The organism is Pseudomonas sp. FSL R10-1350 (genome assembly GCF_009600525.1).
GTDB lineage: Bacteria > Pseudomonadota > Gammaproteobacteria > Pseudomonadales > Pseudomonadaceae > Aquipseudomonas > Aquipseudomonas helleri.
Genome location: NZ_WIVR01000008.1, coordinates 1 through 57,671, shown reverse-complemented (window position 1 = coordinate 57,671; position 57,671 = coordinate 1). Strand labels below are relative to the sequence as shown.

Annotated in this window: 32 protein-coding genes and 1 pseudogene (1 of these 33 running past the window's edge); 15 read left to right on the top strand and 18 right to left on the bottom strand. The window is 61.5% G+C overall.

The window, feature by feature from the left end; translation table 11 throughout:
- Positions 1-585, bottom strand: partial view of a CPBP family intramembrane glutamic endopeptidase gene (locus GHO25_RS06145; protein ID WP_153390155.1) — the 5' portion only. The gene continues 207 nt to the left of window position 1, outside the view; 585 of the gene's 792 nt are visible here — the first part of the coding sequence; its start codon is at positions 583-585; the stop codon falls past the left edge of the window.
- A gap of 168 nt (positions 586-753) precedes the next feature.
- Complete coding sequence (acnA, locus tag GHO25_RS06140) at positions 754-3,495, bottom strand: aconitate hydratase AcnA (RefSeq protein ID WP_153390154.1); 2,742 nt, start codon at positions 3,493-3,495, stop codon at positions 754-756.
- A 227-nt stretch (positions 3,496-3,722) separates the two neighbouring features.
- On the opposite strand from acnA, the gene rlmM reads away from it, so the two are divergent.
- From rlmM to pdxB, 3 genes are read left to right on the top strand one after another with little or no spacing between them, the layout of a single operon-like run.
- Complete coding sequence (gene rlmM / locus GHO25_RS06135; RefSeq protein ID WP_153326648.1) at positions 3,723-4,799, top strand: 23S rRNA (cytidine(2498)-2'-O)-methyltransferase RlmM; 1,077 nt, start codon at positions 3,723-3,725, stop codon at positions 4,797-4,799.
- Between the two features lie 14 nt (positions 4,800-4,813).
- A complete protein-coding gene (gene tusA / locus GHO25_RS06130; RefSeq protein ID WP_048368839.1) occupies positions 4,814-5,062 on the top strand; it encodes a sulfurtransferase TusA in 249 nt (82 codons plus the stop codon).
- Positions 5,063-5,117: 55 nt separating this feature from the next.
- Positions 5,118-6,260 (top strand): 4-phosphoerythronate dehydrogenase PdxB, encoded by a 1,143-nt coding sequence (gene pdxB / locus GHO25_RS06125; RefSeq protein ID WP_153390153.1) that lies wholly within the window; start codon positions 5,118-5,120, stop codon positions 6,258-6,260.
- Between the two features lie 66 nt (positions 6,261-6,326).
- On the opposite strand, the gene GHO25_RS26090 is transcribed toward pdxB, so the two are convergent.
- Positions 6,327-6,500 carry a PA1571 family protein gene (locus GHO25_RS26090; protein ID WP_048368841.1) on the bottom strand — a complete coding sequence of 58 codons (174 nt, stop codon included), beginning with the start codon at positions 6,498-6,500 and terminating at the stop codon, positions 6,327-6,329.
- Positions 6,501-6,753: 253 nt separating this feature from the next.
- On the opposite strand from GHO25_RS26090, the gene GHO25_RS06120 reads away from it, so the two are divergent.
- A complete protein-coding gene (locus GHO25_RS06120) occupies positions 6,754-8,511 on the top strand; it encodes an ABC transporter transmembrane domain-containing protein (protein WP_153390152.1) in 1,758 nt (585 codons plus the stop codon).
- A gap of 80 nt (positions 8,512-8,591) precedes the next feature.
- Here GHO25_RS06120 and GHO25_RS06115 read toward each other — a convergent pair whose 3' ends face one another.
- Positions 8,592-8,873, bottom strand: a complete 282-nt coding sequence (locus GHO25_RS06115; RefSeq protein ID WP_153390151.1) for a pyrimidine/purine nucleoside phosphorylase — start codon at positions 8,871-8,873, stop codon at positions 8,592-8,594.
- Between the two features lie 90 nt (positions 8,874-8,963).
- Positions 8,964-9,506, bottom strand: a complete 543-nt coding sequence (locus GHO25_RS06110; RefSeq protein ID WP_153390150.1) for an exonuclease domain-containing protein — start codon at positions 9,504-9,506, stop codon at positions 8,964-8,966.
- A gap of 210 nt (positions 9,507-9,716) precedes the next feature.
- Here GHO25_RS06110 and GHO25_RS06105 point away from each other — a divergent pair, with 210 nt between their 5' ends.
- A complete protein-coding gene (locus GHO25_RS06105) occupies positions 9,717-10,493 on the top strand; it encodes an ABC transporter substrate-binding protein (RefSeq protein WP_153390149.1) in 777 nt (258 codons plus the stop codon).
- 77 nt (positions 10,494-10,570) lie between these two features.
- Positions 10,571-11,152, top strand: a pseudogene (locus GHO25_RS06100) (GNAT family N-acetyltransferase); the annotation flags it as partial.
- 96 nt (positions 11,153-11,248) lie between these two features.
- Here the strand turns inward: GHO25_RS06100 and GHO25_RS06095 are convergent.
- On the bottom strand, positions 11,249-11,797 hold the full coding sequence (locus GHO25_RS06095; RefSeq protein ID WP_048368846.1) for an RNA polymerase factor sigma-70: 549 nt from the start codon (positions 11,795-11,797) through the stop codon (positions 11,249-11,251).
- Positions 11,798-12,120: 323 nt separating this feature from the next.
- On the opposite strand from GHO25_RS06095, the gene GHO25_RS06090 reads away from it, so the two are divergent.
- The 3 genes from GHO25_RS06090 (at position 12,121) to GHO25_RS06080 (ending at position 26,468) form a co-directional block, all read left to right on the top strand.
- Complete coding sequence (locus GHO25_RS06090; RefSeq protein ID WP_153390148.1) at positions 12,121-12,870, top strand: thioesterase II family protein; 750 nt, start codon at positions 12,121-12,123, stop codon at positions 12,868-12,870.
- A gap of 71 nt (positions 12,871-12,941) precedes the next feature.
- Positions 12,942-25,922: a non-ribosomal peptide synthetase gene (locus GHO25_RS06085; protein WP_153390147.1), complete on the top strand. Its 12,981-nt coding sequence runs from the start codon at positions 12,942-12,944 to the stop codon at positions 25,920-25,922.
- Positions 25,923-26,078: 156 nt separating this feature from the next.
- Complete coding sequence (locus GHO25_RS06080; protein WP_153374030.1) at positions 26,079-26,468, top strand: GFA family protein; 390 nt, start codon at positions 26,079-26,081, stop codon at positions 26,466-26,468.
- 28 nt (positions 26,469-26,496) lie between these two features.
- Here the strand turns inward: GHO25_RS06080 and dsbG are convergent, their stop codons facing one another.
- Genes dsbG through dsbD form a run of 3 tightly spaced genes read right to left on the bottom strand, consistent with a single transcriptional unit; the run spans position 26,497 to position 29,864 of the window.
- On the bottom strand, positions 26,497-27,270 hold the full coding sequence (gene dsbG, locus GHO25_RS06075) for a thiol:disulfide interchange protein DsbG (protein ID WP_048368848.1): 774 nt from the start codon (positions 27,268-27,270) through the stop codon (positions 26,497-26,499).
- Entirely contained in the window at positions 27,249-28,121 is an 873-nt protein-coding gene (locus GHO25_RS06070; protein ID WP_048368849.1) for a TlpA disulfide reductase family protein, read from the bottom strand. Before GHO25_RS06070 ends, dsbG begins: the two co-directional genes overlap by 22 nt.
- Positions 28,122-29,864 carry a protein-disulfide reductase DsbD gene (gene dsbD, locus GHO25_RS06065; RefSeq protein ID WP_153390146.1) on the bottom strand — a complete coding sequence of 581 codons (1,743 nt, stop codon included), beginning with the start codon at positions 29,862-29,864 and terminating at the stop codon, positions 28,122-28,124.
- A gap of 180 nt (positions 29,865-30,044) precedes the next feature.
- Here dsbD and GHO25_RS06060 point away from each other — a divergent pair, with 180 nt between their 5' ends.
- The 4 genes from GHO25_RS06060 (at position 30,045) to GHO25_RS06045 (ending at position 33,991) form a co-directional block, all read left to right on the top strand.
- On the top strand, positions 30,045-30,722 hold the full coding sequence (locus tag GHO25_RS06060; protein WP_153390145.1) for a response regulator: 678 nt from the start codon (positions 30,045-30,047) through the stop codon (positions 30,720-30,722).
- Entirely contained in the window at positions 30,719-32,044 is a 1,326-nt protein-coding gene (locus tag GHO25_RS06055) for an ATP-binding protein (protein WP_178110001.1), read from the top strand. The genes GHO25_RS06060 and GHO25_RS06055 overlap by 4 nt, the downstream gene beginning before the upstream one ends.
- Before the next feature lie 276 nt (positions 32,045-32,320).
- Positions 32,321-33,712 carry an aspartate aminotransferase family protein gene (locus GHO25_RS06050; protein ID WP_153390143.1) on the top strand — a complete coding sequence of 464 codons (1,392 nt, stop codon included), beginning with the start codon at positions 32,321-32,323 and terminating at the stop codon, positions 33,710-33,712.
- Positions 33,713-33,769: 57 nt separating this feature from the next.
- Positions 33,770-33,991 carry an MbtH family protein gene (locus GHO25_RS06045; RefSeq protein ID WP_048389352.1) on the top strand — a complete coding sequence of 74 codons (222 nt, stop codon included), beginning with the start codon at positions 33,770-33,772 and terminating at the stop codon, positions 33,989-33,991.
- 68 nt (positions 33,992-34,059) lie between these two features.
- On the opposite strand, the gene GHO25_RS06040 is transcribed toward GHO25_RS06045, so the two are convergent.
- The 9 genes from GHO25_RS06040 to GHO25_RS06000 all read right to left on the bottom strand — a co-directional run bounded on the left by GHO25_RS06040 (position 34,060) and on the right by GHO25_RS06000 (position 41,371).
- Positions 34,060-34,956, bottom strand: coding sequence for a metal ABC transporter solute-binding protein, Zn/Mn family (locus GHO25_RS06040; protein WP_153390142.1), 897 nt, complete (start codon positions 34,954-34,956; stop codon positions 34,060-34,062).
- Positions 34,957-35,856, bottom strand: a complete 900-nt coding sequence (locus tag GHO25_RS06035; protein ID WP_048368854.1) for a metal ABC transporter permease — start codon at positions 35,854-35,856, stop codon at positions 34,957-34,959. It lies immediately after the preceding gene.
- The gene (locus tag GHO25_RS06030; RefSeq protein ID WP_153390141.1) at positions 35,853-36,608 is read right to left on the bottom strand and encodes a metal ABC transporter ATP-binding protein; all 756 of its coding nucleotides are present in this window, start codon (positions 36,606-36,608) and stop codon (positions 35,853-35,855) included. Before GHO25_RS06030 ends, GHO25_RS06035 begins: the two co-directional genes overlap by 4 nt.
- Positions 36,605-37,549, bottom strand: coding sequence for a metal ABC transporter substrate-binding protein (locus GHO25_RS06025; RefSeq protein WP_153390140.1), 945 nt, complete (start codon positions 37,547-37,549; stop codon positions 36,605-36,607). Before GHO25_RS06025 ends, GHO25_RS06030 begins: the two co-directional genes overlap by 4 nt.
- 34 nt (positions 37,550-37,583) lie before the next feature.
- Positions 37,584-38,138 (bottom strand): DUF6162 family protein, encoded by a 555-nt coding sequence (locus GHO25_RS06020; protein ID WP_153390139.1) that lies wholly within the window; start codon positions 38,136-38,138, stop codon positions 37,584-37,586.
- Positions 38,135-38,434, bottom strand: coding sequence for a hypothetical protein (locus tag GHO25_RS06015; protein ID WP_178110008.1), 300 nt, complete (start codon positions 38,432-38,434; stop codon positions 38,135-38,137). The genes GHO25_RS06020 and GHO25_RS06015 overlap by 4 nt, the downstream gene beginning before the upstream one ends.
- Before the next feature lie 35 nt (positions 38,435-38,469).
- The gene (locus tag GHO25_RS06010; RefSeq protein WP_048368859.1) at positions 38,470-39,012 is read right to left on the bottom strand and encodes a hypothetical protein; all 543 of its coding nucleotides are present in this window, start codon (positions 39,010-39,012) and stop codon (positions 38,470-38,472) included.
- Positions 39,009-40,220 carry a PepSY domain-containing protein gene (locus GHO25_RS06005; protein ID WP_153390137.1) on the bottom strand — a complete coding sequence of 404 codons (1,212 nt, stop codon included), beginning with the start codon at positions 40,218-40,220 and terminating at the stop codon, positions 39,009-39,011. The genes GHO25_RS06010 and GHO25_RS06005 overlap by 4 nt, the downstream gene beginning before the upstream one ends.
- A 203-nt stretch (positions 40,221-40,423) precedes the next feature.
- Positions 40,424-41,371 carry a siderophore-interacting protein gene (locus GHO25_RS06000; RefSeq protein WP_153390136.1) on the bottom strand — a complete coding sequence of 316 codons (948 nt, stop codon included), beginning with the start codon at positions 41,369-41,371 and terminating at the stop codon, positions 40,424-40,426.
- Between the two features lie 274 nt (positions 41,372-41,645).
- On the opposite strand from GHO25_RS06000, the gene GHO25_RS05995 reads away from it, so the two are divergent.
- A complete protein-coding gene (locus GHO25_RS05995) occupies positions 41,646-52,685 on the top strand; it encodes a non-ribosomal peptide synthase/polyketide synthase (RefSeq protein WP_153390135.1) in 11,040 nt (3,679 codons plus the stop codon).
- The coding region (locus GHO25_RS05990; protein WP_153390134.1) for a non-ribosomal peptide synthetase at positions 52,685-57,671 on the top strand (4,987 nt) is incomplete at its 3' end. The genes GHO25_RS05995 and GHO25_RS05990, both read left to right, overlap by 1 nt.

Sequence of the window (57,671 nt, the reverse complement as noted above, 5' to 3'; positions counted from 1 at the left end):
CCCGTACGGCAGTTGCTTGAACCAGCGACTCAACCCGCCCTGCAAATAGCCGCGAAACAGCGCTTCTTCGACCAGTGTCACCAGCAGCAGGTTATTCAACAGCCAAATCCAGCCCTGGCTGGGCCACTTCGGCGCCCAGGCCACAATGCCCAGCAACAGCGCGCCACCCAGCGCGGCCAAGGCGGCCAGCACCAGCCCCATCAATGCGGCGCCCACTGATGCGCGCCAGTTAAAGCGCGGTGCTATCCACGGGCACACCAGCAGCAGCCAAAAGCCGATCAGGGGTTTGTCCAGATTCAGGTACATCGAAAAGGGCACGGCATCCGGGGTCAGCCGCTCGGGGCTGATGGCACGGCCGTTGTGAAAACCGGGCAGCCAATGCAGGGCCAAAGCCAGGGCCAGCAACACAAACACAGCGTGTCCGGCATAGCGCAGCCATGAGCGTTGGGTTTGGTGGGCAGCAAACCCGCTCACCACGAGGGCGGCCAGGGCAATAACAGCTTGAACGCCTAATTGGCCATAGCTCATGGCAATGCCGTAGCCGAGGGTCAAGAGGGCGAGATAAGGCCAGGGCAGGGCGATCATGCGAATCCTAGGGGGAGAAGGGCGCACGATTATAACGATTCAGCATGAAGGAAATGGTGTGAACATGAAGGAATAGGCGCGGGCTTGCTCGCGATGCAGGCAATGCGGTTTTTCTGTTAGACCGCGTCGATACCATCGCGAGCAAGCCCGCTCCCACAGGTTTGGCTATTACGAAGCAATCAACTGGCGCAGAACGTAGTGCAAGATCCCGCCCGCCTTGAAGTATTCAACTTCATTCAGGGTGTCGATCCGGCACAGGACCTCGACCTTTTCCTGCTGGCCGTCTTCACGGGTGATCACCAAGGTCAGGTTCATCCGCGGTTGAATGTCGGCCCCGGTCAGCCCGAGGATGTCCAGGGTCTCCTTGCCGGTGAGTTTCAGGCTCTTACGGTTCTGGTCCAGCTTGAACTGCAAGGGCAACACGCCCATGCCCACCAGGTTGGAGCGGTGGATACGCTCAAAACTCTCGGCAATCACCGCTTTGACGCCCAGCAGGTTGGTGCCTTTGGCCGCCCAGTCGCGGCTCGAACCCGTGCCGTACTCCTGACCGGCAATCACCACCAAGGGCGTGCCCGAGGCCTGATAACGCATGGCCGCGTCGTAGATCGCCAGCTTTTCGCCGGTCGGGATGTACAGGGTGTTGCCTCCTTCTTCACCGCCGAGCATTTCGTTGCGAATACGGATGTTGGCGAAGGTGCCACGCATCATCACTTCATGGTTGCCGCGTCGCGAACCGTAGGAGTTGAAGTCCTTGGGCTCGACGCCTTTCTCGCGCAGGTAGCGCCCGGCCGGGCTGTCGGCCTTGATATTGCCGGCAGGGGAGATGTGGTCGGTGGTCACCGAATCCCCCAGCAGCGCCAGAATGTTCGCGCCCTTGACGTCTTCGATGACCGGCAATGGCCCGTCAATGTCGTCGAAGAACGGCGGGTGCTGGATGTACGTCGAGCTGTCTTGCCAGACATACGTCGCCGCCTGCGGTACTTCGATGGCTTGCCATTGCTCGTCACCGGCAAACACTTCGGCGTATTCCTTGTGGAACATGCTGGTGCTGACTTGCGCCACGGCGTCGGCGATTTCTTTCTGGTTCGGCCAGATATCGCGCAGGTACACCGGCTGACCGTCTTTGCTCACGCCTAGTGGCTCGCTGCTGATATCGATACGCACCGTACCGGCCAATGCATAGGCCACCACCAGCGGCGGCGAGGCCAGCCAGTTGGTTTTGACCAGCGGGTGTACCCGGCCTTCAAAGTTACGGTTGCCCGACAGCACAGACGCCACGGTCAGGTCCGCCTGGGTAATGGCTTTTTCAATGGGATCGGGCAGCGGCCCGGAGTTGCCAATACAAGTGGTACAGCCATACCCCACCAGGTCGAAGCCCAATTGATCGAGGTACGGTGTGAGGCCAGCGGCCTTGTAGTAATCGGTAACCACCTTGGAGCCGGGGGCCAATGAGGTTTTCACCCAAGGCTGGCTTTTCAGGCCTTTTTCAACGGCTTTTTTCGCCACCAGCCCGGCAGCCATCATCACGCTGGGGTTGGAGGTGTTGGTGCACGAGGTAATGGCGGCAATCACCACGGCACCGTTTTTCAGGCGCCAGGTTTTGCCATCGAGGCTGTAATCCGCCTCGCCAACCGACTCTGCGCTGCCCACGGCCACGCCGCCACCGCCTTCACTTTCGAGGCGGCCTTCTTCTTTACTGGCCGGTTTGAACTGCAGGCTCAAGAAGTCGCTGAAGGCTTGCGCCAGGTTGGGCAGGGCGACCCGGTCTTGCGGGCGTTTTGGCCCGGCGAGGCTGGCCTCGACGGTGCCCATGTCGAGCGCCAGAGTGTCGGTGAAAATCGGTTCCTGGCCCGCTTCGCGCCACAGACCCTGGGCTTTGCAGTAAGCCTCGACCAGCTTGACTGTGGCGTCCGGACGACCGGATAAACGCAGGTAATCGAGGGTGATCTCATCCACCGGGAAAAACCCGCACGTAGCGCCGTATTCCGGGGCCATGTTGGCAATGGTGGCACGGTCTGCCAGGGGCAAATCGGCCAGGCCATCGCCATAAAACTCGACGAACTTGCCGACCACGCCCTTGCTGCGCAGCATTTGCGTAACGGTCAGCACCAGGTCAGTAGCGGTGATGCCTTCTTTAAGCTTGCCACTAAGTTTGAAACCCACCACTTCAGGGATCAGCATCGAGACGGGCTGGCCGAGCATGGCGGCTTCGGCTTCAATCCCGCCCACGCCCCAGCCCAATACGCCAAGGCCGTTGATCATGGTGGTGTGCGAATCGGTGCCTACCAGAGTGTCGGGGAAGGCATAGGTGCGGCCGTCTTCGTCTTTGGTCCAGACCGTACGGCCCAGGTATTCCAGGTTCACCTGGTGACAAATCCCGGTGCCGGGCGGTACCACGCTGAAATTATCGAAGGCATCCTGGCCCCAGCGCAAAAACGCATAGCGTTCGCCGTTGCGTTCCATTTCGATGTCGACGTTTTGCTCAAAAGCGCTGGTGCTGCCGAACTTGTCGACCATCACCGAGTGGTCAATCACCAGGTCAACCGGTGACAACGGGTTGATGCGCTGCGGGTCGCCCCCGGCCTTGGCCATGGCGGCGCGCATGGCGGCCAGGTCGACCACCGCTGGTACGCCGGTAAAATCCTGCATCAACACCCGTGCCGGGCGGTACTGGATTTCACGGTCGCTGCGGCGTTCCTTGAGCCAGGCGGCGAGAGCCTTGAGGTCGGGTTCGGTGACGGTTTTGCCGTCTTCCCAGCGCAGCAGGTTTTCCAGCAGCACTTTAAGAGACATCGGCAGCTTGCTCAAATCGCCCAGGGTTTTGGCGGCGAGCGGCAGGCTGAAGTAGTGATAAGTCTTATCGTCGACTTTTAAGGTAGAAAGGGTTTTCAGGCTATCGAGGGAGGACATGAAATGACTCCTTTTGATCCGCACGGCACGGATCGTGTGATACGAACAGAACAGTGAGCAGAGCTTCAAACCTAGCCCTGATTCAGTGATCTGGCTAATAACTGGACTGTCTATAAGGCTTCAAGGTTCCGAACTCAGTTATCATGCCCGCCTTTTCGTGACAGACCTTGTTCCAGGACAAGGTAGCGCAGCGGTTTAATGTCTTGCCGCTGCCCAGGAGTAAATCAATGAACACCGTTTTTATGCATTGCCGGCCCGGTTTTGAAGGCGAAGTCTGCTCGGAAATCGCCGAGCATGCCGCCCGTCTTAATGTCTCCGGCTACGCCAAGGCCAAGCCAAGCGCGGCCTGTGCCGAGTTTGTCTGCACCGAAGCAGGCGGTGCTGAGCGCCTGATGCAGCGCCTGCGCTTCGCCGAGCTGATTTTCCCGCGCCAATGGGCACGCGGCAGTTTTGTCGAGCTGCCGGAAACCGACCGGATCAGCGTCATCCTTGAACACATGGCCGATTTTCCGGTGTGTGGCAGCCTGTGGCTGGAAGTGGTCGACACCAACGACGGCAAAGAACTGTCCAACTTCTGCAAGAAGTTCGAAGGGCATTTGCGCAAGGCGCTGCTCAAGGCGGGCAAGCTGGTCGAAAACGCCGACGACAAACCGCGCCTGCTGCTGACCTTCAAAAGTGGCCGCGAAGTGTTCCTCGGCCTGGCAGAGTCCAACAACTCGGCCATGTGGCCGATGGGCATTCCGCGTCTCAAGTTCCCGCGTGAAGCCCCGAGCCGCTCGACCCTCAAGCTGGAGGAGGCCTGGCACCACTTCATCCCGCGTGATCAATGGGATGATCGTTTGCACAGTGACATGACCGGCGTTGACCTCGGCGCAGCCCCCGGTGGCTGGACCTGGCAACTGGTCAATCGCGGCATGCTGGTGATCGCCATCGACAACGGCCCCATGGCAGAAAGCCTGATGGACACCGGGCTGGTGCAACACTTGATGGCTGATGGCTTTACCTTCAAGCCCAAGCAGCCGGTGGACTGGATGGTTTGCGACATCGTCGAGAAGCCTGCGCGCAATGCGGCGATGCTCGAAGAATGGATTGGCGAAGGGCATTGCCGTGAGGCGGTGGTCAACCTCAAGTTGCCGATGAAACAACGCTACGCCGAAGTGCGTCGTCTTCTGGACCGCATTGCCGACGGCTTCAAGGCGCGCGGTATCCAGGTTGAAATCGGCTGCAAGCAGCTGTACCACGACCGTGAAGAAGTGACCTGCCATTTGCGTCGACTGGACGTGAAAAAGCCTAAATCCCGCTGATTCAGGAGTACCCCATGAGTTTTGCTGACCTGCCGCTTGACGGCACTCTGGACGCCAGCGGTCTGAACTGCCCAGAGCCGGTGATGATGCTGCACCAACACATTCGCGATCTGGTGCCGGGTGGCTTGCTGAAGGTGATCGCGACCGACCCGTCGACCCGCCGCGACATTCCCAAGTTCTGCGTGTTTTTGGATCACGAACTGGTCGGCCAGGCCGAAGAAGCGGGCACGTACCTGTACTGGATCCGCAAAAAGCAGGATTGATCGGCCCAAACGTGCCGACAACGCCTACACTGCCAGTCCTTGAAAGGAGCCTGCCATGCTGATTGTTGCTGATGAAAATATTCCGTTGGTCGATGCGTTCTTTGCTGAATTCGGTGAAATACGCCGTTTGCCGGGGCGCCAGATCACCCGGGCCGATGTGCACGATGCGGATGTCTTGCTGGTGCGTTCGGTGACCAAGGTCGACGGCGATCTGCTTGAAGGCAGCGCCGTGCGTTTTGTCGGTACGTGCACCATCGGCACCGATCACCTGGCGCTCGATTACTTTCATCAAGAGGGCATTCAATGGTCCAGCGCGCCCGGCTGCAATGCCCGCGGTGTGGTGGACTACGTGCTCGGCAGCTTGCTGACACTGGCCGAAATCGAAGGCGCCGACCTCAATCAGCGCACTTACGGTGTGGTCGGGGCCGGTGAAGTGGGCGGGCGTCTGGTCAATGTGCTCAAGGGCCTGGGCTTCAACGTGCTGGTGTGCGATCCGCCGCGTCAGGCGGCAGAGGGCGGTGACTACGTCAGCCTTGAGCAGATCATCGAACGTTGCGATGTCATCAGCCTTCACACGCCTCTGGATAAATCCGCAGAGAACGCGACCTGGCACTTGCTCGACCAGCAGCGTTTGAACCAGCTCAAACACGGCACCTGGCTGATCAACGCCAGCCGTGGCCCGGTGATCGACAACAACGCCCTGCGTGAAGTGCTGACCCGGCGCGAAGACCTGCAAGCGGTACTGGATGTGTGGGAAGCCGAGCCGCAAGTTGATGTCGAACTGGCCGACCTGTGTGTACTGGCAACGCCGCACATTGCCGGTTACAGCCTGGACGGCAAGCAGCGGGGCACGGCGCAGATTTACCAGGCGTTCTGCGATTTTCTGGGGCAGGAAGCGGTTATCAAACTGGCCGACTTACTGCCTGCGCCCTGGCTGGCCAAGGTTGAACTGAGTGCTGACAGCGACACGGCCTGGGCGCTGGCGACGGTATGCCGTGGGGTTTACGACCCGCGCCGTGACGATGCGGACTTTCGTCGCAGCCTGGTGGGCACGGTTCAGGAGCAAAAGCTGGCGTTTGACGCCTTGCGCAAACACTACCCGGTCCGCCGCGAAATCGAAGGCCTACAGGTACGTATAGAGGGTGAGTCGCAGGGTTTGACGCAGATGGTTAAAGCGCTGGGCGCAGTACGGGTGTAGGAGCGAGCTTGCCTCGCGATCTTTTGATCTTTTAAAAGATCGCGGGCAAGTAAGGTGTTGTCAGCTTCAGTCTTTGTTTACAGGCTTGACCAAACGCTGTTCCAGTTCTTGGCAGGCGTTCTGAATCATCTCTTCAGTGATGAGAACTTCATTACCTTCAGCGTCGATAAAGGCACACCCCAACGACGGTTGCTGGTGGGTGCGAATTACCGGAAGTGCTTGAGTGTTGATTGATTCCATGGCCTGTCTCCTCATCAGGGTGTAGCGCTACTTTAGATCCGTTAAATGACCAAGCTGTTACACACTTGGCCGCGGAACCCAGTCCAACAGAAATACTTCGAAACTTCTACCCTCACTTTAGAACTTTAACGCCTAGGGCTTGTGGCACCCGGTCATATTCAAAACGACTGAGAAAGGTTTACCAAGTGTTACCCCGGTTCGTTGTAGGCTGTGTGCGGCTTTCAACACTCGACCCCCTTTGCGGAACACCCCCATGCTCTCTTCCCGTCAGCGCCGTGCCATTCGTCTGGTCATTCATTTTGTAGCCCCTTACCGCTGGCATGCGGTCGGCGCCTTGCTGGCCCTGATCGTCACGGCGGGGATCACGCTGTCGATGGGGCAGGGCATTCGTTTGCTCGTCGACAAAGGCTTTATGACCCAATCACCGCACATGCTCAACCAGTCCATTGGGTTGTTTTTGCTGCTGGTGCTGGGCTTGGCGGTGGGCACATTCGTGCGTTTCTACCTGGTGTCGTGGATTGGCGAGCGGGTGGTGGCTGACATTCGTCGACAAGTATTCAACCACCTGATCGGTTTGCACCCCGGTTTTTACGAAAACAACCGCAGCTCGGAAATCCAGTCGCGGCTGACCACCGACACAACATTGCTGCAATCGGTCATCGGTTCCTCGCTGTCGTTGTTTTTGCGCAACAGCCTGATAGTGATCGGCGGCGTGGTGCTGCTGTTTATCACTAACCCCAAGCTCACCAGCATCGTCGTGGTCGCCTTGCCCCTGGTGCTGTCACCGATCTTGATCTTTGGTCGTCGCGTGCGCAGCTGGTCGCGTCAAAGCCAGGACCGCATTGCCGATGTTGGCAGCTACGTGGCCGAGGCCCTGACCCAGATCAAAACCGTCCAGGCCTACAACCATCAGCAACAAGACCAGCAGCGTTTTGCGCAAACCGTCGAAGGCGCCTTTGCCACGGCGCGCAAACGTATCTTGCAGCGGGCCTGGTTGATCACCCTGGTGATCTCGCTGGTGCTGGGCGCAGTCGGCGTGATGCTCTGGGTGGGCGGCATGGATGTTATCGCCGGGCGCATTACGGGCGGTGAACTGGCCGCGTTTGTGTTCTACAGCCTGGTGGTCGGCAGTGCCGTCGGCACCCTGAGTGAAGTGATTGGCGAACTGCAACAGGCGGCAGGGGCGGCTGAGCGGATCAGCGAACTGCTGCAGTCCAAAAGCCAGATCGTCGTACCGGACAGCGGGTTGCAAGTGTTGCCAGAGCGGGTTGAAGGCAACATGCGCCTCGAAGATGTGTATTTTTCTTACCCGTCGCGTCCCGAAAGCTACGCGATTGCGGGCCTGAGCCTGACCATCAATGCAGGCGAAACCCTGGCCTTGGTCGGGCCGTCCGGGGCTGGCAAATCGACCTTGTTTGATTTGCTGTTGCGTTTCTATGACCCCCAGCAAGGGCAAATCTTGCTGGAAGGGCGACCTGTCCAGCAACTTGACCCGCACGACTTGCGCCGCTGCTTTGCCCTGGTATCGCAGACCCCGGCGCTGTTTTTTGGCACGGTCGAAGACAACATCCGCTATGGCAACCCGCAGGCAACAGATGCCCAGGTCGAGGCGGCGGCGCGTATTGCCCATGCCCACGACTTCATCCTGCAAATGCCCCAAGGCTATAAAACCCACTTGGGCGATGGCGGTCAGGGGTTGTCGGGCGGGCAGCGGCAACGCCTGGCGATTGCCCGGGCACTGCTGGTGGATGCGCCGATTTTACTGTTGGACGAAGCCACCAGCGCGCTGGATGCGCAAAGTGAACACTTGATCCAGGAAGCGTTGCCCAGCCTGATGAAAGGCCGTACCACGCTGGTGATCGCCCATCGACTGGCGACGGTGCAGAATGCCGATCGCATTGCCGTGATGGATCAGGGCAAGTTGGTGGCGGTGGGCACGCATGCCCAATTGATTGCCAGTAACCCGCTGTATGCGCGGTTGGCAGCGTTGCAGTTCAACACAGCGGACTAACCCTGTAGGAGCGAGCTTGCCTCGCGATCTTTTAAACATCAAAAGATCGCGAGACAAGCTCGCTCCTACGCGGGGCTAACTCAGCGGTACTCGCACAGGTAAGCGGTATCTACTACGACCTCAAGCTGAAACTTGCTGTTGGCCGGTACGTTGAACTGGCTGCCTGTCTTGAGCGTTTCAAACTCGCTGCTGCCCGGCAGCTTGACCTTCAGCTCGCCCGAGACGACGTGCATGATTTCACGCTCGGCGGTGCCGAACTCGTATTTACCCGGGGCCATGACGCCAATAGTGGCTTTGCCTTCAGCTTGTGTGAACGCAATCGACTTGACGGTGCCGTCGAAGTATTCGTTGACTTTAAACATGGCGATTCCTCGGAATGGGTTAAAAAGGCTGGCCAGTATGCAGAAGCCGTTTTATCCCGTCACGCCCTTTTGTAGAGGCTCGGCGCTGCACTAAACCCGCAACACCAGAGGCAATAAACGCGCGGTATTGCGCGCATCTTCCAGGGCGCGGTGCTGCTGCCCGCTGAACTGCATACCGGCCAGTTGCAGCGCACTGTTGAGGCCCAGCGGCTGTTTTAGCTGGCGGACCTGGGCAAATTGGTGCTTGAGGTTCATATGCGGCAAACGCGCCAAGGCGCTGTCGAGCTGCTTTTGTTGCCATTCCTGTTCCAGTTGCTTGCGGTCGTACTCACCCCAACTGGCCCAGCCTTCCAGTTTGGGCAGGTGCTGGCCCAGCCAGCGCTCGAACTGCTCCCAAACCTGCCCGGTAGGGCTGGCGTTATCAATATTGGCTTGGGTGATATGGGTTAATTGACGGCAAAAAGCAGTCAGCAGCGGGCGCCGTTGCGGCCGTACAAAACGCTGAAAGTGGTCTATTTCGCGCCCGGCACGGGTGACCACGCTGGCACCGATTTCGATGACTTCCATTTCTTCCAGAGGCCAGCCGCCGTCATCGGTGGTGGCTTCCAAGTCAATTACCAGCCAGTGAGGCATGTGCAGCTTTCCTTAAACAACATCGGCATTGAGGATGCAGCGTAGCTAATGCGCAGCCACGGGGCACTTAATTTGTAGTGGGCCACACCACGTTTGCTTGCTAGTCTAGGCGCGCTTAAATTACGGTCGTACTCGATCTCAGGTCCTGTACCCATTAATAAGTTCCAGTTGCGGGCGTCCCCGATGTGCACAGCGTTTAAGTGTTTGCCAATGTGGATGGTCCGCAGTGTGTTGCTGGCGCTGAGTGTCACCTTGATGTCGCCGGTGTGGGCCGCGCAGGAAATTCGCGTCGGTGCGGCGCATTTTCCGCCGTATATCGTGCGCCCGGAACGCGGCTCCGACACGGGCTTGCTGCAAAAATTGCTGAGTGCGATGAATGAGTTACAAACTGATTATAAATTCACCGCCGTCCCCACCTCGCTGGCGCGCAGGGTGCGTGATTTTGATCAGGGCCGCGTTGACCTGATCCTTTTTGAAAGCTCCAACTGGGGCTGGCAGGGGGTCGATTACGATGCTGTCGACCTTGGCCTTGTTGACTCGGAAGTGTTTATTGCCAAGCAACAGCCGGGGCGTGACCAATCCTATTTTGATGATTTAAAGGGGAAACGGCTGGCGCTTTTTTCCGGCTATCACTACGCCTTTGCAGATTTCAATCCTGCCCCCAGCTACTTGCTCAACCACTTTGACGCGACCTTGACCTACTCCCACGAAAGCAACCTGCAGATGGTCTTGCGCGGGCGGGTAGACATGACCTTGATGACGCGATCCAACCTCAATGACATGCTCAGACACAATCCGCAGTACAAATCTCGCGTGCTGATATCTGACCGTGCCGACCAGCGCTACCATCACTACGCCTTCATTCGGCCCCATGGCCCGATCAAAGCCGAAGAAGTGACCAAGTTGATCAAAGCGCTCAAGGACAATGGCCAGTTAAAAGCGATTTTTGCCCCTTACGATATTGAACTCGTCGAGACCGAGTCCTAAATTTTGCCCCGCGACCAACGTCACACAGCCTAACTGTTGACGACAATCGTGAGTCCAAAATGACTGCAATCGCTTCGCACCCGCAGCGCCCGGCCAAACCCCAGGGCGAAGTCTATCGGCGCTTCGACCCCCAGCTTGGCGCCTGGATCTCCTTGCGTACGCTGGACATCGAGCTTGACCTCGAACGCTTCAACCGCTGGCAGAACACCCCGCGAGTACTGGCCTTCTGGGATGAAGGGGGCAGCCTTGACGACCATCGCCAGTACCTCGAAAAACTGGCCAACGACCCGCACACCCTGACCTTGATCGGTTGCTTTGACGACCAGCCATTTGCCTATTTCGAAGCCTATTGGGCCAAAGAAGATCGCATCGCGCCCTTTTACGACGCAGACGATTACGACCGTGGCATTCATATGCTGGTGGGGGAGCAGGCCCATCGCGGGCCGCACAAGGTTGCCAGTTGGTTATCCGCCTTGACCGATTACCTGTTGCAGGACGATCCGCGCACCCGGCGCATCGTGGCCGAGCCTCGTGCTGACAACGACAAAATGATCGGTTACATGCAGGCGCAGGGCTATGCGCGGATCAAGGAATTCGACTTCCCGCACAAACGGGCGGCCTTGATGGTGCTGGAAAGGACAATCGAAAACCAACGCTAAAGCGACGTTCATTTTGTAGGAGCGAGCTCGCCTCGCGATCTTTTGATCTTCTTTTGATCTTCAAAGATCGCGAGCCCTCTCACAAAAAAGCTGATTTCAGCGGCGACTAAAGGTATCTGGCTGGCTGCCCGAAACCTTGCGGCAGTGAATCAGCGCGTCGCGAATCATGAAGTTGACCAGTGTTGGCGACACCCCCAGCTCTTTGGCGATGTCCTTTTGCTGCACACCGTGCAAGCGGTACATCTCAAACGCATAACGGGTGCGGCTTGGCAGCTCGGTCAGGGCGTCTGCGATGTTTTCCAGGGTCGAAAAATTGATATGCGAGGTTTCTGGCGAGGCGCCATTGATCACCACATTCAAGCCTTCCTCTTCTGTGCCCGAGTATTTCTGCTCCAGTGCCTGCTTGCGGTAGTGATCAATCGCCAGGTTGCGCACGATCTGGAACAGATAGCTCAGTTGCGCCTTGAATGACGAGGTGATCTGCGGCGCGGACTGCAAACGGAAGAAAGCGTCCTGCACCACGTCTTCGGCCCGAGATCGGCAGCCGGTGATCCGCGCTGCAATTTTGACCAGGATTAATCGGTTGTCGACAAAGGCTTGAAGTAAGGGTGAGTCACACCTGCTTGTGGACATTTGTTCCGTCATGGAGATCACCTGTGGCTAGTGAAAACGTGCGGGCCATTGCTCGGTTGGCGCCGTCACAGTGCGAAACAAACTAGGCTTAATGATAATGATTGTCAATTGAGAAAGGTAATTAGTACGCATCCTTTCAAGAGATTGAGATAAGCCTCACATCCCGCGTGTTTTGCAACAAAAAGCCACTATCGCGAGGGCTAATTATTTGCCCGGGTCAACCGTTCACAAGGGGCGAAGGTCTGTGTTGCAGACCCGCGATGAACGGTTAACACAGGAGGGTGATATGGCGTTTGCATGTGCACGGGCGGCGTTTTACGGCGGGGGCGCAGACCATGACTGAAGTCATTCAGTTGCGCTTGTTTTGCCTGCCTTACTCCGGCGCCAGCGCCATGGCATACAGCCGTTGGCGCCGCTTGCTGCCCGCCTGGCTGCAGGTGCGGCCGCTGGAATTACCGGGGCGCGGGATGCGCATGGACGAGCCCTTGCAGAGCGATATTCGCGCATTGGCCGGCGAGTTGGCCGATGAAATCAGCCCGGAACTGGACCGCCCTTACGCGTTGTTCGGCCACAGCATGGGCGGTCTGTTGGCCTTTGAGCTGGCCCACGCCTTGCGTGAGCGCGGAGTGCCCGAGCCGCTGGCCTTGTTTGCATCTGCCACGGCCGGCCCGGCCCGCCGGGATGTTAGCGAGTACGCGGTGGCCAAGACCAACGCGCAACTGATCGAGCGCTTGCGCGAACTCAACGGCACCCCCGAAGAGGTGCTGGCCAATGCCGAACTGATGCACCTGATGCTGCCGATACTGCGCGCTGACTTCCTGTTGTGCGGCAGTTTCAGACACGACCGACGCGCCCCGTTGCCGCTGCCCATTCACGTGTTTGGCGGCAAGCAAGACAGCGTGCGCGCCGAGCAACTGCTCGATTGGCAGGCCGACACCAGCCGCGCGTTTTCCCTGGACATGTTTGAAGGCCATCACTTTTTTCTGCACCAGCAAGAAACCGCCTTGTTGCGTTGCCTGCGCCGGTACGCCGAAGAACACCTGCTGCGCCGGCGTCAGCAACAGGCTCGGCGAGTGCCCGGCTAAAGCGGCGCCGTGCTTTCTCGTCTCTCAAACACACCGAATTTATGCAAAGCCGACTTCAGGCAGGAAATCCCATGATGGACGCGTTCGAACTCCCTGGCACCTTGGCCCAAGCCCTGCAACAACGTGCAGCCCAGACCCCGGATCGACTGGCATTACGCTTTTTGGGCGATGACCAGAGTGCCAGCCAGGTGCTGACCTATGCTGACCTGGATTTACGTGCGCGGACTTTTGCCGCAGCCTTGCAGGCCAATGCAGCGGTGGGCGATCGCGCGGTCTTGCTGTTGCCCAGCGGCCCGGACTACGTCGCGGCGTTTTTTGCCTGCCTGTACGCCGGGGTGATCGCCGTTCCGGCGTATCCGCCGGAGTCGTCGCGCCGCCACCATCAGGAGCGTTTGCTGTCGATCCTGAGCGACGCCGAACCGCGCGTACTCCTGACCAGTAGCCATTTGCGCGAGTCCTTGCTGGCCCTGCCCGAACTTAACCGTGCCGAGGCGCCCCCGTTGCTGTGTGTCGACAGCCTTGAACCGAGCCTGGCGCAAGGTTGGCAGCCGGTGGTGTTGCAGGCCGATGACATCGCCTTTTTGCAATACACCTCAGGCTCCACCGCCATGCCCAAGGGCGTACAAGTGACCCACGGCAATCTGGTGGCTAACGAGTTGCTGATTCGCCGTGGATTTGGCATCGATCTCAACCCCGACGACGTGATTGTCAGCTGGTTGCCGCTGTACCACGACATGGGCTTGATCGGCGGTCTGCTGCAACCGATTTTCAGCGGTGTGCCGTGCATCCTGATGTCGCCCGCGTACTTTTTGACCCGCCCGTTGCGTTGGCTCGAAGCCATCAGCGAATACGGCGGAACCATCAGCGGCGGGCCGGATTTTGCCTATCGGCTGTGCAGCGAGCGGGTCAGCGAAAGCGCCCTGGCCGGGCTGGATTTAAGCCGCTGGCGCGTGGCTTATTCAGGCTCTGAGCCGATCCGCCAGGACACCCTGGTACGTTTCGCCGAAAAATTTGCCCCGTGCGATTTTGACCCTGCCAGCTATTTCGCCTCTTACGGGCTGGCCGAGGCTACGTTGTTTGTCGCAGGTGGGCTGCGCGGGCAGGGCATCTCGGCCCTGAGCCTGAATGAGCTGGAACTGGCCAACAACCGCATCGTGCCGGGCGACGGCAGCGCGGTGATGAGCTGCGGCACTCAGCAGCCGCAACATGCGGTGCAAATCGTCGACCCGCACTCGTTCGAGCCCTTGGCGGATAACCGCGTCGGTGAAGTCTGGGCCTGCGGGCCGAGCATCGCCCACGGCTACTGGCGCAACCCGCACGCCAGCGCTCAAACGTTTGTTGCACATCAGGGCGCCACATGGCTGCGCACCGGCGACCTGGGTTTTATCCATGAAGGCCAGCTGTACATCACCGGACGCTTGAAAGACCTGCTGATCGTGCGCGGCCATAACCTCTACCCGCAAGACATCGAAGCCACCATCGAGCGTGAAGTCGAAGTGGTGCGCAAAGGCCGTGTGGCGGCGTTCGCGGTCAATGTCAAAGGCGAGGAGGGGATCGGCATTGCCGCCGAAATCAGCCGCAGCGTGCAAAAAATCATGCCCGCCAACGCCCTGATCACGGCCATTCGTCAGGCCGTAGCCGAAGCCTGCCAACAAGCACCGAGCGTGGTCGTGCTGCTCAATCCGGGGGCGCTGCCAAAAACCTCCAGCGGCAAACTGCAACGCTCGGCCTGCCGCAGCCGTCTGGCCGACGGCAGCCTCGACAGCTACGCGCAGTTTCCGTCAGACGACGCTCAGACGGTCAACCATGATCCGGCGCAGCCAGCCCATCAGTTGGAGGCGCTGATTGCGTGGATCTGGTGCGAGCATTTGCAGGTCGAGCAAGTGGCCGCTGACGATCATTTCTTCCTGCTGGGCGGCAACTCGATTCTGGCCACGCAAACCATCGCCCGCCTGCGTGAAGAACTTAAACTGGAACTCAACCTGCGTCTGTTGTTCGAGGCACCGACCTTGAGCGCCTTCACCGCCCGGGTCGCGGCGTTGCAGCAGGATGGTGGTCTGGCCCAGGGCAGCATCATCGGCTTGAGCCGCGATGAGGCGCTGCCGCAATCGCTGGCGCAAAACCGTTTGTGGTTTATGTGGCAGCTCGACCCGCAGAGCAGCGCCTACACCATTCCCGGCGCCTTGCGCTTGCGCGGCGAGCTGAACGAAACCGCGCTGTGCAGCAGCTTCGCGCACTTGGTCGAACGCCACGAAGCACTGCGCACGCGCTTTTATGAGCGCGATGGCCAAGCCTGGCAGCGGGTTGAGGCCGCCGCGGATTTTGACTTGCAGGTCATCGACATCAGCGACTTGCCCGCCGCCGAGCGAGAAGCGCGGGCGCAGCAGATCCGCGAAGACGAAGCCCGCACCCAGTTCGACCTGAGCAACGGCCCGCTGTTCTGGGTCACCTTGGTCAAGCTCGATGACGAAGAGCACCAACTGCTGCTGACCTTGCACCACATCATCGCGGACGGCTGGTCGCTCAACCTGCTCATCGACGAGTTCTCGCGGTTGTATGCGGCGGCCTGCCTGGAGCAACCGTTAGCGCTGGCGCCGCTGGCTTTGCACTACGCCGACTACGGCAGTTGGCAGCGCCAATGGCTGGCCCAGGGCGAAGCCGAGCGCCAGCTCAGTTACTGGAAACAACAGCTGGGCGACGAGCAGCCGACCTTGCAACTGGCCACCGATTACCCGCGCTCGGCCACGCAGCAACACAGCGCGTCGCGCTACAGCGTGCGCCTGGAGGCACCGCTTGTCGAGGCCTTGCGTGAGACGGCGAAGGCCCATAACAGCACGCCATTTATGCTGCTGTTGGCGACGTTCCAGACCTTGTTGTATCGCTATACCGACCAGCGCGATATCCGCATTGGCGTGCCGAGCGCCAACCGTCCGCGTCAGGAAACCCATGGCCTGATCGGCTTTTTCATCAATACTTTGGTGCTGCGTGCGCAACTGGACGGGCGCCTGCCGTTTGCCCAATTGCTCCAGCAAACCCGCCTTGCCACGCTGGAGGCCCAAGCGCATCAGGACCTGCCTTTTGAGCAGTTGCTGGAAGCCTTCCCGCAGGCCCGTGAACACGGCCTGTTCCAGGTCCTGTTTAATCATCAGCAACGCGACCTGAGTGCTTTACGGCGTTTGCCGGGCTTGCTCGCCGAAGAGCTGGAATGGCACAGCCGCGAAGCCAAATTCGACTTGCAGTTGCACAGCGAAGAAGACCGCCAAGGCCGCCTGAAACTATCATTCGACTACGCCGATGAACGATTTGAGGCCAGCAGCATTGCGCAACTGGCCGAGCATTTTGTCAGCCTTTTGCGCCAAGTCTGCGCCGACAGCCATAAGGCCCTGGCTGACCTGCACCTGCTCAGCCCGCAGCAGTTGCTTGAACAGGCGCGCTGGAGTGAAGCGCCATGTGATCCCGCGCAGCAATGGCTGCCACAGCAGCTTGAACAGCAAGCGCAGCTCACCCCGGACCACATCGCCCTGTTGTGGGACGGCGGCAGCCTCGATTACGCCCATCTGCATGGGCACGCCAACCGCCTGGCAAACTACTTGCGTGACAAGGGCGTGGGCCCGGATGTGCCGGTGGCGATTGCCGCTGAACGTTCGCCGCAACTGCTGATCGGCCTGCTGGCGATTCTCAAGGCGGGCGGCGCCTACGTGCCTCTGGACCCGGACTACCCGCCCGAGCGTCTGGCCTACATGCTGCAGGATTGCGGTGCGGCACTGTTGCTGACCCAAAGCCATCTGCTGCCGCGTTTGCCCAATGTTGAAGCCCTTAGTGTGATCGCCATGGACGGCCTCAATCTCGACAGCTGGTCCGCCCATGCGCCGGGGCTGCACCTGCACGGCGACAACCTGGCCTACGTGATTTACACCTCGGGCTCGACCGGCCAGCCCAAAGGCGTCGGCAACACCCATGCAGCCCTGAGTGAGCGTTTGCAGTGGATGCAAGCCACCTACGGCCTGGGCGCCGACGATGTGCTGATGCAAAAGGCCCCGATTAGTTTTGACGTGTCAGTGTGGGAGTGCTTCTGGCCGTTGATCACCGGTTGCCGTCTGGTGCTGGCCGGGCCGGGAGAGCACCGCGACCCGCAGCGCATCGCGCAGTTGGTGCAGCAGTTCGGGGTGACCACGTTGCACTTTGTGCCGCCGTTGTTGCGTCTGTTTGTCGATGAACCGCAGGCCTTGCAGTGCCGCACGTTGCGTCGGCTTTTCAGTGGCGGCGAAGCCTTGCCCGCCGAACTGCGCAATCACGTGCTGCAACAATTACCCGCCGTGCAACTGCATAACCGTTACGGCCCGACGGAGACCGCGATCAACGTCACCCACTGGCAGTGTGCTCATGATGACGGCGAGCGCTCGCCCATCGGCCGCCCACTGGGCAACGTGGTGTGCCGGGTGCTCGACAGCGAATTGAACCTGCTGCCGGTGGGTGTGCCGGGGGAATTGTGCATCGGCGGTATTGGCCTGGCGCGTGGCTATCTGGAGCGTCCGGGGCTGACGGCTGAGCGCTTTATTGCTGACCCGCTAGGCGAGCCGGGGGCGCGGCTGTACCGCACCGGTGATCAGGTGCGCTGGAACCGCGATGGCGCCCTCGACTACCTCGGGCGTCTGGATCAGCAAGTCAAACTGCGCGGCTTTCGCGTCGAGCCGCAAGAGATCGAAGCGCGCTTGCTGGCCCAGCCTGAGGTGGCGCAGGCGGCGGTATTGATTCACGACACCCAGGCCGGGCCGCAACTGATCGGCTACTACACGGCGCTCGACGGGTCGCTGCCCGAGGCCGAACACAGCGTGCAACTTAAAGCCGCACTGGCCGCCGAACTGCCGGATTACATGGTCCCCGCGCAGTTGTTGCGCCTTGAACGCATGCCCCTGAGCCCGAGTGGCAAGCTTGATCGCCGGGCCTTGCCGGAGCCGGTGTGGCACGTGCGCGAGCACGTCGAGCCTCAGACTGAACTGCAACAACGCATTGCCGCAATCTGGCGCGAAGTGCTGGGGCAGGCCCGAATTGGCCTCAATGACGACTTCTTCGCTCTGGGCGGGCACTCGCTGCTGGCTACGCAAATCGTTGTCCGCGTGCGTCAGGCTTGTGACGTTGAACTGGCCTTGCGAATCCTGTTTGAAGCCAGTGAGCTGGGTGCATTTGTCGAGCAGGTAGAGCGAATCCAGGCCAGCGGCCAGCGCAACACGCAACGGCCGATTCAGTTGGTGGATCGCAGTCAGCCGGTGGCGCTGTCGTACTCTCAGCAGCGCATGTGGTTCCTCTGGCAGATGGAGCCCGACAGCCCGGCCTATAACGTTGGCGGCATGGCGCGTTTGACCGGCTTGCTGGACGTCGGGCGTTTCGAGGCGGCATTGCAGGCGTTGCTGCTGCGCCACGAAACCCTGCGCACCACGTTCCCCAGTGTCAATGGCGTGCCTTGCCAGCAGGTGCATCGCGACACGCGCCTGAGCCTGGGCTGGCTGGACCTGAGCGCCCTGGACTGCGCTGCCCGTGAGCAGCGTTTGCAGGCCCTGGCCGACAGCGAGGCGCATCAGCCGTTTGATCTGGAGCGCGGGCCGTTGCTGTGTGCCCATATGGTCAAGGCCGCCGCCCGCGAACACTACTTTGTCCTGACCTTGCATCACATCGTCACTGAAGGCTGGGCGATGGATATTTTTGCCCGCGAACTGGGCGAGTTGTACGAAGCGTTTGTGGATGATCGCGCCTCGCCGTTGCTGCCGCTGGCCGTGCAATACCTCGACTACAGCGTGTGGCAACGCCAGTGGCTGGAGTCGGGCGAACGGCAGCGCCAGCTCGATTACTGGACCGCCAAACTCGGCACCGAGCATCCGTTGCTCGAACTGCCCGGCGACCGGCCTCGGCCTGCGGTGCAGAGCCATCAGGGCGGGTTGTACCGCTTTGACCTCAGCGACGAGTTGGCCGCGAAACTGCGAGGGTTCAATGCCGAACACGGCCTGACCCTGTTCATGACCATGACCGCCACCCTGGCGCTGCTGCTCTACCGCTACAGCGGCCAGACCGACCTGCGCATCGGCGCGCCGGTGGCCAACCGCATCCGCCCGGAAAGCGAAGGGCTGATCGGGGCTTTTCTTAACACCCAGGTACTGCGCTGCGAACTGGATGGCCACATGCGCGTGGCTGAACTGCTGGAGCAGGTGCGCCAGACCGTCATCGAAGGCCAGTCGCATCAGGACTTGCCGTTTGATCATCTGGTCGAAGCCCTGCAACCCCCGCGCAGCGCCGCTTACAACCCGCTGTTTCAAGTGATGTGCAACGTGCAGCGCTGGGAGTTCCAGCAAAGCCGGACACTGGCAGGCATGACAGTGGAGTTTTTGCCCAACGATGCGCGGGCGACCAAGTTCGACCTCAACCTGGAAGTCACTGACCTCGACCACCGCTTGGGCTGCTGCCTGACCTACAGCACTGATTTGTTTGATGAGCCGCGCATCGCCAGCATGGCCGAGCACTGGCGTAATCTGCTGCACGCGCTGCTGGCCGACCCGCAACAACGGCTGAGCGAGTTGCCGCTGTTGGATGGCGCTGCACAACAGCGCTTGCTGGACGGGCTGACACCGGCGGCGGGTACGCAGCGTCTCGATCACTACGTGCATGTTCTGTTTGCGGAGCAAGCCCGAATGCGTCCTGAGGCCATCGCCTTGACCTTCGGCGGGCAGCACTTGAGCTACGCCGAACTTGAAGGCCGCGCTAATCAACTGGCCTGGAAGCTGCGCGAGCTGGGCGTAGGCCCGCAGGTGCGGGTGGGGCTGGCACTGGAACGTTCGCTGGACATGGTCGTCGGCCTGCTGGCGATCCTCAAGGCGGGCGGCGCCTACGTGCCGCTCGACCCGGAATACCCGCTGGAACGCTTGCAGTACATGATCGAAGACAGCGGCATCAGCGTGTTGTTGAGCCATCGCAGCCTGTTTGCCGCGCTGGGTGAATTGCCCTCAAGCGTTGTGCGCTGGAGTCTCGAAGACGACGGCCCGCAACTGGCCGCGTACCCGTCCAGCGCACTGCCGTTTATCAATTTGCCACAGCATCAGGCGTATTTGATCTACACCTCGGGCTCCACCGGCCAGCCCAAGGGCGTGGTGGTGTCCCACGGCGAGATCGCCATGCATTGTCAGGCGGTGATTGAGCGGTTTGGCATGCGTGCGGATGACTGTGAACTGCACTTTTATTCGATCAACTTCGACGCTGCCACCGAACGTTTGCTGGTGCCGCTGCTCAGTGGTGCGCGGCTGGTACTGCGGGCGCAAGGGCAGTGGGACGCCGAAGCAATCTGCCAACTGATCCGTGAGCAACAGGTCAGTATTCTGGGCTTCACCCCCAGCTACGGCAGCCAATTGGCCCAGTGGCTGGCCAGCCGTGGGCAGACATTGCCGGTGCGCATGTGCATCACCGGCGGCGAAGCATTGACCGGCGAGCACTTGCAGCGCATCCGTTCTGCCTTCCAGCCCAGCGTGTTTTTCAATGCCTACGGCCCGACCGAAACCGTGGTCATGCCGCTGGCCAGTCTGGCACCGGAACACCTAGCCGATGGCGCTGCCAGTGTGCCAATCGGTGAGGTCATCGGTGCACGGGTGGCCTACATTCTCGACAGCCATCTGGCGCTGGTGCCCCAAGGCGCCACCGGCGAACTGTACATCGGCGGCGCCGGGCTGGCGCAGGGTTATCATCAGCGTCCCGGGCTGACGGCCGAACGCTTTGTGGCAGACCCGTTTGCGCGCAATGGCGGGCGCTTGTACCGCACCGGCGACTTGGTGCGCCAACGCGCTGACGGTCTGGTGGAATACCTGGGGCGGGTCGATCATCAGGTCAAAATCCGGGGTTTTCGCATCGAACTGGGCGAGATCGAAAGCCACTTGCTCGCGCATCCGGTGGTACGTGAAGCCGTGGTGCTGGCGTTGGACATGCCGGGTGGCAAGCAACTGGCGGCCTGGTTGGTGTGTGATGAACAGGCCGAGGCGGGTGCGTTGCGCGAAGCGCTCAAGGCCCGGCTCAAGGCGCAACTGCCGGATTACATGGTGCCCGCGCACTTGATGATGCTGGACAACATGCCGCTGACCGCCAACGGCAAACTCGACCGCCGCGCCTTGCCAGCGCCCGATGTTGAGCTCAATCGCCAACTCTACGTGGCCCCGCGCAATGCCCTGCAAGCCAGTTTGGCCAAGGTGTGGGGCGAGGTGCTGAACCGTGAGCACGTCGGTCTTAATGACAACTTTTTCGAGCTGGGCGGCGACTCGATCCTGTCGATTCAAGTGGTCAGCCGCGCCCGGCAATTGGGGATTCACTTCAGCCCCCGTGACCTGTTCCAGCATCAAACAGTACAAGCGCTGGCGAGCGTTGCGACCCAGACCGAGCAACTGACCGCCGAGCAGGGCGTACTCACTGGCGAATCGGCGCTGACGCCGATTCAACAGTGGTTCTTTGATACCGACATGCCGCAACGCGGGCACTGGAACCAGTGCGTGCTGCTGCAACCTGCCGAACCTCTTGAGCCGGCCTTGCTGGAGCGGGCGCTACTGGCCCTGGTGATGCATCACGACGCCTTGCGCCTAAGCTTCGAGCACCGCAACGGGCAATGGCAGGCGCGTTACCTGGGCGCTGCGCAGCAACCGTTGCTTTGGCGAGCCAGCGTGGCGGACCTGCAAGACTGCGCCGGGCTGTTTAACGACGCGCAACGCAGCCTCGATCTGCAAGCAGGGCCGCTGCTGCGCGCGGTACTGGTCGATGGCCCGCACGGGGAGCAACGCCTGTTGCTGGCGGTCCACCATTTGGCGGTCGACGGGGTGTCCTGGCGGGTCTTGCTTGAAGACTTACAGTCGCTGTACCGCCAACAGCCACTGCCCGCGAAAACCAGCGCATTCAGGGCGTGGGCCAATCGTTTGCACGCTTATGCCAGCAGTGATTCGCTGCGTGAAGAGCTGGGCCTGTGGCAAGAGCACCTCAAGGGGCCAGCGGTGGAGCTGCCGGGCGTTAACCGTCATGGCGGGCGGCAACATCTGCACGGGCAAACGCTCAGTGTGCGGCTGGACGAGGCACGCACCCGGCAACTGCTGCAACAGGTGCCCAGCGCCTATCGCACGCAGATCAACGATGTGCTGCTGACCGCGCTGGCGCGGGTGATCTGCCGCTGGAACGGCCAACCGTCGACCCTGGTGCAACTTGAAGGTCACGGCCGCGAAACCCTGTTCGATGAGATCGACTTGAGCCGCACCGTGGGCTGGTTTACCAGCGCTTATCCGCTGCGCCTGACGCCGAGCAGCCACCTGGGGCAGGGCGCTTCGATCAAGGCCATCAAAGAGCAACTGCGACACGTACCGCACAAAGGCCTGGGTTATGGCGTGTTGCGCTACCTGAGCGACCCGGCCACGGGGCAAGCCCTGGCCGCGTTGTGCGAGGCACCGATCACCTTTAACTACCTTGGCCAGTTTGACCAGAGCTTTGCCAGCGATGCGCTGTTCCGCCCGCTGTACGAGCCGACCGGCATCGCCCACGACCCGCAGGCTCCATTGCCCAACGAGTTGAGCATCGACAGCCAGGTGTATGGCGGCGAGTTGGTTTTGCGTTGGACCTTCAGCGTCGAGCGCTATCAGCCCCAAGCCATTGAAGCGCTGGCCCAGGATTACCTCGCGGAGCTTGAAAGCCTGATTGCCCACTGCCTGAGCAGCGATGCGGGCGGCTTGACGCCATCGGACTTCCCGCTGGCCAAACTCAGTCAGGCGCAACTCGACAGCTTGCCGGTGGCGGCAGGCCTGATTGAAGACGTGTACCCCATGACCCCGATGCAAGAGGGCATGTTGCTGCACACCTTGCTCGAACCGGGCACCGGGCTGTACTACATGCAGGACCGCTACCGGATTGACAGCGCCCTCGACCCTCAACGTTTCGCCCAGGCCTGGCAGTCAGTGGTGACGCGGCATGAGGCCTTGCGTGCGTCGTTCTGCTGGAACGCGGGCGAAGGCATGCTGCAAATCATCCATCGCCCCGGCAACACCGAAGTTGATTACCTCGACTGGAGCCGCGAGCCGCAAGACAGCCACGAAGAACGTCTGCAGGCGCTGCTCAAGCGCGAGCGCGAAGCCGGTTTTGATCTGCTCAATCAGGCGCCGTTCCACCTGCGCCTGATCCGTGTGGGTGAGGCGCGCTACTGGTTCATGATGAGCAATCACCACATCCTCATAGATGCTTGGTGCCGTTCGCTGCTGATGAGCGACTTTTTTGAAATCTACAGTGCGCTTGGCGAAGGTCGCGCCCCGCAACTGACCACGCCACCGCGCTATCGCGAGTACATCAGTTGGCTGCAACAGCAGGACCTGCAGCAGGCCAACGCTTGGTGGCAGCGCAACCTGCAAGGCTTTGAACGGACCACTTACATCCCCACCGACCGGCCTTTGCTGCGCGAGCATGCGGGCGCTAGCGGCGGCATGCTGGTGGGCGACTGCTACACCCGGCTTGAGGTCAAAGATGGCGTGCGGTTGCGTGAACTGGCGCAGCAGCACCAATTGACCATCAACACCTTTGCCCAGGCGGCATGGGCGTTGGTGCTGCGACGCTTAAGCGGTGAGCGCGACGTGGTGTTTGGCGTTACCGTGGCCGGGCGCCCGGTGCAACTGCCGCAAATGCAGCAGACGGTCGGGCTGTTTATCAACAGCGTGGCCCTGCGTGTGCAGATGCCTGAAGACGGTCAGGCGCTGAGCGTTCGGCAATGGCTGAGCGCCTTGCTCGAACACAATATGGAGTTGCGCGAGTACGAGTACTTGCCGCTGGTGACGATTCAGGAGCGCAGCGAACTGCCCAAAGGCCAGCCGCTGTTCGACAGCCTGTTTGTGTTCGAGAACGCGCCGGTCGATATGTCGGTGCTGGACCGGGCCCAGAGCCTGAACGCCACCTCGGACTCAGGTCGTACCCATACCAACTTCCCGCTCACCGCCGTGTGCTACCCCGGCGATGACCTGGGCTTGCACCTGTCTTACGACCAGCGCTTTTTTGAGCGCAGCAGCGTTGAGCGCCTGCTCAGTGAGTTCAAGCGCTTGTTGCTGGCCTTGATGGACGGCGTCAATGGCGACATGGCCGACTTGCCTTTGCTGGGCGAGGCTGAGCAGCAATTCCTTATAGAGGGCTGCAACCGAAGCCAGCGCGAGTACCCGTTGCAGCACAGCTATGCTGAACTGTTCGAAGCCCAAGTGGCAGCGCATCCGCAGCGCATCGCGGCCGGTTGCCTGGAGCAGCAGTGGAGTTACCACGAACTGAACCAGCGCAGTAACCGCCTGGGCCATGCCTTGATCGCAGGCGGTGTGCGTATGGATCAACCGGTGGCGCTGCTGGCGGAGCGCGGGCTGGACTTGCTGGGCATGATCATTGGCAGCTTCAAGGCCGGGGCGGGCTATTTGCCGCTGGATCCGGCGCTGCCAGGGCCGCGTCTGAGCCGCATCTTGGAATTGAGCCGCACGCCTATGCTGGTCTGCACCCAGGCCTGTCGCGAGCAGGCGCAAGCCTTGCTCGATGAGTCAGGTTGCGCGGTGCGTCCACGGCTACTGGTATGGGAAGACGTGCAAGCCGGGACGTGGGCGGATCACAACCCGCAGGTCTACAGCGGCCCGGACAACCTCGCCTACGTCATCTACACCTCGGGTTCCACCGGGTTGCCCAAAGGCGTGATGGTCGAGCAACGCGGCATGCTCAACAACCAGTTGAGCAAAGTGCCGTACCTGCAACTGAGCGAGGGTGATGTGATTGCGCAGACCGCCTCGCAAAGCTTCGATATTTCGGTGTGGCAGTTCCTCGCCGCACCCTTGTTCGGTGCGCGGGTCGAGATTGTTCCGAACACCATCGGCCACGACCCGCAAGCCCTGCTGGCGCAGGTCAATGCCCAAGGCATCAGCGTGCTGGAAAGCGTGCCGTCGTTGATTCAAGGCATGCTGGCCGAGGCCCCTGTTGAACTGACTGGCTTGCGCTGGATGCTGCCCACCGGTGAGGCCATGCCGCCAGAACTGGCGCAGCAATGGCTGTTGCGTTACCCCGAGATTGGCCTAGTCAATGCCTATGGCCCGGCCGAATGCTCAGATGACGTGGCGTTCTTCCGCGTTGATCATGGGGCGACTCAAGGCAGCTACTTGCCGATTGGCACGCCGACCGACAACAACCGTCTGTACCTGCTCGACGACGCGCTGCAACTGGTCGCACTCGGCGCGGTGGGTGAGTTGTGCGTGGCAGGCACCGGCGTGGGCCGGGGTTATGTCAGCGACCCGCTGCGCACCGCGCTGGCCTTTGTGCCGAACCCGTTCGGTGCACCGGGTGAGCGTTTGTACCGCACTGGCGACCTGGCGCGGCGGCGCAGCGACGGGGTGCTGGAGTACGTCGGGCGCATCGACCATCAAGTGAAAATTCGCGGTTATCGGATCGAACTGGGGGAAATCGAAGCGCGCCTGCACGAGCAACCAGAACTGCGTGACGCGGCGGTCAGCGTGCAGGAAGGGCCCAATGGCAAATACCTGTTCGGCTATCTGGTGGCCGCGCAAACGGCCCTCGGCCTGAACGAGCGGCTGGACCGGATCAAACAGCGCCTGCGCGCTGAACTGCCGGACTACATGGTGCCGCTGCATTGGTTGTGGCTGGAGCGATTGCCCCTCAACGCCAACGGCAAACTCGACCGCAAGGCGCTGCCGGCGGTAGACATCGGCCAGTTGCAGCGTGAGGACTACCTGGCGCCACGCACAGAACTGGAACACACCTTGGCAGGCATCTGGAGTGAAGTCCTGGGCGTCGAGCGGGTAGGGGTCAACGACAACTTCTTCGAGCTGGGCGGCCACTCCTTGCTGGCGACACAAATCGCCTCGCGGGTACAGAAAGTACTGCAACGCAACGTGCCGTTACGGGCGATGTTTGAATGCAGTTGCGTGGCCGAGTTGGCGGTGTACATCGAAGGGCTACAAAGCAGCGAAATCAACGAGGAAAAAGTCGATCGCCTGAGCGACCTGATGGCCGAACTCGAAGGGCTGTAACAACACCCCCTGTAGGAGCCGAGCTTGCCTCGCGATCTGTTGATCTTAACCATCAACAGATCGCAGCCTGCGGCAGCTCCAAGGTGAACTGCACGTTGCAAGTTGTTCGCTTCTCGCTACGCTTGGCATCTCGACAGCAAGCCAACGGAATTGTGTATGGAACACACTCATTACAGTGGCGGATGCGTTTGTGGCTCGATCCGTTATGAAGCCTTGGGCCCTGCAGAAAACGCTCATACCTGCTCATGCAAAACCTGCCAGCGGCATACAGGCTCACCGACCGTTGTGTGGGTGGAGTTTGCGCAAGAACGGGTCAAGTGGGTAGGGGCCGGGGGTGCTCCTTCGGTCTTCAGAACCTCGGATTACTCCAGCAGGGCCTTTTGCCCAACGTGCGGAAGTTCGATTGGCGCAATCGATGATGAGCCAACGATTGCATTGCTGATTGGCGGCTTTGATGACAATAACGGCGCCGAGCTGGCGCCGTTGTACCACTCGTTTGAGGACATCCGACCACGTTGGTGGTGTTTGACGCCATTAACCCCGTAGTCGCTGTCGAGGTACGAGGCTGCGATAGTTACTTGGGCCCTAAAATCTGCACCAGCTTGTCTGGCGACGGTGCACCTTGCTGTTGTTGCAGGTTGCCTTGGTCGTCCAGGTAGAAAATCGCCGGGGTCGCTGACAGTTCCAGGTCGTTCATGAGCTGGGCGTTGGCGTCGAGCTTGGCCTGTACGTCAGCCGGGATTTTGCTCAAGGCCTTGAGGGTGCTGGCCTTGCCGGCTTTTTCGTGAGCCAGCAGGGCTTGCTGTGGGTCTTTGGCGGACAGCAGGGCGGCAGACTTGCCCGGGCTGTCTTCGCGGATAATGCCCACCATGATGTGGCGTAATTGCACTTTGCCGGAGTCCACCCACGGCCGGGCCTGTTCCCAGAACATGTTGCAATACGGGCAGTTCGGGTCGCTGAACAGGTAAACGGTGCGCGGCGCATCCTTTTTACCATCCTGGATCCAGTTGCTCTTCTCCATGTTGGCCCAGACCTCTTTGGCCATCGGCGCATACACCAGCTTTTGCAGCGGCGCCAGGCTCAGGTCTTTGCCATCGGCGTCATACAGGTTACCGACCAGCACATTGCCGTCAGCGGTCAGGTACAAGGCCATGCCACGGTTCTGGTACTGCGCGGCATAACCTTTCAAACCGCTGGGGGCATCAAAGCTGCCGACGATTTTCGCGCCCTTGGCTTCGATTTTCTTGATGGCTGGAGGCAGTTCTTCAGCTTGCAGCACAGGCGACTGCAGCAGGGCAGCGCCAAACAGAGAGGTCAGGCTAAGGGTTAACAGTTTGCGGTTAAGCATGTTTGCGTATTCCTTGCAGGGTCGACCTGTTGGGCCGACTTTGAATGTTCTTTGGTAAAGCCTTGCATGGCCTGCGCCAGGCTGGCATCGGACAGTTCGCCCAGGTGGCTGCGCAGCAAACGCCCGTCAGCGCTGTAGAAGAGCGTAGTCGGCAGCGCCATGGAGCCGACTTTCTGGGCCAGTTGCCCGCTGCTGTCGAACAAGATGTTGCTCAGGCTCAGACCCTGGGTTTCGAGGAACGTACTGACGCTCTGCATGCTTTCGCCCTGATTGACGAATAAAAACGTCACGTCTTGATGCTGTTTTTGCGCGTTCTGCAGCACCGGCATTTCCCGGCGACACGGCGGGCACCACGTGGCCCACAAGTTGATGACCAGCGGGCCGCCCTGGTAACTGCTCAGTTGCACCGATTCGCCATTGGCTGTGCGCAAGGTGAGTTCAGGCAGGCGCGAACCCTGCTCATAGAGGCTGGAAGACAGGCTGGCCAAAATCCAGAAGGTCAGGCCAGTACTCAACCCCCAAGCTAATGGGCGGCGCAAGCCCGCACGGCGCCAACCCCAGAGCACCGCACCTGCAACCACGGCCACCAGGCCGGGCCAGACCATAAACCCGCCGTCACGCAAATCGAGCATTTTCAACGGGCTGTTCTGGAAGTGCGGCCAGAAAGCGAGCACAAAACCGATACGCGCCACGAGCAAGCCCAGCAAAAACAGGGCAAACAACACTGACTCAGGGTTCTCGCCGCCACGTTTGGCCACCCGCCAACCGACCAGCGTCGCCAGGGCGAGGGCCAGGATCAGCAGCAGGTGGTTAATTGCCAAGGCAAACGAACCGATGGTCAGGGTGAGCATTTATGGGGTTTCCCGAGTGGCATTCCAGTTTTTCAAAAAAGTCTCGGCGTTGACTTCGCCGGTGATCCGCTGCCCACGACGCTCAACCCCATTGGGACCTATCCAGATAAAACTGGGCGGGCCGGGCACCTGGTAACGGCTGAGCAATTCGCGGCTGGCGACATTATCGGCGGTCACATCAAGACGCAACAGTCGCACGCCCTGCAAAGCCGATTGCACCTCAGGTTTGGCGAACACCTGTTTTTCCATGACTTTGCACGACACGCACCAGTCGGCGTAGTAGTCGAGCAACACCCATTGCCCCTCGGCCTTGGCGCTGGCCAGTTCACGGTCGAGGCTGGCCGGGTCGTTGAGGGTAATGAAGTCGCCATGGTCATTGCTGACCGTGGTGCCGATCACGGTTTTAGCGGTGTACACCTGCAACGGTTGACCCAGGTCGGTGCCGCCACCGGCGGCCCCTATCAGCATCAAGCCACCCCAAATCCCGGCCAGCAGGCTCAAGGGATTAAACAGCGGCTTGGCGCGGGCGAAGTGTTGCGCTTGTTGCCACAGGCTGCTGGCAAAAATAATCAGTAACACTCCCCACAACCCCAGCCACAGGGTTTCACTGACCACCGGGCGCAGCAACAGCAGGGCCGTAGCGAGGAACAGGAAGCCAAACAGCCCTTTGGTCAGATCCATCCAGGCGCCCGGCTTGGGCAAAAAGCGGCTGCCCACTGTGACCAGCAACAACAACGGCATGCCAATCCCGACACCCATCACAAACAGCACCAGGCCACCTTCAACCGCATTGCCGCTCTGCGCGATGTACAGCAGGGCGCCTGCCAGCGGGGCGGTCATGCACGGGCCCACCAGCAAACCCGACAAGGCGCCGAGGATGCCCGCACCCAGCAGGCTGCCGCCTTTGCGACCACGGCCGGCGTTTTCGAGGCGATCGCGCAAGGCGGCGGGTAACTGCAATTCAAAAAAGCCAAACATCGGCAGCGCCAGCACCACAAACAGGGCGGCAAAGCTTGCGAGCAACCAGGGTTGTTGCAGCAGGGCCTGCAAGTTGGCGCCCAGCAGGGCGGCCAAAACGCCCAAGCCTGCATACACCAACGCCATGCTCACTACGTAACTGCTGGCGACGGCGAAACCGCGCCCGGCGCTGGCACCGCTGCCCACCACCAGCCCGGCCAGAATCGGCAGCATGGGCAATGAGCACGGGGTAAAGGCCAGCAACAGGCCCAGGCCGAAGAACAGCAACAAGCTCCAGCCCAACGAACGCTGCTGCAAGCTGGCCGCCAGCGACTGGTCCTGGGCCTGGCCTTGAGCGGCGACAGGTTGTGCGCCGCCCAGATCCACCACCTGGCTTTGCGGCGGGTAGCACAGACCGGCATCGGCGCAGCCTTGCCAGCTCACTTTGACCTGGCCGCTGGCACCCGCCGGGATCAGCACGTCAACCTGATTGCGGTAGACCTGGCTGGCACCAAAAAACTCGTCATTGTGCTCCTCACCCTGGGGCAGCACGGGGGTGTGCGCAGCGTCCAGACCGTCAAACTTGAAGCGCTTTTGGTACAAATAGTAGTTGTCGGCAATCTGCCAGCTCAGCCGGGTTTCGCCCGATGGCAAGGCTTCGCTGCTGAAGGCGAACGCCTTGGCCACCGGCAAAAAGTCGACTTTCTGGGCAAAAGGGTCATTACTGGCTTGCGCCTGGCTGAAGCCCGTCAGCAGTAGAAACAGAAAAATAAACAAACGGTGCATACGCCCAGCCTTGGTCTTTATGAATAGGCAACACCTTGGCGACACATGATTAACCGAGTGTTAATAGGGTCGCGAAACTGACAAGCGCTTTAAACAAAGCAGGTGCACTACATTTATAGGGTGGATAATCCGCCCTTAATCCCATGATTTTTTAATCAGCCTATTTACGCGGGTATGAGCATGCACGTACTGGTTTGCGAAGACGATGAACTGATTGCCAGCGGCATTGTGGCCGGGCTGACGGCGCAGGGGCTGACGGTTGAACATGTCGGTACCGCCAGCAAAGCCAAATCCATGCTCAAGGCCGCCGAGTTTGACGTGATGGTGCTTGACCTGGGCTTGCCTGACGAAGACGGCCTCAAGCTGTTGCAGCAACTGCGTCAGCAGGGCTTTGAACTACCCGTGCTGGTGCTGACCGCCCGTGACTCGGTCACCGACCGGGTGGATGGCCTGCAAGCCGGGGCCGATGACTATTTGCTCAAGCCCTTTGACCTGCGCGAACTGGCCGCCCGCCTGCACACCTTGTTGCGTCGAGTGGCCGGGCGCAGCGTCAATTTGATCGAACACGGGCAATTGAGCTATGACCCGAGCAGCCGCATTACCTTGCTGGGCGGTCAGCCGGTCGACCTGTCGCGGCGCGAGCAGGCACTGCTGCAAGCCTTGCTGCATAACCGCGGACGCGTGTTGTCGGCCGAGCAGCTCAAAGACAGCATTTACGGCTTTGGTGACGAACTGGAGAGCAATGCCCTGAACGTTCATATCCATCACCTGCGCTCCAAACTGGGCAAAGGTATCGTCGAAACCGTGCGCGGCCTCGGGTATCGTCTGGGCACCGCCGACGGTGCCGAGCAGCCATGATGAGCATGCGTCTGCGTTTGAGCCTGACCATTGGCTCGGCGTTTGTATTGATCTGGGCATTGGCGGCGGCCTGGATGCTCAGTGACTTGCGTCAGCAAATGATGTTCTCCCTTGACCAGCGTCTGGTGGCGTCCGCGCGTATGGTGGCGGGGCTGCTTGAGCAATTGCCGCAGTTGCCGGTGAAGGGCGAGGGCACCCATTTCAGTGCGGAACAACTGACCATCCCGGGCGGTATGGCGTGCCAGGTGAGTTCGTTGCGCGGTGAGGTGCTGGCCCGCAGCCACAACAACCCGGACCAGCCGATGCGCTCCGAATCGGCGGGTTTTCATGACCAGATCATTGATGGCGCCGCCTGGCGCACGTTCACTCTCGACCGTGGCGATGTGCGCATTACCACCGCCGACCGCCAGGTCGAGCGCGAAGCCCTGAACCTTTCCGTGCTGCTCGCCGCCTCGGTGCCGGTGGGCATGGCCTTGATCGTGTGTTTGCTGCTGCTGTGGCTGGGCCTCGGCCAGGGGTTGGCACCGCTCAACCGCATGCGTGATGCGCTGATGCGCCGCGATGCCGATTCGCTGCAACCGTTGCAGATCAGTCCGTTGCCCAGCGAATTAAAGCCCTTGCTGGACTCTCAGAACCAGTTGCTGGCGCGAATAGCCAAAGCCATCGAACGTGAGCGACGCCTGACCGGCGATGCCGCCCATGAACTGCGCAGCCCGCTGACCGCGATCAAAACCCACCTGCAAGTGGCACGCATGACCGACGGCGCGGCGCGCGAACAGTCCCTGGCCCACGCCGAAGCCGGGGCAGACCGTTTGCACCGGACCCTTGAGCAGTTACTGCTGCTGGCGCGGGTTGAAGGCAGTTTGTCGTTTGATGACGGCGTAGAGTGTTCGGCTGAACAAGTGGCGCGTCTGGCCATCAACGACGCGGCCAGCGGCGCGGCTGACCGTGTGCATTTGCAACTGGCCGATGACCTCCCGGACACCCGTCTGCACGTGCCTTCGGTGCTGGCAATCGCCGCCTTGCGCAATCTGCTCGACAACGCCTTGCGCCACACCCCGGCGGACACCCAAGTGCAATTGAAGGTGCATGCCGAGGGCAACCACGTCGTGTTCGTGGTGCGTGACCACGGCCCCGGCCTCGCGCCTGAGACCTTGCAACACATGACCCAACGTTTCTGGCGCAACGGCAACAGCAACGGTTGCGGCTTGGGCCTGGCGATTGTGCAGGCCATTGTTGAACGGTGTGCGGGCGAACTGAATTTCGACAGCCAGGCCGATGGCTTGCGGGTTGAACTGCGCATGCCGTTGCAGACGGTTTGAACACACATCACGCTGGACCGTAGCAGCTGTCGAGCTTTGCGAGGCTGCGTCCGGCGGCGCAGCCGTCGCAAAATCCAATGACACGGTTATCCAGATAGACGGCATAAACCGGCTTTACGATCGCTTCGCAATCGGACGCAGACTCGCAAAGCTCGGCAGCTGCTACGGGTACTGCTTAGGGTTTATGCGGATCTTGGCTAAATCCTCACCACGCTGATGCGTTTTCAAAACAGGAATGTTTTGGTCAATCTCATCGGCGTATTGAGGGTCCCAGGAATGTCAGTCGCTACCAGCCTTGCTGAAAATCATCCGGTTGAAACGCTGTACGAGTTTGAAGAGTCTCCGTTGCTGGCCCGCCAGAGCCGTCAGGAGTCCAATGCGCGCAGTTACCCGCGGCGCCTGCCGCTGGCCCTCAAGCGGGCCAAGGGTTTGTACGTTGAAGATGTCGAGGGCCGCCGCTTCATCGATTGCCTGGCCGGTGCCGGGACTCTGGCGCTGGGGCACAACCACCCGGTCGTGATCGCCGCCATCCAGCAAGTGCTGAGCGATGAACTGCCCTTGCATACCCTCGATCTCACCACCCCGGTTAAAGACCAGTTTGTTCAAGACCTGTTCGGCCTGCTGCCCGGCGCTTTGGCCAGCGAAGCGAAGATCCAGTTCTGCGGCCCGACCGGCACTGATGCCGTCGAAGCCGCGCTGAAACTGGTGCGCACCGCCACCGGGCGCAACACCGTGGTGTCGTTTACCGGCGGGTATCACGGCATGAGCCAGGGTGCCTTGAGCCTGATGGGCAGCCTGGGGCCGAAAAAGCCGTTGGCCGCCTTGCTCAGCAATGGCGTGCAATTCATGCCGTATCCCTACGATTACCGCTGCCCGTTCGGGCTGGGCGGCAAGCAGGGCGTGCAGGCCAATTTGCATTACCTCGAAAACCTCTTTAGCGACCCGGAAGCCGGTGTGCAGCTACCGGCGGCGGTGATTGTCGAAGTGGTGCAGGGCGAGGGCGGCGTCATTGCGGCAGACCTCGACTGGCTGCGCGGGTTGCGCCGGATTACCGAACAAGCGGGCGTGGCGCTGATCCTCGATGAAATTCAGAGCGGCTTTGCCCGTACCGGCAAAATGTTCGCCTTTGAGCACGCCGGCATCATCCCGGACGTAGTAGTGCTGTCCAAAGCCATTGGCGGCAGCTTGCCGTTGGCGGTGGTGGTGTATCGCGAGTGGCTCGACACCTGGCTGCCGGGCGCCCATGCCGGAACGTTCCGTGGCAATCAGATGGCCATGGCCGCAGGTTCGGCGGTGATGCGCTATCTCAAGCAGCACAACGTTGCTGCGCACGCCACTGCCATGGGCGAGCGCCTCAGCGAACACCTGCACATCCTCCAGCGCGACTTCCCGCAGTTGGGCGATATTCGCGGTCGCGGCCTGATGCTGGGGGTTGAACTGGTTGACCCCAACGGCAGCCCCGACGCCTTGGGCCACCCGCCAGCCTTTGCCCGGCTGGCGCCGCTGGTACAGCGTGAATGCTTGAAGCGCGGCTTGATTCTGGAGTTGGGCGGGCGCCAGGGCAGCGTGGTGCGCTTCTTGCCGCCGCTGATCATCACCGCCAGTGAAATCGACCAGGTCGCGGCCATCTTTGGCAATGCCATGGCCGCAGCGATCACCCGGCTCTAATTTCTGCCCGTGATCACTCGTTAGATTCATATCTTTTACAGCGACGGAGACCCGCACATGAGTTCAGTATTTGACCGCGACGACATCCTCTTCCAAGTGGTGGTGAACCATGAAGAGCAGTATTCGATCTGGCCGGACTACAAAGCCATCCCCAACGGCTGGCGCGCCGTAGGCAAAAGCGGCCTCAAGCCTGAGTGCCTGGCGTATATCGAAGAAGTCTGGACCGACATGCGGCCCTTGAGCCTGCGCCAGAAGATGGATGCAGTGGCCACGCACTAAGCGCAATCATTGTAGGAGCGAGCTTGCCTCGCGATCTTTTGACCTTGAAAAGATCGCGAGCAACCTCGTTACAAGGATTTTACAATCGCATCAATATTGCTCTGCAACTGCGCCACCGGATCTGCGCCGTCAGCGCCGATCACCACCAGTTGGCTGCCACCCTCGGTAATCGCTGCCTTCAACTCGGGTGAAGGTTCGCGATGGTCGAGCACTAGCGCCACGTCATTGTCCTTGAGGGTTTGCGTCAGCGTCTTGAGGGCTTGCGGTGTCCACGGGTCTTCACTGTTATGGGCCACGTCAACGCGCTCCAGATTCAGCCCGCTGATCAAGTAATCCAGCCGGTCGGACACACTCACGACGCTTAAATTATCGGCCTTGGCCAGGCGCGATTCGCTCTCGGCGCTGAGTTTGAGCAGGCGCTGTTTCAGCTCGGCCAGGTTGGCTTCGATTTTGGGCTTGGCGGCGGGGGCCAAACGTACCAGGTCAGCCGCAATCACGTCGGCCATACGGCCCATGTTGTTGCTGGACAGCCACGGCTGGCTGTTGAGGCCATCGCTGTGCACGTCAGGTTGCACGGCAATGCCCGGCAAACTGCCGTCCACAGGGCGTGCGGCGTCCACTTCGACGATGCGGATGTTGCTGCGCCTAGCCATCGGGTACAGCGGGTCGTCGCTCCACAGCGAGCGCAGGCCGACCACCGCATCGGCGTTTTGTGCGAGTTTTTGCAGGGCCGGGGCGCCGCGACCGCTGAAGTAGGCACTTTGCCGACTGCCGGGCAGGTTGGCTGCCGCTGCGCGTTCAAGGGTCACGCCGCTGTCCTTGAGCAGCAGCTCGCTCAAGCCATAGGTAATCGGCAAGCTGGCGAGAATACGCACCGGTTGCGGTGACGGGGTGGCGGCCAGCAGCTGGGTGCTGAGCAGGCCGGTGATGGCAATTGCCAGAGTGAGTTTGCGCAGCGTGAACATTTATCCAATATTCCCTTTGAGGCTTGGCACCACGCCACGAGCAATGGCGGCCAGGGCGAAGGCGATACCGGCCACCAGAATGATCGCGGCGCCGGACGGAATCGGTAGGTCGAGGACGATAGGCAGCAAAATCCCGCACAAGGTGCTGACCGTGGCGATCAGCACCGAAATCCAGAAAAAGCCCTTCAACGACTGGCTGAGCAAGCGCGCCGCAGCGGCCGGAATCACCAGCAGTGCGCCCACCAGAATCGCTCCGATCACCTTGACCGCTGCCACGGTGATCAGCGTTACCAGTATCACAAACAGGTAATCCAGGGATTTCACTGCCACCCCGCGCACGGCGGCCAGTTGCGGGTTGAAACTGGCCAGCATGATGCGGTTGTACAGCGGCAGGCTCAGGCCCAGCACCAACGCGCCGACCACCGCCAGCACCAACAGGTCGTTGCCGTTGACGGTCAGCACCGAGCCAAACAGGACGTTTTCAAGGATATGGATGTTGATCTTGCCCGCGAGAATCAGCAGCAGGCTGGCGCCCAACGCCAATGACACCGAGAGGAAGACCCCGATCAGCGTGTCTGGGGCCAGGCCTGTGCGGTTGCGCAGGTAATTGAGCGAAATGCCGAACAGCAGGCAATAGCCGAACAGGCTGCCATAAGGCCCGGTGTAGGGTTCGCCGAGCAGGATGCCGATGGCCACCCCGGTCAGCGCTGCGTGGCCCACGGCTTCGGAAAAGAACGCGAAGCGCTTGACCACCACCAGGGTGCCGAGCCCGCCCAGCACGGGGCCGATGAGTAAACCGGCGAGCAGCGCATTGACCACAAAGCCGTAGGCCAGCACTTCGGGCAAATACCCGGCGGTGGCCCAGCCTTGAATCATCAAACGGAAGGCTTCATAGCTCATGGCTGGGCGCTCCCGCAGGCTTTAGGGTGGGTTGAAAACAGGCTCAACAGGCGCTCAGGGCTAAGGGTTTGCGCAGGCGGGCCGTCGAACAGCACCTGGCGATTAAGCCCGGTGACGCGATCTGCCAGACGTTTGACGGCCGCCAGATCGTGCTCGATCCACACCACCGTGACGCCTGATTGCTGCCAGTCGTTGAGCAAACGTTCAAACACCTGCGCACCGGCTTCGTCCAGCGCCGACATCGGCTCATCCAGCACTAGCAATTGCGGGGCCGGGATCAGCCCCTGGGCCAGCAGCACCCGTTGCCGTTCACCGCCCGACAAGGCGCCCATGCGGCGCTTGCGTTTGTGTTGCATGCCCACCCGTTCCAGCGCATCGCCAATGGCCGGGGCAATCTTGCGCGACAAGCCCATAAAGGCCGGGCGCCGCTGGCACATGGCGGCCATGAAGTCGTCGACGGTCATGGGCAAGCCACGGTCAAATTCCAGCGCCTGGGGCACATAGCCGATCAACCCCGGCTCGCCGTTCCAGTTCAGGCGCAACTCGCCCTGATGCGGCATTTGCCCGAGCAGGGTTTTGATCAGCGAGCTTTTGCCGCCGCCATTGGGCCCCACCAGCGCATGCACGCTGCCCGCCTGAATGTTGAAACTAATACGGTCCAGAATCGGCGTGCTGCCCAAGGTCAGCGACACCTGATCAAACTCCACACCCGGCCCGCGGGCTTGCACCACAAGAGGTTCAGCCGCCGTCATGCCCCGGACTCCTGAATCGCCTTGACCACGGTATTGAGGTTGTTGTTCATCTCTTTTTCATACTTGTCGGCGGTGTACTCGCCATAGGAGATATGCGACAGCGGGTAAAGCTTGACCCCGGACTCGCGCTGGATGGTTTCAACGTACGTCGACGGGAAGTCCATCTCGGAGAAGATCACTTTCACATCCAGGTCGCGCAGTTGGTCGATGGTCTTTTTCAACTGGCTGGGGCTCGGCTCAATACCGTGGGCTGGCTCAACCACGGCGGTCACTTCCAGGCCAAATTCGCGCAACAAGTAGTCATAGGCGGCGTGCACGGTGGCGACCCGCAAATCCGCGTTGGGGGCTTCGGTGAGTTTGGCCAGGGCGTCGGCGCGCATCTGGCGCAGGCGCTTGCCGTAAGCGCGGGCATTGGCGGTATAGGTTTTGGCGTTGGCCGGGTCGAGCTTGCCCAGTTCCCGGGCGATGTTGTTGACCTGGGCAATCGAGGCGCTGATCGACAAGAAGGTGTGCGGGTTGACCACCTTGCCAGCGCCCCGCGCGGCGGTGCCGGTGGCGGCCAGCAGCGGTACGTTCTGGTTGGCCTCGATGACCGGGATGTCCGGTTTTTCACTGGCTTCGATCATCTTGTCGGCGAAATCATCATGGCCCACGCCATTGAGCACGATCACGTCCAGCGTGCCGATGCGCTTGATGTCGTCAGCGCGGGGTTCATAGGCGTGCGGGTTAAAACCGGCCGGAATCATCGGCACCACTTCAGCCTTGTCGCCAACAATGTTTTTCACGTAGCTGTAATACGGGTGCAGGGTGATGCCAATGCGCAGTGGTTTGGCCAGCGGCGCCGGGGCGGCGGTGTCAGCGTGCGTCAGAGGTGAAAGGCAGAGGGCCAGGAGGCCGGCCAGCAACAAGGTGCGGCGTCGAAATACAGATGAAATGGACATGGCGAGCAGTCTTCTCTCAGGTAAAGCGGTGGGTTCAGTGCCGATGCTGGCGAGTCACCCCGGCATCGAATTGGGCGATCACTTGCTTCCAGCCGTTCTGGAGCAAGGCGCCATCGCTGAAGTCGGTGGGGGCGCTGACGTTACTGTTGCGGTTAAGCCACACATCGGGCTGCTCGTTGATACGCATCAAAAACGAGCCGGCCACCTCAGGGTTGGGGCTCACGCCCAGGTACGCCTGGTCGCCCAGCAATTGCCAGGCATGGTTGCCACGGCTCACCGAGCTGGCATCGCTGGCAAAGGGCGCGAAGCCTTCTTCGGCCAATTGCCCGGGTTGGGGCAGGGCGCCGGTTTCTTCGCGCAGCAGGTTGATCTCGTCCAGGGTGACCCGCAGATCGGCGTAGATACCTTGCTCGGCGGCATTTAGATCGAGCCGGGCATCCAGTTGGTGGGCCGCCACTGAGGTTGCCTCATGGGACTCATGACGCCAGGCCACGACCGACCCCGCGACGCACAGAATCAGCAGGCACAACAGCAGCACGTAAAGGGTTTCATGCCCGGCACCGGCCGGGCGCACGACGTGAGTATTCATTCGATATCGGCTTGGTCGATTTCAACAATGTGGCCGGGGCCTGCGTCAAACAGCACGTAGAACTCGCCTTCCGGGCGTTTGAAGGTCAGGGTCGAATCAGTGCCCAATTTGCCGGGCACCAAGATGGTTTCGTCATAACCGATCACATCCAGCGTCACCCCCGGTGCGCCACTGCCATCAGAAAACCCGCCAGTGCAGCGGATCTGGTCGTCGCCCAGGCTTTTGCACTCACACATCGGGTTGTGCGCCAGGGCCTGGCCGCTGAACCCCAGCAAGGCCAGAAAACCCGCGGCCATGACATGGCGCGCGGGGTGTTTGAACAGGTGCGAACTCATCGTTTACCTCCTTGTTGAGCCAGCCAGGCCATGGTTGCCGGTGAGGCCTCGCTCAGGGGGATGGATGCCTGATGCATTGAGCCGTCCCAGCCCTCAAGGGTGATCCACAGCTCAGCATCGTCTTTGGTACGTTCCGGGATCGGCAAGGTGGCGCCCATGCGGTACGGCGTGCCGAAAAAAATCACCCCGGCAGCGCGCAAGCTGCGCGGCTTGCCGATGCGTAAATAACCGGCCTTGACCTGATCGATACAGGTGTCGCACAGGGCAGCAGTGAAGCTTTTCATATAGCCAGCGGGGCCATCAGGGCGTGGGCCCTCGTTGCGCATTTCTGCCAGCCGCAGGCTCCAGGGGCCAACCTGCACCGTGCCGATTTCGCGCTCGCCAAGGCCGCTGTCACCCCGAAACAGTGACGCCTCATGAAAATACTTGGGCATAAAGCCCAGAGGGATCAGCAACAACAGAATGTTGATGTGAAACCGCCATTTGAGCCACCAGCGACCCAGTGCAGAAGAGGGGGCTACCGCCGCTGCCTTACTCATACATTGGCCTCCTCGGGCTGCGCGCTGCGAGCTGTTACGGTTTGCCTGCCGGTCGGTACACGGGCAGGTTTATTGCTGCGTTTAAGCGCGTTGGCGGTGGCCAGTGCCGTGCGTTTGGTCCAGATCAGCAGGCCGCTCAACACCATCATGCTCAGTACCAGACCGAAGAAGAACCAGATCAGCTTGACCCACAGACCGCCGAAATCACCGGTGTGTAGCGGGCGCATGGACTCAGTCACCAGTTCCAGTCCGGAACGGTCGGCGATCATCCGCGAACCTTCGATGGCGCCGTTGTACGGGTTGATGTCGGCGGTCTGAAACAGCAGCGGATACCAGCCCGGGCCGCCCACTTCGATATGGCCGTAGGCATTGCTTGGCAAGCTGACAAAGCTGGCTTCAAGGCCGGGAATACTCTCGGCGGCAATTTTCACGGCCTGATCAAGATTGATCATCGGCGCCGGTTGGCCGTCCGGCATGATCGGCACATCCTGACGCGCCACCACCGGCGGGTTGCCCGCGGTGGAAATCGAAATCTGGTTATCGAACATAAAGGCTTCAATCAGAAACCACAGGCCGGTGATGGAGATCACCGCAATAAACCAGATCGACCAGATCCCGCACAGCCGATGGAAGTCGCCCCAAAAGATCCGCGCGCCGTGTTTTAACCGCAGCGTGGGTTTGAGGAAGCCTTTCCAGAATTTTTTGTACACCACCAGCCCGGTAATCAACGACGCCAGCAGCGGCAGGCCGAGGAAAGACACCAAGTACCAGCCCCAGCTATAACCGTTGGTGAACGGCACCAGCCACCAGCCGTGCAGGGCGCGGGTGAACTGGCGGAAATCAAAGCTCGAACTCTCGCCCTGAATGGCCCCGGTATACGGGTTGATGTACAGCGCCGGCGAGCGCCCGTCCGGGTACACCACCCTGGCGACCAGTGCAAAGTGCGACTCATCCGGGCGGCTGATCGACTGCACCGCCAGGGCCGGTTCGGCTTGATGAATGGTGTTCAACACCTGCTCATAAGTGAGCAACGGAGCATCGCTTGAAGGCTGTGTGGCACGGGCTTCAGGGGTCGCCAGCCAGACAATCTCCTGGCTGACCACCGCCAATGTGCCGGTGACACACACAATCAATACAAAGAACCAGATCGGCAGCGTTAACCAGCTGTGGACCAGGAACCAGACCTTGGAGCGGGATTTTTTGGACATGGGGGACGGCAGACTCACGGCTGAGCATGTTTAATCGCAACTGAGAATGCGATTGCTATCCATGTAGGACGTATGAGATGTCGAAAACCCGAAGGTAGAGTTGTAAAAAAGTGTTTCATACTAGGCAAGCACGAATCTGTAGGTGCGAGCTTGCCTCGCGATCTTTTGATCCTTAAAAGATCGCGAGCGCCCACACGATTGAGTTACTCAAGCGAACGTCCCAGTTTCCAGTAGCCCATCAACGTCAGCCCTTTGCGATCAAGCCCGCATTCATTGATGAAAAACCGACGAATATCCATGACCGCTGCGGATTCTCCGGCCACCCAGGCATAGAACTCGCTGCGCTTGGCGCTGGCCAGTTCCCACAGGCGCTGGCTATTGAGGTCCAGCTCTTGCAATGCTGCGCTGTCGTTGAGGTTGGCCCGGGTGGGCGGCAAGCTCGCCAGTTCGCGGGCCGCGAGGATCATGCCTTCACCATGCTGCTTGTGCAGCGTGAGGCGGGGCAGCCAGTGCACTTTGGTGTGCACGCCGCAGAGCAGCGGCATGCAATCGGCCTCTTCGGGCACTTCGATAAACGCCTGGACCTGGGGCGCGTCGGGATGGCTGGCCAGTTGTTCGAGGATCCCGGCGATGGCGGGCAGGGCGGTTTCGTCGCCAATCAGCAGGATTTTGCGCACACCCTGCGGCGGCATCCATTCATAGCCGCCCGGGTCGGCGTGGTAGGCAGCGTTGGGCGCGACTATTTGTAACGGGTCGCCTGGCCTTGCGTGCACCGCCCAGCGCGAAGCGGGGCCGGTTTCGCCATGCAGTACAAAGTCGATGTCCAGTTCGTTTATGTCGGGGCGTAAAGCGCGAATGGTGTAAGTGCGCATCGGCGGCGCCTGCTCGGGCTTCAGGGTGCGGCGCGCGGCTTGCCAGTCGCCAACCTTGGGCAATTCGGGCGCGCTGCCATTGGCGCTGGGGAAGAACAGCTTGACCCGCTGATCGGGGGCCAGCGTGTGCATCAGCGCCACATCCTCGCCCGTAAACACAAAGCGCGTGAGTGAAGGGCTCAAGGCAATGCGCTGCTTGAGGTGAATGTCGAACAGTTGATAGCCGGTCGGTTTGCTGAGCCGTTTGCGCAGGGTTTGCACCAAAGCTGCGGGAGACATGGAGAGCACCCATCAATGAGCTGGAGACCTGTATAGAACGAGCTGCCCGGGAATAAATTTAATCCCGGGTGGCTTATGGTGTGGGAGCGGGCTTGCCCGCGATGATATCGGCGCGGTGTAACAGATAAGTGGGCGTCGCCTGCATCGCGGGCAAGCCCGGCTCCCACAGGGCATGTGTCAAGCTCGCGGGCCTTTTAATTTTCCCTCCGCTTCATCCGTTCCGTAGGGATAGCCGAGCCAAAGCTCGATTGCCAACGTGTACGGAAGAAGTCAGATGAATGCTGAGAAGTCCCTCAAACTTGCCCGCCGGTTCATCGAATTGCCGCTTGAAAAACGCCGGTTATTCCTCGACGGTCTGCGTGCGGAAGGGATCGACTTTTCGCAGTTTCCGATTCCTGCCGATGTGCCTCAGGCGGATCGCCAGGCGTTGTCCTACGCACAGCGGCGCATGTGGTTCTTGTGGCAACTGGACCCGCACAGCGGCGCCTACAACTTGCCCGGTGCCGTGCGCCTGACCGGCACGCTTAACCTCAGTGCGCTGGAACAGGCGTTCGCTTGTGTGGTGCAGCGTCACCAGACCTTGCGCACGGTGTTCCGGCAGAACCCTGACGACAGCCTGGAGCAAGTCGAGCGTCTGGCGCCGATCACCGTCGAACATGTGGATTTCACCCTGTTGCCGGCCATCGAGCGCGAACAAGCGGTGGCCGCAGAGGCGCAGCAGCAGTCGCTGCACCCTTTCGATCTGGCCAATGGCCCGCTGCTGCGGATCAAGCTGCTCAAGCTTGGCGCTGACGAGCATGTGTTGCTGCTGACCTTGCACCACATCGTCTCTGATGGCTGGTCGATGAACGTGCTGATCGACGAATTTATCCGCAGTTACGATGCCTTTGTGCGTAACGAGGCGCCGTCGTTGCCTGAGCTGGCCATCCAGTACAGCGACTACGCCCTGTGGCAGCGCCGCTGGCTGGAGGCGGGTGAGCAAGCGCGGCAACTGGCGTACTGGCAGGCCAAACTGGGTGATGAACACCCGGTCATCACCTTGCCCAACGACTACCCACGCCCGGCCGTGCCCAGCTATCGCGGCACGCGCCATGAGTTCGCCGTAGCCCCGGAGCTGGTTGAGCAGTTGAGGGCCTTGGCCCAGCAGCACACGGTCACGCTGTTTATGCTGCTGTTGGGTGCGTTCAACATCCTGTTGCAGCGCTACAGCGGGCAAAACGATCTGCGCGTGGGCGTGCCGATTGCCAACCGTAACCGCCGTGAAGTCGAAGGGTTGATCGGCTTCTTTGTGAACACCCAGGTACTGCGCACCCAACTGACGGCAGACACCACCGTGGCCGAATTGCTGGCTGCGGTCAAAGAGACTGCGCTCGGTGCTCAAGCCCATCAGGAGCTGCCGTTCGAGCAGTTGGTAGAAGCCCTCAAACTTGAGCGCAACCTGAGCCACAACCCGCTGTTTCAAGTGATGTACAACCACCAGCCGCAAGTGGCCGACATTGAAGCGATCAAAACGGCTTCGGGGCTCACACTGGGCCTGATTGAGTGGGAAGGGCGCACCACGCAGTTTGACTTGAGCCTGGACACCTACGAGAAATCCGGCCGTCTGCACGCAGCGCTCACCTATGCCAATGACCTGTTTGACGGCGCCACCATCAGCCGTATGGCACGGCACTGGTGCAACCTGCTGCGAGCGCTGGTGGACCACCCCGAACGGCGGATCGGTGAGTTGCCGATGCTCGACGCCAGTGAAATACAGACCCGTGTGCACGACTGGAACCGCACCCACGTTGAATACCCGCCCCACACTGGCCTGCAGGTGTTGATTGAAGCCCAGGTTGAGCGCAGCCCCGACGCCACGGCGTTGGTGTTTGGCGCGCAGTCCCTGAGCTATGCGCAGCTCAATGCACGCGCCAACCAATTGGCCCATGAGTTGCGTGAACGGGGTGTTGGCCCGGATGTGCTGGTGGGGATTGCCGTAGAGCGTTCAGTAGAAATGGTGATCGGCCTGCTGGCGATTCTCAAGGCGGGCGGCGCCTATGTGCCGCTCGACCCGGAGTACCCGGCCGAACGTTTGAGCTACATGATCGACGACAGCGGGATCCAGTTACTGTTGACGCAAAAGCACTTGCAGGCGGCATTGGCGCAACACATCCCGGTCATGTGCCTTGATTCTTTAAACGATCAACAGATCGCGAGGCAAGCTCGCTCCTACAGTACAGAGAATCTGGTTGATCTGACTCAGCCGCAAAACCTGGTCTATGTGATCTACACCTCCGGCTCCACCGGCAAGCCCAAAGGCGCGGGCAACACCCATGCCGCGTTGGTCAACCGCCTGAGCTGGATGCAGCAGGCGTATCGCCTGACGGCCGACGATGCTGTGCTGCAAAAGACCCCGTTCAGTTTTGACGTGTCGGTGTGGGAGTTTTTCTGGCCGCTGCTCACCGGCGCACGTCTGGTGGTGGCACAACCGGGTGAACACCGCGAGCCGCTGCGCCTGATCGAAACCATTCGCCAGCAGCAGATCAGCACCCTGCATTTTGTACCGTCAATGTTGCAGGCGTTTATTCATGAGGTGGGCGTTGAGCAGTGCACCAGCCTGCGGCGGATTGTCTGCAGCGGTGAAGCACTGCCGGTTGATGCTCAGCAGCAGGTGTTCGGCAAACTGCCCGATGCCGAGCTGTACAACCTGTATGGCCCGACCGAAGCGGCCATCGACGTCACGCACTGGACCTGCATCGATGAGGGCGCGGCCAGCGTGCCGATTGGCTTGCCCATCGCCAACCTGCGTACGCTGGTGCTGGATGCCAACCTCTCGCCCGTAGCCTTGGGCGTGGCCGGAGAGTTGTATCTGGGCGGGGCCGGGCTGGCGCGCAGCTACCATCGGCGCCCGACGCTGACAGCAGAGCGTTTTGTGCCGTGCCCGTTTAATCAGGGTGAGCGCCTGTACCGCACTGGCGATTGGGTGCGCCAGCGGGTTGACGGGGTCATTGAATACCTGGGCCGGCTTGATCATCAGGTCAAACTGCGCGGGTTGCGCATTGAACTGGGGGAAATCGAAGCGCGTCTGGCCGAGCAGCCGTCCGTGCGCGAAGCCGTGGTGCAGGTGCTCGACGGCAAGCAACTGGTGGCCTACGTGGTGCTGCACGCGCAGGCGCCTGCCGACGCTTGGCAAACGGAATTGGCCAACCAACTGCAACTCGGCTTGCCGGACTACATGGTGCCCAGCCACTGGGTCAGCCTTGAGCGTCTGCCGCTGTCGCCCAACGGTAAGCTCGATCGTAAAGCCTTGCCGCGCCCGGACATCAGCACCGTGCAGCAAGACTACGTCGCACCGGCCTCTGAGCTGGAACAGCGCCTGGCCGAGATCTGGCAACAGGTATTGGGCGTGGCGCAGATCGGTGTCGATGACAACTTTTTTGCCCTGGGCGGCGACTCGATCATCTCGATCCAAGTGGTCAGCCGTGCCCGTCAGGCCGGGATCGCCTTCAGCCCTCGCGACCTGTTCCAGCACCAAACCATCCGCAGCCTGGCCCGGATTGCCGCGCTGAGCACCGAGACCCTTGTCGATCAGGGCCTGGCCACGGGCGCGGTGGCGCTGGCGCCGGTGCAGCAGTGGTTTTTCAGCCTGGACATGCCCCAGCGCCAGCACTGGAATCAGTCATTGCTGTTGCACCCGCGTCAGCCGGTGGATGCCGGGTTGCTGGAACAGGCACTGAACACGCTGGTGAGCCATCACGATGCGCTGCGTTTGCGCTTTGTTCAGCGCCACGGCCAATGGCAGCAAGCCTACGCCGAGCTGCCGAACGAGCCGCTGCTGTGGCAGCGCCAGGCCGCGTCAACTGACGAACTCAAAACCCTGTGCGAACAGACCCAATGCAGCCTGGACTTGCACAACGGCCCGTTGCTGCGGGCGTTGCTGGTGGACATGGCCGATCACAGCCAGCGCCTGTTACTGGTGATTCACCACCTGGTGGTGGACGGCGTGTCGTGGCGGGTGTTGCTCGAAGACTTGCAGCAGTTCTACACAAAACCGGTGCAGGCTGCGCCGGCCAAAACCAGCGCCTATCAGGCCTGGACCGCCCGCTTGGCCGATGAGGCACAGGCGCGGGTCGGGGAACTGGCGCTGTGGCAGCGCCAACTGGCCGGTGCGTCCAGCGAGTTGCCGTGGGATCGGCCTGATGCCGGTTTGCAAAACCGCCATGCCCGCACCTTGTCCCTGACCCACGACGCCGAATTGACCCGCCAGTTGCTGCAAGTCGCTCCCGCCACCTATCGCACGCAGGTCAATGACCTGCTGCTGAGCGCGTTGGCGCGGGTTATTTGCCGCTGGAGCGGCCAGCCCAGCAGCTTGATCCAACTGGAAGGTCATGGCCGCGAAGACCTGTTTGCCGACCTCGACCTGTCGCGCACTGTGGGCTGGTTTACCAGCCTGTTCCCGGTGCAATTGACCCCGAGTGCTGATCTGGGTGACTCGATCAAGTCGATCAAGGAGCAACTGCGCAGCGTGCCGGACAAAGGCGTGGGCTATGGCCTGCTGCGCTATCTGGCAGGTGAGGGCGTGGCTGAACAACTGGCCAGCCTGGCGACGCCACGCATTACCTTCAACTACCTGGGCCAGTTTGATCGCCAGTTCGATGACACCGCGATGTTTGCCCCGGCCGCTGAAAGCGCCGGGCTGGCGCAGGACGAAAATGCGCCACTGGCCAACTGGCTGAGCATCGAAGGGCAGGTGTATGGCGGTGAACTCAACCTGCAATGGACCTACAGCCACGAGATGTTTGATGACGCCACTGTGCAGGCATTGGTGGACGATTATCGGGGCGAACTGACGGCACTGATTGCCCATTGCGTCAACAGCGAGCAGGGCGGCATGACCCCGTCGGACTTCCCGCTGGCACAACTGACCCAGGCGCAACTGGACGCCCTCAAAGTTCCGGCCAGTGCCATCGAAGACATCTACCCGCTATCGCCGATGCAGCAGGGCTTGCTGGTGCACACCTTGCTCGAGCCCGGCTCGGGCATTTACTACATGCAAGACCGTTACATCATCGACAGCGAAATCGACCTGCCACGCTTTACCGCAGCCTGGCACGCGGTGGTGCAGCGTCATGACGCGTTGCGCGCTTCGTTCAGCCTCGACGATGACGGCCAGATGCTGCAAATCATCCACCGCGATGCTGCGCCCAACGTGCAAGTGCACGACTGGACGGATCGCCCCGAGGGCGAACACGAAGCGGCGTTGCAAACGTTGCTGGCCGAAGATCGGGCCCAAGGCTTTGACCTGCTCAACTCGCCGCCTTTCAGCCTGCGCCTGATCCGTCGCAGCGCCGGGCATTACTGGTTCATCCTCAGCAACCACCACATCCTGATTGATGCCTGGTGCCGCTCGCTGTTGCTGCAAGACTTCTTTGCCCTGTACAGCGGCCAGCGCAGCCTGCCGCCCGCGGCGCGGTATCGCGACTTTATTGAATGGCTGCAAGCCCAGGGCGAGCGCGAGGCTCTGCAGGCCTGGAGCGCTGAACTGGCCGGGTTTGAACAGCCGACGCCATTGCCCTTTGACCGTGCCGTGCGCCGTCAGGGCGGGTTCTCGCAGATCGGTGATTGCTATGCCGACTTGGAGGTCAGCCAGGGCCGCGCCTTGCGCGAACTGGCCCAGCGTTACCACGTGACCGTCAACACCCTGACCCAAGCTGCCTGGGCGCTGGTGTTGCAGCGCTACAGCGGGCTCGACGAAGTGCTGTTTGGCGTCACCGTGGCCGGGCGCCCGGTCAACCGCCCGGAAATGCAAGACACGGTTGGCCTGTTCATCAACAGCATCCCGCTGCGCATGCGTTTGCCGCAGGCAGGGCAGCGGGTCAGCGTGCGCGAGTGGCTGCAAGGGGTGTTTGCGCATAACCTGGCGCTGCGTGAACACGAACATTTGCCGCTGTTGAGCATTCAGGCGTGCAGTGCGCTGGACAAAGGCCAGCCGATTTTCGACAGCCTGTTTGTCTATGAAAACGCCCCGGTGGAAAGCGCGGTGGTCAGCGGCGCCGAGCAGATCAGCGCCAAGTCCGACAGCGCGCGGACCCACACCAACTACCCGATGACCGTGGTGGTGTACCCCGGCGATGCGCTGGGCTTGCACCTGTCGTACGACAAACGCTTTTTTGATGAGGCCACGGTTGAGCGTTTGTTGGCTGACTTCAAGCGCTTGTTGTTGGCGATTGGCGAGCACGCCGAAGGCAACGTTGCCGACCTGCCGTTGGTGGAGGCTGGCGAGCGTGAGCAGTTGTTGCAAGCGGGCAACCAGACCGCCCGCGATTACCCGTTGGCGCAGGGTTATGTGCGGCTGTTTGAAGCGCAGCTGGCGGCGCACCCGGAGCAGGTGGTTGCCACGTGCCTGGACCAGCGCTGGACCTACCAGGCGCTGGATCAAAGGGCGAACCGGCTCGGCCATGCGCTGTTGGCGGCGGGTGTCACTGTTGACCAGCCTGTGGCCTTGCTGGCCGAGCGCAGCCTCGAACTGCTGGGCATGATGCTGGGTACCTTCAAGGCCGGGGCGGGCTACTTGCCCCTCGACCCGCACTTGCCGACCAAGCGCCTGTTGGCGTTGCTGCAACTGGGGCGCGTGCCGTTGCTGGTGGCCAGTGCGGCGTGCCGTGAACAGGCCGAGCGCGTGCTGGCATTGCTCAGCCCGGCGCAGCGCCCGCCCTTGCTGGTGTGGGAGGACGTGCAAGGCGCCGGGTATTGCAGCACTTCACCGGGCATCTACATCGCGCCCAACAACCTGGCCTATGTGATATTCACCTCGGGCTCCACCGGCACGCCAAAAGGGGTGATGGTCGAGCAGGCCGGGATGCTGAATAACCAACTGAGCAAACAACCGTATCTGCACCTGAGTGCGGCGGACGTGATCGCCCAGACGGCGTCGCAGAGTTTTGATATTTCGGTGTGGCAGTTCCTCGCGGCGCCTTTGTTTGGTGCGCAAGTCGACATCGTGCCCAACGCCATCGCCCATGATCCGGCTGCGTTGCTGACGCATGTGGCCGCACGCGGGATCACTGTGCTCGAAAGCGTGCCGTCGCTGATCCAGAGCCTGCTCGACGAGCCCGAGGGTTCGCTGGCTGCGCTGCGCTGGATGCTGCCCACCGGCGAAGCCATGCCCCCGGAGCTGGCGCGCCGCTGGTTGCAGCGTTATCCGCAGATTGGTCTGGTCAACGCCTATGGCCCGGCGGAATGCTCGGACGACGTGGCGCTGTTCCGTGTTGACGCGGCATCGGCCCAAGGCGCGTATTTGCCGATTGGCCTGGCCACCGACAACAACCGTTTGTATGTGCTGGATGGCGACTTGCAGCCAGTGCCGACCGGTGTGGTCGGTGAGTTGTACGTGGCCGGTACGGGCGTGGGCCGTGGGTATTTTGCCGACCCGCTGCGCAGCGCGGCGGTGTTTTTGCCTGACCCTTACGCCGCCAGGGCGGGCGAGCGCCTGTATCGCACCGGCGACCTGGCCCGGCGGCGCCCGGACGGCCAACTGGAATACGTGGGTCGTATCGACCAGCAAGTCAAAGTGCGCGGCTTCCGTATTGAACTGGGTGAAATCGAGTCGCGTCTGCGTGACCTGGCTGACGTGCGTGAAGCCGCCGTGGTCGTGCAGGACAGCCCGACCGGCAAGGCGCTGGTGGCCTTTGTGGTGGCCGACGATGAAGCGAGTGCCTGGAGCGAATGGCGCGAAACCTTGAAGGCTGCGCTCAAGGCGCAACTGCCGGACTACATGGTGCCGCTGCACTGGGTTCAATTGCAGGGCTTGCCACTCAATGCCAACGGCAAGGTCGACCGCAAGGCGCTGCCCCAGGCCCAAGCGGCTGACTGGCAGCGCGAGGTGATTGCGCCCCACGCCGGGATCGAAAGCCGTATTGCCGCAATCTGGCAAGAGGTGCTCAAACTTGAGGCGGTCAGCCGCGACGACAACTTCTTTGAACTGGGCGGCCATTCGCTGCTGGTGGCACAAGTGGTGTCTCGGGTGCGCCAGCAGCTCGGCATCGAACTGGCGCTGAGCAGCTTGTTTGAAAGCAGCGTGCTCAGCGATTTCGCTGCCCGTTGCGCCTCACAGCCGCAAACCCTCAGTCAGCCGCCATTGCGCCCGCGTGCGCCCGGTCAGCCCGGCGTGTTGTCGTATGCGCAGCAGCGCCAATGGCTGCTCTGGCAGCTCGACCCGCACAGCGCCGCGTACAACATTCCGGCGGCGCTGCGGCTTAAAGGCTCATTCGATCGCGAGGCCTTGCTACGCAGCTTCAACGCCCTGCAACAACGCCACGAAACCTTGCGCACCACCTTTGTTCAGGACGGTGACCAGGCCCGTGGCGTGCTGCACGCAAGTTTGCCGCTGGCGCTGCGTGAATTAACCCTCGATCAGCCATCAGCCGCGCAGATTGACACCCAAGTGGCCGAAGAAATGCGTCAGCCCTTCGACCTGCGCACGGGGCCGTTGCTGCGCGTGTTGCTGCTCAAGGTGGCGGCCGATGAGCACGTGCTCGTGCTGACCGTGCATCACATTGCCGCTGACGGTTGGTCGATGCAGGTGATGGTCGATGAATTCATTCAGTTGTACCTGGGCCATGAACTGCCGCCCTTGGCCGTGAGCTACGCCGATTACGCCGCCTGGCAGCGCGACGGACTGCAAGCTGGCGAGGGCGAGCGCCAGTTGAACGCCTGGCGTGAGCAACTCGGCAGCCAGCATGCGCCACTTGAACTGCCCAGCGAGCTGGTTCGCCCGGCGATCCGCAGCGAGCGGGGGGCGCGAGTGGAGCTAGCCATTGAACCGTCATTGGCGGGCGCGCTGCGGGAGTTGGCGCAACAGCACAATGTGACGCTGTTTATGCTGCTGCTGGCCAGTTATCAAACCTTGTTGCATCGCTACAGCGGTCAGTCGGCGATCAATGTCGGGGTGCCGAATGCCGGGCGTGGGCAACTCGAAACGGAAGGCCTGATCGGCTTCTTTATCAACACCCAGGTGCTGCGCAGCGAGATCGACGGTCAGCAAACGTTTGCCAGCCTGTTGCAACAGGTCAAGCGCAACGCCCTGTGGGCGCAAGCGCATCAAGACCTGCCGTTTGAACAACTGGTGGACGCGTTGCAGCCGCAGCGCAGCCTGAGCCACAGCCCGCTGTTTCAAGTGCTGTTCAACCATCAGCGGCAGATCGGCGAGAGCGTCGAGCGGCAACTGCCGGGTCTGAGCATTGAGCGCATGGACTGGCAGCAGCACACGGCGCAGTTCGATCTAGCGCTGGACACCGAAGAACAGGGCGAGCGCTTGCACGCCAGCCTGACCTACGCCTGCGATGTGTATGACGCCGCGACCATTGAGCGCTTGGCCGGGCACTGGCTGAACCTGCTGCGCGCGGTGGTGCAGGCGCCGCAGCAGCGTATTGCTGAATTGGCCATGCTGGGTCCGGACGAGCAACAGGCGTTGCTGACGCAGTGGAACCCGCAGGTTGACGTGCAGCCTGCCGGGCCAACCCTGCATCAACTGTTCGAGGCGCAAGCCGCCTTGCACCCGCATGCTCTGGCGCTGCGCTGTGGGGAGGATTCGCTGACCTATGCAGCGCTCAACGCCCAGGCCAATCGCCTGGCCCGCAAACTGCGCGAGCGCGGTGTCGGCCCGGAAGTACGGGTCGGCATTGCCACTGAGCGGGCCGTGGTGCTGGTGGTCGGGGTGCTGGCGATTCTCAAGGCCGGGGGCGCGTATGTGCCACTCGATCCGCAATACCCCGCCGAGCGCCTGAGCTACATGATCGATGACAGCGGCATTCAGTTATTGCTGACCCAGGAGCACCTGCTGGAAAACCTGCCGCCGCGGGTCGGCGTGCAGGCTCTATGTCTGGAACATGTGCAGTGGGAGGCGTTCAGCGCCGACAATCTGCTCAACCTTACCCAGCCCGACAACCTGGCGTATGTGATCTACACCTCGGGTTCCACCGGGCGCCCGAAAGGGGCGTTGCTGAGCCATGCCAACGTCAGCCGTTTGCTCAGCGCCACCGCCGATGAGTTTGCCTTTGGTCCGAGTGATGTGTGGACGCTGTTCCATTCCTATGCGTTCGATTTCTCGGTGTGGGAGCTGTTCGGCGCGCTGTGCACCGGCGGGCGTCTGGTGATCGTGCCGTACTTTATCAGCCGCGAGCCGCAGGCGTTCCATCAGTTGCTCTGCGATGAGCAGGTCACGGTGCTCAACCAGACCCCGACGGCGTTCCGGCAATTGCTGCCCATTGTCTGCAACAGCTCGCAAACCCTGGCCTTGCGCTGGGTGATCTTTGGTGGCGAAGCCCTCGATGTGGCGAGCTTGCGCCCGTGGTACGCGCGCTTTAGCGATACGCCCACCACGTTGGTCAACATGTACGGCATCACCGAAACCACGGTGCATGTGACCTGGCGCGCCCTGAGCGCACAAGACCTCGATGCCAAGGTACAAAGTCCGATCGGCCGGCCCATCAGCGACCTCAGCTGGTATTTGCTCGACAGCCAGTTGCAACCCGTTGCGCCAGGCTGCGCCGGTGAGTTGTACATCGCTGGGGCCGGTCTGGCCCGTGGCTACCATGGCCGCGCCGGGCTCACCGCCGAGCGTTTTGTGCCCAGCCCGTTTGCGCCGGGCGTGCGCCTGTACCGCAGCGGCGACCTGGCCCGCCAGCGCGCTGACGGCAACATCGACTACCTGGGGCGGATCGACCAGCAAGTGAAGATTCGCGGCTTCCGTATCGAACTGGGCGAAATCGAAACCTGCCTCAAGCAGCAAGTGGGCGTGAGCGATGCAGTGCTGAGCGTGCATCAAGGCCTGCTCTGCGCCTATGTGGTGGCCGAGCAGACGCCAATCGATCCGTTGGCGTGGCGCGAGCAATTGCGCACCGCGCTCAAGGTCGATTTGCCGGATTACATGGTGCCGAGCCATTGGCTGCTGCTGGAGGCCCTGCCGCTGACCGGTAACGGCAAGCTCGATCGCAAGGCGTTGCCATTGCCTGACGCCGAGCACTGGCAGCGCCCTTACAGCGCCCCGGTGGGCGAGCTGGAAACCAGGCTGGCAACGATCTGGGCCCAGGTGCTGGAAGTGGAGCGGGTAGGGCGCCACGACAACTTCTTTGAATTGGGCGGGCACTCGCTGCTCGCAGCCCAGGCCAACGCCCGGGTCGAACTGGAACTGGGCCTTGAAGTGGCGCTGCGCGCGCTGTTCGAAACCCCCGACCTGCACGCCTATGCCGCCTTGGTACAGGCCCACACGCCTGCGGATAACGATGTTCGTCTGAGCGCACTTGAGTCGCTGCTCGACGAGATGGAGATCAACTGATGGAACACTCTACCGCCTGGCGTATTGCCAACCGCTTCGCCAGCCTTGCCCCACAGCAGCGCCGAGAGTTCTTGCACAAGATGCAAGAGCAGGGCGTGAGTTTCGGCCAGTTGCCGATCCCGCAGACCGCATCGCCAGACGCACCCTGCGCGCTGTCCTATGCCCAGCAACGGCAATGGTTTTTGTGGCAGCTTGACCCGCAGAGCGCCGCGTACCACATCCCGGCCGCCTTGCGTTTGCGCGGCGAGCTGAACGTGGCGGCGTTGCAGCACAGTTTTGATGCCCTGCTGGAGCGCCATCACAGCTTGCGTAGGGTCTTTGTCTGTGGGAGCGGGCTTGCTCGCGATGCAGACAACGCGGAGTTTCTGGACAACAGCGGTGATGCTATCGCGAGCAAGCCCGCTCCCACAGATTCAGCAATGCTGTTGACCCGCCACGACCTGCGCGATCAGCCGCCATCCGAACGCCTGAACCTGGCGCTGCGCCTGGTCGAGCAGGACATCGCGCAACCGTTCGATCTGCAACACGGGCCGTTGCTGCGGGTGAGCCTGTTGCAACTGGACGCGCAGGATCATGTGCTGGTGCTGACCTTGCACCACATCGTGGCTGATGGTTGGTCGATGGGCGTGCTGGTCGACGAGTTTTCACAGTTGTATGCCGCCCATGCCCAAGGCAAAACCCTGGAGTTGCCCGCGCTGGCGATTCAGTACGTCGACTACGCCCTGTGGCAAAGGCGCTGGATGGAGGCCGGGGAGCTGGAGCGGCAACTGGACTGGTGGCGCGGGCAACTGGGCAGCGAGCAACCGGTGCTGGAGTTGCCCAGCGACCGCTCACGCCCTGTGCAGCCAAGCCAGCACGGCGCGCGACTGGATTTCGCGCTGCCAGCCGAGTTGGCCAAAGGCCTGCTGAGCCTGGCCAGGCAGCGCGGGGTGACGCCGTTTATGCTCTTGCTGGCCAGTTTTCAAGTGCTGTTGCACCGCTACAGCGGCCAGCAGGATGTGCGTATCGGTGTGCCGGTGGCCAACCGCACGCGCGCGGAAACCCGTGGCCTGATCGGTTTTTTCGTCAATACCCAGGTGCTGCGGGCCGAGCTGGACGGGCGCATGCCGTTCAGCCAATTGCTGAGCCAGACCCGCGACCGCGCACTGGATGCCCAGGGTTATCAGGACGTGCCCTTCGAGCGGCTGGTCAATGCCTTGCAGGGCGAGCGCAGCCTGAGCCACAGCCCCTTATTTCAAGTGATGTTCAACCACCAGCAAAGCCGCCCCGGCGCACTGCGCGGGATGCTCGCCGGCTTGCAGGTCGAGAGCCTGGAATGGCAGGGCCGCACCGCTCAGTTTGATCTGCAACTCGATACCCATGAAGAAGGCGAGCACCTGCTGGCCAGCCTGACTTATGCCTCCGACCTGTTTGATGCCCCGCGCATCGAAGCCATGGCCGCGCATTGGCGCACCCTGCTGGAAGGGGTAGTGGCGAACCCTGAGTGCGCGATCAGCGAGCTGCCGATGCTCAGCGCCCATGAAATAGAGGCCACGCTGTATGGCCTGAATGCCACGCAGCAGCACTATCCCGGCCCCGCCTGCGTGCACCAGCACATCGAAGCGCAAGCGGCTGCCACACCGGAGGCTTGTGCGCTGGTGTTTGCCGGGCAGTCGTTGAGTTATCGCGAACTCAATCAGCGCGCCAACCGCCTGGCGCATCAGTTGCGCGAGAGCGGAGTGGGCCCGGAAGTGCGCGTGGGCGTGGCCTGCGAGCGTTCGCTGGAGCTGGTGATTGGCTTGCTGGCGATTCTCAAGGCCGGGGGCGCTTACGTGCCGCTCGACCCCGAATACCCGGCTGAACGCCTTGCCTACATGTTTGAAGACAGCGGCATCAGTTTGCTGCTGACCCAGGCGCACGTGCAGATGGCGTTGCCGCCACACATCCCCGTCATGATCCTGGACCCCACTGTAGGTGCGAGCTTGCCTCGCGATCTTTCAAACGATCACGAGCGCGCTGAAAACCTGACTAACCTGGCGCATCCCGAGAGTCTGGCCTACGTGATCTACACCTCGGGCTCCACCGGTCGCCCCAAAGGCGCTGGCAACAGCCATGGTGCGTTGTACAACCGGCTGGCGTGGATGCAACAGGCTTATGGCCTTAGCGCTGCTGACCGGGTCTTGCAGAAAACCCCGTTCAGTTTTGACGTGTCGGTGTGGGAGTTTTTCTGGCCGCTGATGCACGGCGCGACCCTGGTGGTCGCCGCGCCCGGTGCGCACCGCGACCCGCAGCAACTGGCGCAACTGATCGTCGAGCAGAGGATTACCACCCTGCATTTTGTGCCGTCGATGCTGCAAGCCTTCATCAACAGCGACGAGGCCGCGCAGTGCCGCTCGCTGCGGCGAATTGTGTGCAGCGGCGAGGCGCTGCCGATTGCCTTGCAACGCCAGACAATGCGCGTCCTGCCTAAGGCGGCGTTGTACAACTTGTACGGGCCGACCGAAGCGGCCATCGACGTAACCCACTGGACGTGCCTTGAAGAACAGCGCGACAGCGTGCCGATCGGGCGGCCGATTGCCAACCTGCGTACCTATGTCCTAAGCCCGGAATTGTTGCCCTTGCCGACCGGCGCCATTGGCGAGTTGTACCTGGCGGGCGCGGGCTTGGCCCGGGGCTACCATGCGCGCCCGGCATTGACGGCCGAGCGCTTTGTGGTCGACCCGTTTGGCAGTGGCGAACCGCTGTACCGCACTGGCGACCTGGCGCGTTATCGCGCTGACGGTGCTATCGAGTACTGCGGCCGGATCGACCATCAGGTGAAAATTCGCGGCCTGCGCATCGAGCTGGGCGAGATCGAAGCGCGCCTGCAAGAACACCCGCAGGTTCAGGAAGCGGTGGTGCTGGCGCTGGATAACCAGTTGGTGGCGTATCTGGTGCCCAGCGACGTGGCGCTGCTGGAACACCCCGAAGCGCAAACCGTCTGGCGTGACACCCTGAAAGCCCATGTACTGCTGAGCCTGCCCGATTACATGGTGCCGACGCAGTTGCTGTTGATCGAGCGCATGCCGCTGAGCCCCAACGGCAAGCTGGAACGCAAATTGTTGCCGGCGCCGCAGGCCAGTGTCAGCCAGCGGGTTTTCGAGGCACCACGCAGCGACAACGAGCGCCAGTTGGCAGCGATTTGGCAAGCCGTGCTGGGGCTTGAGCAGGTCGGCCGTCAGGACAACTTTTTTGAGCTGGGCGGCGACTCGATCATCTCGATTCAGGTGGTCAGCCGGGCGCGGCGTGCCGGGTTGCGCTTGCAGCCGCGTGACCTGTTTCAACAGCCGACCTTGCAGGCGCTGGCCGCTGTGGCAAGCCCGTTACAGGTCGCACACATCCCTCAAGGGCCGGTGGAGGGCACGCAAACACTGACCCCGGTGCAGCAGTGGTTCTTTGCCAATCAAACCGAGCAGCCCCAGCACTGGAACCAGTCGGTGCTGCTGGACGTGCGCGAGCCGCTGGACTTGCTGCGCCTGCAAACCGCCTTGCAGCAGGTGTTGGCCCAGCACGATGCGTTGCGTTTGCAGTTCCGCGAGCAGGCCGGGCAATGGACGGCGCGCTATGTGCCGCTGGACAGCAGCGCGGCCACCGATTTGCTGTGGACCGCCCAAGTGCAAAGTAGCGAGGCGTTACAAGCCTTGTGCGACGAGGCGCAGCGCAGTTTGTCGCTGCACGACGGGCCGCTGCTGCGCGCGGTGTTGATCGACCACGAGCAAGGCGCGCAGCGTTTGTTGCTGGTGATTCACCACTTGGTGGTGGACGGCGTGTCGTGGCGGGTCTTGCTTGAAGACTTGCAGGCGGCCTACGCCGGGCAAGCACTGGCAGAAAAAACCAGCGCCTTGCAAGACTGGGCCCGGCAGTTGTCGGCCTATGCGCAAAGCCCGGCATTGATGGTAGAACGCGACAGCTGGTTGCAGCAGTTGCAAGGCGCCAGCGCCCGGTTGCCCCATGCCCGCATGGAGGCCAGCCAGGCGTTGCGCTATCGCCAGGTGGTGAGCCTGGGCCTGGACCGGGAGCAGACCCGGCACTTACTGCAACAGGCGCCTGCGGCGTATCGCACGCAGATCAATGACCTGCTGCTGACCGCGCTGGCCCGTGCCCTGTGCGAATGGACCGGCGATTCGACGGCCTTGATCCAGCTGGAAGGCCACGGCCGTGAAGACCTGTTTGCGGACATCGACCTGACCCGCACGGTGGGGTGGTTCACCAGCCTGTTCCCGGTCAAGTTGACCCCTGCCGCGGGCATGGCCGAGTCAATCAAAGCGATCAAGCAGCAACTGCGTGAGGTGCCGGGCAAGGGCTTGGGCTTTGGGCTGTTGCGCTACCAGGGCGATGCCCAGACCCAAGCCAGCCTCGCGGCCTTGCCGCAGGCGCGGGTGACGTTCAACTACCTGGGCCAGTTTGACCAGAGCTTTAACGACGACGGGTTATTCGTCCCGGCTCAAGAGGCCAGCGGCGCGGCGCAGAGCCTGGATTCGCCGTTGGCCAACTGGTTGTCGGTCGACGGCCAGGTGTATGGCGGTGAATTGAAGCTGGACCTGAGCTTTAGCCAGGAATGCTTCGACATGGCAGATATCGAGGCCCTGGCCTCAAGCTTTAAGGCCCAGTTGCAGGCGCTGATTGAGCATTGCCTGAACCCGCAGCACAGCGGCGTGACCCCGGCGGATTTTGCGCTGGCTAACCTGACCCAGGCGCAACTTGACCTGCTGCCCGTGCCGCCACGGCAGATAGAAGACCTGTATCCGCTGTCACCGATGCAGCGCGGTTTGCTGTTCCACAGCCTGTACGAGCTCCAGGCCGGAGCCTACGTCAACCAGCTCAGCGTCGCGGCGAGCGGGCTGGACGCCACCCGCTTGGCGCAGGCGTGGCAGGCGACGCTGGATGCACACCCGATTTTGCGCAGTGGTTTCCATTGGCCCCAGGGCGCCAGTGAGCCGGTGCAGGTGGTGCAGCGGGCGCTGGAGT

Coding starts and splice junctions, on each gene's coding strand:
- GHO25_RS06045 (WP_048389352.1), top strand. CDS start 33,770: ATGAGTTCAGTATTTGACCGCGACGACATCCTCTTCCAAGTGGTGGTG.
- GHO25_RS06070 (WP_048368849.1), bottom strand. CDS start 28,121: ATGCTCACCCTGACCATCGGTTCGTTTGCCTTGGCAATTAACCACCTG.
- GHO25_RS26090 (WP_048368841.1), bottom strand. CDS start 6,500: ATGGAATCAATCAACACTCAAGCACTTCCGGTAATTCGCACCCACCAG.
- GHO25_RS06085 (WP_153390147.1), top strand. CDS start 12,942: ATGATGGACGCGTTCGAACTCCCTGGCACCTTGGCCCAAGCCCTGCAA.
- pdxB (WP_153390153.1), top strand. CDS start 5,118: ATGCTGATTGTTGCTGATGAAAATATTCCGTTGGTCGATGCGTTCTTT.
- GHO25_RS06005 (WP_153390137.1), bottom strand. CDS start 40,220: ATGTCCAAAAAATCCCGCTCCAAGGTCTGGTTCCTGGTCCACAGCTGG.
- dsbD (WP_153390146.1), bottom strand. CDS start 29,864: ATGCACCGTTTGTTTATTTTTCTGTTTCTACTGCTGACGGGCTTCAGC.
- acnA (WP_153390154.1), bottom strand. CDS start 3,495: ATGTCCTCCCTCGATAGCCTGAAAACCCTTTCTACCTTAAAAGTCGAC.
- GHO25_RS06010 (WP_048368859.1), bottom strand. CDS start 39,012: ATGAGTAAGGCAGCGGCGGTAGCCCCCTCTTCTGCACTGGGTCGCTGG.
- GHO25_RS06000 (WP_153390136.1), bottom strand. CDS start 41,371: ATGTCTCCCGCAGCTTTGGTGCAAACCCTGCGCAAACGGCTCAGCAAA.
- tusA (WP_048368839.1), top strand. CDS start 4,814: ATGAGTTTTGCTGACCTGCCGCTTGACGGCACTCTGGACGCCAGCGGT.
- GHO25_RS06110 (WP_153390150.1), bottom strand. CDS start 9,506: ATGCCTCACTGGCTGGTAATTGACTTGGAAGCCACCACCGATGACGGC.
- GHO25_RS05995 (WP_153390135.1), top strand. CDS start 41,646: ATGAATGCTGAGAAGTCCCTCAAACTTGCCCGCCGGTTCATCGAATTG.
- GHO25_RS06115 (WP_153390151.1), bottom strand. CDS start 8,873: ATGTTTAAAGTCAACGAATACTTCGACGGCACCGTCAAGTCGATTGCG.
- GHO25_RS06090 (WP_153390148.1), top strand. CDS start 12,121: ATGACTGAAGTCATTCAGTTGCGCTTGTTTTGCCTGCCTTACTCCGGC.
- GHO25_RS06055 (WP_178110001.1), top strand. CDS start 30,719: ATGATGAGCATGCGTCTGCGTTTGAGCCTGACCATTGGCTCGGCGTTT.
- rlmM (WP_153326648.1), top strand. CDS start 3,723: ATGAACACCGTTTTTATGCATTGCCGGCCCGGTTTTGAAGGCGAAGTC.
- GHO25_RS06040 (WP_153390142.1), bottom strand. CDS start 34,956: ATGTTCACGCTGCGCAAACTCACTCTGGCAATTGCCATCACCGGCCTG.
- GHO25_RS06050 (WP_153390143.1), top strand. CDS start 32,321: ATGTCAGTCGCTACCAGCCTTGCTGAAAATCATCCGGTTGAAACGCTG.
- GHO25_RS06020 (WP_153390139.1), bottom strand. CDS start 38,138: ATGAATACTCACGTCGTGCGCCCGGCCGGTGCCGGGCATGAAACCCTT.
- GHO25_RS06025 (WP_153390140.1), bottom strand. CDS start 37,549: ATGTCCATTTCATCTGTATTTCGACGCCGCACCTTGTTGCTGGCCGGC.
- GHO25_RS06120 (WP_153390152.1), top strand. CDS start 6,754: ATGCTCTCTTCCCGTCAGCGCCGTGCCATTCGTCTGGTCATTCATTTT.
- dsbG (WP_048368848.1), bottom strand. CDS start 27,270: ATGCTTAACCGCAAACTGTTAACCCTTAGCCTGACCTCTCTGTTTGGC.
- GHO25_RS06095 (WP_048368846.1), bottom strand. CDS start 11,797: ATGACGGAACAAATGTCCACAAGCAGGTGTGACTCACCCTTACTTCAA.
- GHO25_RS06030 (WP_153390141.1), bottom strand. CDS start 36,608: ATGACGGCGGCTGAACCTCTTGTGGTGCAAGCCCGCGGGCCGGGTGTG.
- GHO25_RS06015 (WP_178110008.1), bottom strand. CDS start 38,434: ATGGCCGCGGGTTTTCTGGCCTTGCTGGGGTTCAGCGGCCAGGCCCTG.
- GHO25_RS06035 (WP_048368854.1), bottom strand. CDS start 35,856: ATGAGCTATGAAGCCTTCCGTTTGATGATTCAAGGCTGGGCCACCGCC.
- GHO25_RS06060 (WP_153390145.1), top strand. CDS start 30,045: ATGCACGTACTGGTTTGCGAAGACGATGAACTGATTGCCAGCGGCATT.
- GHO25_RS06080 (WP_153374030.1), top strand. CDS start 26,079: ATGGAACACACTCATTACAGTGGCGGATGCGTTTGTGGCTCGATCCGT.
- GHO25_RS06105 (WP_153390149.1), top strand. CDS start 9,717: ATGTGGATGGTCCGCAGTGTGTTGCTGGCGCTGAGTGTCACCTTGATG.